Source organism: Rhizobium sp. NLR22b, assembly GCF_019685295.1.
Taxonomy (GTDB): domain Bacteria; phylum Pseudomonadota; class Alphaproteobacteria; order Rhizobiales; family Rhizobiaceae; genus Rhizobium.
This window is the reverse complement of the sequence record NZ_JABDWM010000007.1, coordinates 1-54,876: the sequence shown is the minus strand read 5'-3', so window position 1 is coordinate 54,876 and position 54,876 is coordinate 1. Positions and strand designations below refer to the sequence as shown.

Genomic DNA, 54,876 nt, shown 5'->3' with positions numbered 1-54,876 from the left:
CGATCTCCCCAATTTCACCCAAGCACGGTGGTAGCGGACTTGGATGAGCGGAATCTGGGATGTCGATCTTGCTAAGAAGTTTGTCGTTACTGGTTGGAATAACATTGGCGGTGCCAGCCTTTGGCGATTGCTTAACCGCCAGTGAGACCAAACAGGGCGTGCTGCTGACCAGAGAAGCGCCTTTCTATTCCGTATTCTACAAGCCCGACGGCCCGGGTCTCACCGAACAGCGGCTGATGGAGCGCGACGGCTCACTGCAGCCGGTGTCGGCCGTATATGTGCACCCCTTGCTCGTCGAAAAGAGAGTGAGTGCCAGCGGCACGCATGAGCTGAAATACGCGAACGCGATTGCGTTGGACGATCTACCACAGAAGAAGGCCTGGCAATCCGGCACCACGCTTTTCATCAATGGCAAAAAAACTGATTCGGGCACGACTTTTATACGGTTCGACGGCTTGGGAGAGGAAACAATTGCATCTTGTTCCTACAAAGTTTGGGCCATTAACAGCCGTCTGAAACTGACGGAATTGCCTCCGATCATTTTCGAACAATACTATTCCCCCGAGCTTCATCTCGTTCTTCGTTCGGTGAGGCTGAGCCCCTCCAACCAACCGTTGAGCGAGGTTCGATTTGATCGGTTCCAAATCGGCTGGGGCAACTAGAGATATCGTGTCCCCTCTATCTTCCCAGAAAGCCCGCTGGGCGCACTCTCCCTGCCTATCACTCCGTCGTCGCGAGTCGATGGCGACTGGCGGCTGTGCCCTTTCCCTATCCGGCAGTTTGGTCGAATTGTCCTCACTCCGAACATCTCGTCATCGACGGAGAGTTTCGATGCGGAGGCCCGGAGCCTCCTCCCACTCCATCACAAGTGGCGGCACTCAAGCGGCGTCCGGTCGTGGATCCCTGAACTCGTTCAGATCGGCGCGCCATCTCCCACGCCTCGTTGCAATTCGCGCTCACGCGACTACCTTTCGTGCGAGGCCACTTTCCCCAGTGGCAAAGAGAACATCACGCGAGCAAGCCATGTGCCGAAACATAAAACCACTGTTCAACTTCGATCCGCCTGCAACGGACGAAGAGATTCATGATGCCGCGCTCCAGTTCGTGCGCAAGCTCAGCGGAGCGACCAAGCCGTCGAAGCGCAATGAGGCCGCGTTCGAACGCGCGGTCAGTTCGATCGCAGCATGCGCCCGTGAATTGCTCGATTCGTTGGAGACGTCTCAGCCGCCTCGCGATCGCGAGGAAGTAGCGGCGAAGGCGCGTGCGAAATCCGCGATGCGGTTCGCGTAAAAAAGGGTCCCGTTCTTACGGGAAGCCTCAGCCGGGCTGCGGATACATTCGCTTACAAAAATGCCGGTTTCCCGACACATGCCCGGTTCAATCATCGACTGAAATGGCGATGCGGCCGATTCGCTGCAATGGTCAATTCAGGAAGGATGACACGATGAAAATGATCCAGGCGATACCGCTCGCCCTTCTCCTTGGCGGCGCGGCGATAGCGCATGCGGAACAGCCGCTGCAGCGCACCGACCTCGTCAGAAGCGATATCGATGTACCCGGCCACGAGGCCGTTCAGGTGCGCGTCGATTTCGCCCCCGGCGTTCTCGCGCCGAAGCATGCGCATCCGGGCGAAGAAATCGCCTTCGTTATCGAGGGCACGCTGGAATATCGGCTCGACGGGCAGGAGCCGGTAACGCTGAAGGCCGGCCAATCGCTGTTCATTCCCTCCGGCGTCGTGCATTCGGCCAGAAACGTCGGCAGCGGCAAGGCTTCGGAGCTGGCGACCTACATCGTCCGTAAGGGCGAAGCGCTGGTCGTGCCCGCCAACTGAGGCCGCGTCAGGATTGGGGCGGGCGCGGGAAGCACTCGCCGCGTGGACCCGCGCCTTGGCTCCAGTTTAAGCCTATTGCTGCGGCTGCGCCGGCGGCGGGGTGCCGATCTTGTCCAGAACCTTCTTAGCGAGCGCCGGGTCGCTCTGCGCTGCCGTCAGGATCGACGAATATTCCTCGACGGAGATGTCGTTGGAGGCCTGGACGGTGTCGACCATCTGCTTCTTGGCTTCTTCCTGCAGCTTTTGCTTCGCAGCTTGGTCCTTGGTCGCGTCGATCTTGGCCGAATATTCCTGCCTGACCTTGTCGACCTGCACGTAGGCAACGGCAAAGGCCTCGAGTTTCTGATCACTGACAGGGGCAGCCGCACCGGTACCACCCTGTCCTTGCATCGGCGCCTGCCCCTGTGCCGGCGGCTGCTGTTGCGCCTGGGCAAGCTCGGTCGCGGATGCCGGGCTGAGAGCAAGCAGACTGAACACCGCGGCTGTCATCGTTGCGAGGGATGTGTAACGAGTGATCATTTTCATTCCTTTTCCGGTGATTTGGACGGCAGCAAAGACCGCCTCGGTCGATCGCTCAGCCGCTGGAAAGGCTGGCGAGGTCACGACGATGAAGCCCGGAAAAGGGCTCGGTGCGGCGGTAAAGGGGCCATTTTCTGACGATTGAGCGGCAGCTTTGTGGCCCCAGCTCAACTATTACCGCGCGAACCTGCGCGCCCCCATTACGCAGAAAATGACAGCCACCGTCACCGCGAGCATCGCCCAGGTGACCGGTTCGTGCAGCAGCGTGGCGGCGAGCGCCAGGCCGAAGAAGGGCTGGAGCAGTTGCAGTTGGCCGACGGCGGCGATGCCGCCTTGCGAGAGGCCGCGATACCAGAAGATGAAACCGATCAGCATCGAGAACAGCGAGACATAGGCAAGGCCGATGAGCGCCGGCGTTCCAATGTCGGCGAAACTTTCCGGCCGGTAGACGAACGCGACTGCAATCATGATTGGCAGCGAAAGGACCAGCGCCCAGGAAATCACCTGCCAGCCGCCGAGCGTGCGCGACAGCCGGCCGCCCTCGGCATAACCGAGGCCGCAGGCGACGATTGCCGCGAGCATCAGCAGGTCGCCGACCGGCGAGGCCGTCAGACCTTGCGTCAGGGCAAAGCCCGCCACCAGCGCGCTGCCGAGGATGGAGAACAGCCAGAAGGCCGGCTTCGGCCGTTCGCCGCCGCGGATGACGCCGAAGGTCGCCGTTGCCAGCGGCAGCAGACCGACGAAGACGATCGAATGGGCTGACGTCACATGCTGCAGCGCCAGCGCCGTCAGCAGTGGAAAGCCCGCCACGACGCCAAGCGCGACCACGGCAAGCGAGATGATATCGCGCCCGGCCGGCCGCTTCTCACGAAAGACGATCAGCAGGCAGAGCGCCAGCACCCCGGCGATCGCCGCGCGCGCAACAGTCAGGAAGACCGGATCGAACTGCGCCACCGCCACGCGCGTCGCCGGCAGCGAGCCGCTGAAGATCACCACACCAATCAAACCATTGACCCATCCTGCCGTCATGCGCTCCATCATGCGTTCCCTTCCCAGATGCATGTCGTCGAAACCCTGCGGCCTTGAGAGAACGGCATGCATAAACAATAACCTGAGGCGCGTTAGCTGAATCGAATTCACAAGAACGGGCCGTCCAGCCTTATCCGCCAAAACCGATAGCCACGACAGTGACGGTCTGATACGGTTTCGCAAAACTGTTATGGTTCAAAAGGCAGTACGGATGAACGAAAAGATAGCGGGACGCACCCGCGTCGAGATGGTGATGGCGACGATCCGGCAGCGCATCGCCGGGCGCAGCCTGACGCCGGGGGCAAGGCTGCCTTCGGTGCGGAGCCTGGCGTCCAGCATGAAGCTCTCGACTTCGACCGTCGTCGACGCCTATGAGCGCCTGGCCGCCGAGGGCGCGATCATCTCACGGCCGGGTTCCGGCTTCTATGTCGCCAACCAGGCGGCCCCCTTCGCACTGGCCGAGGCCGGGCCGAAACTCGACCGCGCCGTCGATCCCTTGTGGATTTCGCGGCAATCGCTGGAGTCCGATGAAGCCGATCTCAAACCCGGCTGTGGCTGGCTGCCGTCCTCCTGGCTGCCTGGCGAGGGCATGCGCCGGGCGCTCCGAACGCTTGCGCGCGCCGAGGGACCGGCCCTTGCCGATTACGGCTCGCCGCTCGGCCTGCGGCCGCTGCGCCAGCTGATTTCGCGGCGCATGGGCGAGCGCGGCATCGAGGCTTCGCCGGCTCAGATCCTGCTCGCCGAGTCCAGCACGCAGGCGATCGACTTGCTCTGCCGTTTCCTGCTCGAACCCGGCGACACGGTGCTGGTCGACGATCCCTGCTACTTCAACTTCCACGCATTGCTGCGCGCCCACCGGGCGAAGATCGTCGGTGTGCCCTACACATCGTCAGGCCCCGATGTCGAACTCTTCGCGCAGACGCTCGCCGAACATCGGCCGCGGCTCTACATCACCAACTCGGCCATCCACAATCCGACCGGCGCGACACTCTCCCCCGTCACAGCCCACCGGGTCCTGAAACTCGCCGACCAGTTCGATCTCACCATCATCGAGGACGATATCTTCGCAGATTTCGAATATTCGGTCGCGCCTCGCCTCGCCGCCTTTGACGGGCTCGAGCGCGTCATCCATATCGGCAGCTTTTCGAAGACGCTTTCGGCCTCTGCCCGCTGCGGCTTCATCGTCGCCAGGCCCGAATGGATCGAGGGCCTCACCGACCTCAAGATCGCCACCTCCTTCGGCGGCGCCCGGATGACGGCCGAGCTGGTGCTCAAGGTCTTGAGCGACGGCGGTTACCGCAAACACATGGAAATGCTCAGGCAGCGGCTGGCGCGCGCCATGACCGAGGTCACCGCTCGTCTGAAGGGCTTCGGGATAAAACCCTGGCTGGAGCCCCAGGCCGGCATGTTCCTCTGGTGCCGCCTGCCCGATGACATCGACGCAGCTGATGTGGCGCGAGCGGCGTTGGAAAAGCGGATCGTGCTGGCGCCGGGCAATGCGTTCAGCCTGTCGCAATCGGCGACGAATTTCATGCGCTTCAATGTGTCGCAGACGCTGGATGAGAGAGTATTTGCGGTATTGGGGGATGTGTTGGGAAAGGCCGCGCGATAAAGCTACAGCACATCCCTCGGAAAAACCGCGAAGACATCAGAGCGACCGAAAGGTCATGCGTGAGACACCCCCTCTGGCCTGCCGGTAGAATCAGCCAACGATTTCGGACGCGCTGGTCTCACCCCACCCAATCAAAACGACCGATTGAGCGCCTTATCGTTCTCCAGCCGCGTCACGCAGCCCTCCAGCTTGGCGAGCAGCAGGTCGAAGTCGAGCGGCTTCGTCAGATAATCCGCAGCACCGGCCCGCAGGCCGGCGAGCGTGTTTTCCCGGTCTGTCAGCGCCGTCAGCATGATGAAGGGAATGTTGGAGAGCTCCGGGTGATTGATCTGGATTTCCGCCAGAAGCTGATGCCCATCCATAACAGGCATGGAAATGTCGCTGATGACGATATCAGGCCATTTCGACAGGATCATTTCCAGGCCCTCTGCGCCGTTCGAGGCCTGGAGCGTCCTGTAGCCGGCTTCGCTCAACTCTTCGACGAGGAGATTCCGGATCTCGACTTCGTCTTCTATGCACAGGACTGTAACCATAAGCTCTTCCTTAAGCTGCGACTTGTTGATCCGACAATAGAAACTCTATTGGCAGAGAGATGGTGAATGTTGTGCCTTTGCCAAGCTCACTCGTCACCTCGACGGTGCCGCCGTGCAGCTCGATGACCTGCTTGACGACGTTCAGGCCAATGCCGGTTCCGGCAATACCCGTCGCGCTGCGGGCGCGATAATAAGGTTGAAACAGTTTCGGCAGATCATCCGCATCCATGCCGATGCCGCTATCGGCAACGGCGATTTCCACCATTTTCTCTTCAACCCGAGCGTGAACATAAATGTCAGGCTGATCGGGCGAATATTTGACGGCGTTCGACATCAGATTGATGAAGACCTGTTCCATCGCGCTTCGATCGAAGGTCAATACGTCAGGTATGAGTTCGAGATCGAGATGGAAGACATGCGAAGGGCTGAGTTCGCGCTGCCGATCACAGCAGGCGACGAGCAAGGCTTTCAGATCACCTTCGCTCCTCTTCAGTATGATCTGTCCGGTTTCGAGCCGGCCGCTCGCAAGGATGCTCTCCATGAGATCGACCATGCGCACCACCGCGCTGCGGATCACTCCGGCTTTTTCGTGAACATACTCGCCGCTGACGTTGGTCGTCGAGCGGCAGAGCCGCTGGGCGGCCGCATCGATGATGGCAAGCGGCGTTCGAAATTCGTGCGAGGCCATAGCAACGAACTGGCGCTGCAGCGCATTCACCTGGCGTTCGTGCACCAGCAGGCGGTCCAGCTCCTGCCTTTGTCTTTCGATTTTGGCTGTTCGGTCCGCCACCATCTCTTCCAGATGGTGGCGGTGGTGGGTGAGTTCGGCCTGGCTGTCCAGCAGGGTCAGCGAGGTGCGACGCAGTCCTCGTCCGAGCCAGAACACCGCGGCGATCAACAGAGCCAGACAGCCGAGCCCTGCCGGCGCGATCTGCTGGAGCAGCATGAAGCCCGGGCGGATCGGCTGCCACACGAGATAGCCGATCACCCCGCCGTCATAGGACGAGACAGGCACTTGCGCCCGCTCGTCGTCTCCCTTCGAAAGGGAAAAATGCAATCCTTCGAGCCGCGCATAATGGGCAATGCTTTCAGCCGCTTTTCCGTCGATGAACTTGACCGAGACGGCGATGAACTCCTGACCCGCTTCGATCTGCATCCTTGTCGAACTCGGCATAACAGGGCGCGCGCTTGTTATCGCCGGTCTGTTGCCGATCATGATCGTGCGTACCCTGGCCAGCTGGCCAAGCGGTTCGCCACCGCTTCTTTTGCGCTCGACGAGAGCCGCCCGCGTCTCGCCGGCCAGCGCCGTCATTTCCTCGCTGTCGTCGCTGCCGAGGCGCGGCGGCATGGTGTCCGTTCCGTCGCGGAACGCAAACAGCAGGCGATTGGTATTGTCGAAGATGTAGGTTCTATCGTGTCCGAAATATTGGCTCGTCCAGCGGCCGACATTGTCAAGCAACCATTCATGGTTCCGCTGCTTGGAATAAAGAAAGGCGTCGTCCCATTTCGTGACGCTTTCCTGTTCCCGGGGAAGCGCCTTGAACTGCTCATCCAATCCTTGTCGCACAAAGTCGGCCTGGCGGCGCAAGTAGAGATCATCGACGTTCACGGCGGCAATCCATGCGAATCCGCACAGCAATACGGCCGCCGCACAGGTGAGCGCCACCAGGACGAGCGTGATGTGCGATGTGAGCCTGACCTTCAATACTTGCAACCTTTTGATGGCGCCCCTTCCCTCGAAATTGACACGCAAAAGTTGACGGACGGTGAATTGCTCCCCGCAGGTATTTGCGTGGCCGGAGCCGCCGGCACCCACGAGAGCCTAAGCCTGAGGTGCCCCGCAAGGGGCGCCGAAGGGCGAGGCGGGTGCGCTGACGCCGGCTTCTTGCAATGAGCAGCCCCACCCTGGCGGCGCAGCCCTCACGGCCGGCGCACAGCGCGGATCTTGCCGCTATTGCCTCCGCCACAGAAGAAGCAGCCGCCGCCGTCGGATTCGAGGCCGGAGACGCCAGTGCCTTCGGGCATGTCGAGCCGCTCCAGCACCTCGCCGGACTCGGGGTCGATGCGCCTGACATCGCTGTCGTCGCCCTCCCAGGTGCCGTGCCAGAGCTGGCCGTCGACCCAGGTGACGCCTGTCACGACGCGGTTGGATTCGATCGTGCGCAGGATCTTGCCGGTCTCAGGATCGATCTGATGGATCCTGCGGCCGCGATGCTGGCCGACCCAGAGCGTGCCCTCGGCCCAGGCAAGGCCGGAATCGCCGCCATTGCCGGGGGCCGGGATGGTGGAAAGAATCTGGCCGGTCTTCGGGTCGATCTTGTGAATGACGTCCTCGGCAATCTGATAGAGGAACTCGCCGTCGAAAGCCGTGCCGGCGTGAGAGGCGACTTCGATCGACCGCACCACTTCGCCGCTGTCGGGATCGAGTGCGTTCAGCCTGTCGCCCGAGGCGAACCAGACATGCCGGCCGTCGAAGGTGACGCCGTGAACGCGCTCCGCACCCGGAAAGGGTCCATATTCACGCAGAATGGTCGCAGCCGATGTCTTCATGTCTTCCTCCTTGTCGGTTGACCCATACTAGTCGCTCGGCAGCGGTCCCGGGAGTAACAAGATCGTCGGGAAAGAGGAGAGCGGCGGGCTCATCCAGCGGCGCGCCCGCCCGCGTCCGATCGCTTGCACCTTCTCCTCGCCGGCGAGCGCATCCAGCGCCCGCTGCACGGTGCGCGGACTGGTGCCGAGCGCGATTGCCAACGCCGAACTCGACCACGCTTCGCCATCGGCGAGCAAGGCGAGCACCGCCGCATGCGGCCCTTCGACGAGCGGGGCAAGCACTGCAACCTCAGCGGCGCCGGCAGGGGAAAGGGTAAAACCGCGCTCGGTAGCCGAGACTTCCGCCAGCCCGGCTAATTCCGTCCGCAGCCGGCCGATCTCGACGCGCAGCCGGGCGCGATGCGATTCATCGGCATGCTTGCCGCGGAAGGCGCGTGCGATCAGCGCCCCGCGCGACACATCCGCCGGCCAGGCTTCGGCAAGCGCACGAGCGAGGGCGAAAAGCACCGGCCGGCTCGCCAGCGGCACCACCGCACTGCCCGCGCGCACGACATGGCGGCAGGCATCGACGACGAGCGTGCCATTTGAAAAGAGCGCCTCCACCTCGGCAAGCAGCAGCGGCCGTTCATGCCCACGCGAAACCAGGCGCGCCGCCGGCAGATCGAGCACATGTCCAGCGGTCTCGACCTCCGCCGTGAGCACGGGCATGTCGGCCCGCCGCGCCGCAAGCCTTGCCCGTTCGAGCGCCGCGCGCGCCGGCTGCGTCCGCAAGCGCCGGACCGCGATCCCAGCCGCGACAAGCTCATGGGCGGCCAGCAAGGCCGGCGGCAGCGGCGTCGGGTCGAGCGCGGCCAGCGCCTGCTCGGCCTCGTCGAGCCGGCCGATCAGCACCATCAGGCGAATGGCGATATTGCCGGCATGGGCGGCGTTGACCCGGTCGCCATGCGCTTCCAGAACCTTGCGCGCCCCCTCCAGCACCTTCGGCGGCCAGGTGAGATCGCGCGATACGAGCGCGATCTCGGCCTCGGCGACGACACAGCGGGCGCGGGCCACCGCCTCCCGCGGTCCGAATGCGCGCGCAGCGCTCTTCAGCAGCGCCTTGGCGCGGATGAGGTCACCGAGCTGCGCCATGGCGATGCCGCGCAGCGCCAGCGCAGGCGCATCGTCGCGCAGCGCCACCCGTTTCAGCGCGCCAAGCGTATCGCCCGATGCCAGCGCCTGCGCCGCGGCCGTAATCAGCGAGTCCATTCAAATCCCGTCACACTTGTCACTCCCGGCATTTGTCCCTCCCGCCGTAATCTTCTTTCAACGGCAGGCAAGCGCGCCGGATGCTACGACGAGAGACAGGCAAAGGAGAAGACCCATGACGGCAATGCTGAACGCAACTCGCGAGCAATGGCTGGCGGCGAGACTTGATCTGCTCGAGGAGGAAAAGGAACTGACCCGGCGAAGCGATGCGCTGGCGGCCAAACGCCAGCAATTGCCCCGTGTGAGGATCGGCAAGGACTACCACTTCGACACCGAAGGCGGCGGTGCTTCGCTGAAGGATCTCTTCGGCGGGCGTTCGCAGCTCCTGATCTATCATTTCATGTTCGGGCCGGATTACAGCGCCGGATGCCCCTCCTGCTCCTCGATCGCCGACGGCTTCAACGGTTTCTTCGTCCACCTGGAAAATCACGACGTCGCCTTCTGGGCGGTCTCGCGCGCGCCGCTTGCAAAGCTTGAGGCCTTCAAGCGGCGCATGGACTGGAGCTTTCCCTGGGCCTCGTCAGCCGGCAGCGATTTCAACGCCGATTTCAGCGTCTGGTTCAGCCCGGAGCAGCAGCGTCTCGGCGAGATCGAATACAACTACCGTCGCGAACCGCCCGCCCCCGAACCGCCGGCGGGCAAGACCGTGCCGGACTGGCAGTCGCGCGGCAGCGACGAACCCATCGTCCAGATCGCGTCCATGACCGGCACCGACGTTCCCACCTACACCCGCGACCGCCCCGGCGTCAGCGCTTTCGAACTCATCGATGGCGGCGTCTACCACAGCTATTCCAGTTATGCGCGCGGACTCGACGGGCTCTGGGGCGTGTACCAATGGCTGGACCGCGCGCCGAAGGGCCGCAACGAAACCGGCATCTGGTGGCGCCACCACGACCGCTACGGCAAGGAGTGACAACAATGGCGCTCTTCTCTCACGCCTCAAAACGGGCTGACGACGTCAGCCCCTCCCTCGGCACCGCGAGTTGGCTGTCGATCGCCGCCGCTGACGGACCCGCCGACGAGCCGGTCAAGCCCGCTCTCGCCGCCGCCGATTTTCTGTCTCTCGCCGCCGCCCCAACATTTGCGATCATGGCGCTGCTGACGGCAGTAACCGGCAGCGCCGACACGATCTGCACGACTACATCGGATGCCTTCCCGATCGGCGGGATGGTGCCGATGTACCTGCTGATGAGCGCCTTTCACCTGGCTCCCTGGCTGGGGCTTGCCAGCAGGCTGGGGCTGGGGTGCAGATGACGGTTCGGCGCCTCTGACATTGCTTCGCGTCCCGCTTGAGCAAACGCCTCCGGGAAAGCGCGCCGTTCTCTCTGGTTGTGATTGTCTTACGCACCGAAACTATGCCATGACCGATCCACTATGACGCAACGGATAAAGGTGCGACATGAAGAAGATCGGTTTTCTCTCGTTCGGGCACTGGACGCCCTCGCTTCAATCGCAGACGCGCTCGGCGGGCGATGCGCTGCTGCAGTCGATCGACCTTGCCGTGGCGGCCGAGGAGCTCGGCGCCGATGGTGCCTATTTCCGCGTGCACCATTTCGCCAGGCAGCTCGCAGCGCCTTTTCCGCTGCTGGCGGCCGTCGGCGCCAGGACCAACCGGATCGAAATCGGCACGGCCGTGATCGACATGCGCTACGAGAACCCGCTCTATATGGCCGAGGATGCCGGTGCTGCCGATCTCATCGCCGGGGGGCGGCTGCAACTCGGCATCAGCCGGGGCTCGCCCGAACAGGTGATCGACGGCTGGCGCCATTTCGGCTATGCGCCGCCGGAAGGTCAGAGCGAGGCCGACATGGCCAGGCATCATGCCGAAGTCTTCCTTGAGGTGCTGCGCGGCGAAGGCTTCGCCAAACCGAACCCGCGGCCGATGTTTCCGAATCCACCCGGCCTCCTGCGTCTCGAGCCGCATTCGGAAGGCCTGCGCGAGCGTATCTGGTGGGGGGCGAGCTCCAACGCCACCGCCGTCTGGGCCGCCAAGCTCGGCATGAACCTGCAGAGCTCAACACTGAAGGACGACGAAACCGGCGAGCCGTTCCACGTCCAGCAGGCCGACCAGATCCGCGCCTATCGTGAAGCCTGGAAGGCGGCCGGCCATACACGCGAACCGCGCGTTTCGGTCAGCCGCAGCATCTTCGCGCTCGTCGACGAACGTGACCGCGCCTATTTCGGCTTTGGCGGCGACGAAGGCGACAAGATCGGCTTCATCGACGAGAAGACCCGGGCGATCTTCGGCCGCAGCTACGCCGCCGAACCTGACGTGCTCATCAAGCAGCTTGCGGAAGACGAGGCGATTGCCGAGGCCGACACGCTGCTGCTCACCGTGCCAAACCAGCTCGGCGTCGCCTACAACGCCCACGTCATCGAAGCGATCCTCACCCACGTCGCTCCGGCGCTCGGCTGGCGCTGACAGCGAGGCTTGCGCGAGCCTTCAATAGAAGCGGTGGTGATGAGAAACGGCAGCTGTCGTCGGCCGCCATCATTTCGATGCACCCGGGACCTAACTGGCGCGGTCGACGTTGATGATGCGAGCCTTGAATCTGTCACATCGCGACCGACTTAAGGCTGCAGTCAAATCGCTCGAGTTGCCTAATGCCGCGCACGAACCTGAACGATATCCTGATCTTCATGGCCGTCGTCGATGCCGGAAGCTTTATCGCCGGCGGCCAGGCCATGGGCCTCTCCCGTTCGGCAGCGGGAAAGGCCGTCACCCGCCTGGAAGAGCGGCTCGGGGCGCGCCTGCTCAACCGGACAACGAGAACACTGAGCCTGACCGACGAAGGACGACTGTTCTACGAGCACGGGCTGCAGATCCTGGCATCGGTCGACGAGGCGGAGGCGAGCATTGCGGGGCAAAGCGGCACGCCGCGAGGCGTTCTCAGGCTTGCCGTTCCCGGTCTCTTCGGACGGCTCGTCGTCCTTCCCTTACTCGAAAAATATCTTCGCACCTGGCCCGACATGCAGGTCGAAGTGAACTTCACCGATCGCCCGGCCGACAACGTCGAAGATGGCTTCGATCTGGCGATCGGGATTGGCGCGACGCCATCGGCGGCCGACAGCCGGTTGATCGCGCGCGTGATCTCCAGTGACAAGGCGCGGCTCTGTGCCTCGCCCTCCTACCTCTCCGAACGCGGCATGCCTCGCGATATAGGGGATCTGGCGGCCCATGACTGCCTGTTCTTCACCAGCCGCGGCCAAAGGCAGGGCTGGCGCTTTCGCAGTGGTGGCGGCTGGATCAAGGCGCAGGGGCGCAGCCGCCTGAGGCTCGACAGCGGAGAAGCCGTTCGTGACGCCTGCATGGCCGGCCTCGGAATCGCCCTTCTTCCGCACTTCGTTGTCGCCGCCGAGTTGACCGCCGGTCGTCTCCGGCAGGTCCTGTCTGACCTCGAAACCGACGACACGAAGATCGTGGCGCTCTATCCCGACAAAGGCATGCTGGAGCCGCGAGTGCGCTGCTTCATCGATCTGTTGTTCGAGGAAATCGGAGGGCAAGGCTAGGGCCTGCGCGGGGCTCATGCCACGGCCTTGTCAAAACCGCGAAAGCTCTTGAGCGCCAGCGGAAAGAGGGTCGCAGCGAGGTAAGCGAGGCCGCAAAGGAGCAACGCCGCGCCAAGCCCGATCGTGCTGATCAGCGCGCCACCGACGAGGCCGCCGAAGGGGATGAGGGCAAAGCAGAGAGCGGTATTCATCGCCGTGACGCGGCCGGTCAGCGGTTTGGGGATGCGCTCGAAGATCACCGCCGACAGGATAGGGTTGAGGAAACCGGAGGCAAAGCCTGCGATTGCGAGCGTCGCAAAGACGGAGCCGAGCGGCGCATCCACCGCGAGCACCAGAAAGCGTGGACATCCGGTCAGGAGGAAAGCCACGGTATAGACGATCAGACGCGGCATGCGCTCGCCAATAACAGCGGCAATCGCCGCCCCCGCGACGGAAGCGCCGCAGAAGGCGGCGAACATCGCTCCGAGCAGCTCCGGCCCATGACCGGCGTTCTTCGTCCAGACGGGCAGCAGCACGGCGTGATAGGCTTGATCGAGCAGATTGGTGATCGCCACCATGGTGACAATACTGACGAGCACGGCATCGCTGCGCAGAAAGCGCCAGCCTCCCCGGAGATCGTCGAGATAGGATGAAGCTGGCCGCGCGTCGGACGCGGCGAGGATCGCAGGAGTGCGGCGGATGCCCGGTATGCCAGTCGCAATGATTACGGTGGCCGCGGCAAAGGTGGCGGCGTTGACGATGAGCGCCTGCCCCGGGCCGATCAGCCCGATCAGCAAGCCGGCGCCGGCCGCGCCCATCGTCGAGGCCAGCCGCTCGATGGCGCTGGAGACGCCGGTCACCCGTTCGAGCGGCACATCGGCGAGAGCGGCGATATCGGGAACCATCGCCTGCTTGGCGGCGTCGGAGGGACCACGCAGCACACCCATGGCAAAGACAAGAGGCAGCAGCATCGGCACCGTCAACACGCCGAAGAGATCGAGAAGCGGAACGAGACCCACCACAGCCATGGAAGCGGCGTCGCAGATGATGGCGATGCGCTTGGCGCCGACCCGGTCGATCAGCGGCCCGCCGAGCGCTTTGGCGAGCACGTAAGGCAGCATCTCTATCATCGCCGTCAACCCGGTCAGCACCGGGCTGCCGGTGGCGCTCAGCACCAGCCAGGGAACGGCGACAGTCGAAAGCCGGGTGCCGGACAGCGATAGCGTCTCGGCGGCGGCGAGCGCGAGAAACGGCTTGCCCCTTCTCACGGCTCGTTATCCCGCTCGCGGTGCGGAACACGGCCTGGATAGGGGAAGGCGTGCAACATGACATAGAAGGGAACGATGTCAGGATTGCGAGACGCCGCCTCCCCCAACGGCGGGGCCTCCCGCATCGCTTCGAGAATGATATCGCTCAGCCGTTTCGTCAGGGCTTCGGCCTTTTCAGCGGTCATCGGGATGATGATGTCGTCGGCGGCCGTCGCCTTGCGCCATTTGGCCGGCAGCTCCGCATATTCCTCAAGCGCCTGCTGCATCTGGCCAACCTGCAGCGAGAGCGCCGCCTGATTGAAGGCGACATCGAGATCGAGCGCCTCCCCCTGCGTCTCGCTTGCGGGCACCGAGGTCAGCTCATGGCGCGCGCGCCACCAACGGTCGCGTCGTGAGCCATGCGGCGCCTCCTCGATGAAGCCATATTGGGCAAGCTGGCGCAGATGATAGCTGGTCGCGCCGCTGTTCAGGCCGAGCCGCGCGGCGAGCTGCGTCGCCGTGGCGGGGCCGTCGATCCTCAGCATGCCGAGCATGCGCAGGCGGACGGGGTGCGCCAGCGCCTTCAGTGCGGTGGGTTCGGGCACGACCCGGCTGACGGTCCGGGAGATGGCGGCATCTGGGGAGGGTCGGGGATTGTACTCATTCATGACCCAAGGATACAATCGCAAACATATCTTTGCAAATATTTCTTTGCAGACCTTTTCCGAAGGAGATTCGAAAACGATCTTCAGCGATGGCCAGGCTTGATCACACGCCTACGAGAATGATTCTTCTGCGCGGTTTGTGGGAAAACATGCCATGGCAGGTGAAGGCGGACAGCCCGATCTCAGGGTTCAAACCCCAGCCAAAGTGAAGATGGCGCAGGGCTCGGCGATGCCGCGCAGGGCATGCTCGCCGAGCGGCGTCAGCGCGGCCTCGGTATTCGCCGCCACGGCACCTGAGATCAGAACGCCGTGGCCGAGCGGCTTGCAGAGCCCTTCCAGCCGGCTGACCAGATTGACCGCCGGGCCGATGGCGGTGAAGTCAAGCCGGTCGGCGGCGCCGATATTGCCCCAGAGGATTTCGCCGAAATGCAGGGCGGCGCCGAAGGGCAGCGGCGCCAGCCCCTCAGCCTCGCGCATCCGATCGAGATGGATCATGCCGGCGCGGCTGGCGGCGACGGCCCGAAGCGCCGCCTCGCAGGCTTCTCGATCAGCCCGGGCCTCGTCACCGGAAGCGGCGGTGACGGGAAAGATCGCCAGCACGCCGTCGCCGATGAATTTCAGCACCTCGCCGCCGAAGGCGTGCACGGCGCCGGCGACGCGGTCGAAATAGGCGTCGAGCGCTGATATCATCGCCTGCGGCTCCGTCACCTGGGAAAGTGCGGTGAAATCCCGCAAATCGGCGCAGAGAAGAGCGGCGCGAATGGTTTCGCCGGTGCCGCGGGCAAGTGCACCGGACTGAACCCGAGCCGCACTGCGCCGGCCGAGATAGGCTTCAAGCAGTGCCGCCCGCGCCTCCCGCGCCGCAAGGGCCGTAAGCGGCGCGGCGGCAAAACGCGCGATCTCCTGCAGCCGCGCGGCTTCATCAGGAGAAAATTCGTCCGCCCCCGTCCTCCTGCCGACGCCCGCCCAGCCGAGCACAGCGCCGTCCCGCGAAGCTCCAATGCTCTCCTCCCAAACCGGCCCAAGCCCGGCCAGCCATTCGCGCCCGGCATCGCTTTGAGGTGCGGCGGCAAAACCCAACGCCTCGATGACGGCTCCGGTTTCGGCTCGCCACAGCCAGGTACGGCGCGCGATGATCGGATGCGGCACCGAAAGTGTCAGCGCGCCGCCGGAAAGCGCCAAGCCATCGGCCAGCAGCCGGCGCCCGAGCTCGGCCAGAAACCGTTCGGGACCGGGCGAAGCCGCAGCCTCGTCAATCAGCCAGGCAAGAGAGGAAGGCAGATCCATGGGTTAACATTGGCATTGCAACAGGACGTGGGCAACCCCGAGACATCAGCCCACGGACACTCCCGCGGCCTCTGAGGTGGTCTCCGGTATCCGCCTGTTGGCAACCAAAACCCCCGACGTCATCCTCGTCCTTGTGCCGAGGATCTGCGACGATCCAATTATGCATCTGAAAATAAACGGTTTTCGTTCAAACAACTGCCCTGGTCAGATACTCGGCACAAGGCCGGGCATGACGGAGGAGACTTTGTCGGCAACTGAGGACACCTCAGGTGTCCGGGGGATTTCCTTTCGGCACTTGCGCCAGCCGGGTCCCTCCGCACCCCTGTCAACCCCACCGTCCAACAACTCTGTGGAAAACCATTCACCACGGTGGAAAACAACCCAATAAACACTTTTAAATTGCGCGACATTGATTCGATTATGTGCCAGCCTGTCATTAGCGATTGAGGGGTTGCGATGGGCACGACATACTGGCCGAAAGACCCGCTTGACGGGAATGACATGACGCTGCTGACGTCGATCCTTCGACGCTGGTGCGAGCGCTATGGGATCGACTTTACAGCCGAGGAAAGCAAGCGGAAGGCGAAGGAACTCGTGGAATGGTTCGAGTTCGGCGTCAAGGATCCGGCCGAGCTTGAAGAGCTGATCGACGGAAAGCACTGGCTCGTCAGCCGCATTTGAGCGCATTCGTTATTTCAACGGATAAAGGCCGGGCGAAACATCGCACCGGCCCTCGTTTGTCTGCCTCTGTCAAAGGCTTTTTAGTAGTCATCCCGCCAGCGGCGTTCGCGGTCCCAGCGCCGCTCATAGCCCCAGCGCGGGCTATCCCAATCGCGATGACGCCGCTCCCAGCCCCAGCGGGGCGGACCGCCATAGAAAGCTACAGGCGGCGGGCGGTGCCAGTTGCGCCGGCATTCGCCCCAGCGGGTCAGGTGCCAACCGCGACCACAGGCGTAGTCGACCTTTGTGACAGTGCTCTCAACCTTGATTGCCCCGATCGGCATCGCCTGAGCCGTGCCGATCGAGAGGCTGCCAGCGAGCAAGGCAGCCGCGATAGAAAGTGCCTTCATCGAAAACTCCATTTCATCCAGCCGCAATCACCTTAGGACCGCCAAATTGAACTGGAGATGAACTGTACGTTCATGTTTGCGGACGAAAAAGCAGCACTTTTTTGACCGCGGCAAACCGTTCTTCCCGTAGCGTCAAGCGCTTGAGGGGCGTCCCGCCGCCTGCCGAAAACCGTTCATCTCCTGCCGTAAAATGGATCTGGACCGGGGTTGCGCCCGGCGGCGACCTCGGTGAGCCGTCCGAGGTAATGCGCCCAGCCTTCCTCGTGGCCAGCGCACTGCTCCGCACTCGGCAGGCCGCTATGGGTGAGCCGCAAAAGCGTCCCGCCTCCCTGTTCGATCAGGTCGATCTCGACCAGACTCGACCCGGGCGGCACCACCTCGCTGCCGTCCCAGCCGAAGCTGTAGGCAAGCCGATGCACCGGCACCACCTCGCGAAACGAGCCGCGCGCAAAACGGGCGCCGGTGACGTTGACGAGATAGAGCCCGCCGGGCTCCGGCTCGACCTCGGCCTCCGTCCCCATCCAGCGCAGGATCTTCTCCGGATCGGTCATCAGCGCAAACACCGCCGCCGGCGGCGCTGCAAGATGCGTCTCGCGGCGCACGACGAAAGATTCTGGCATCGCTCTCTCCCATGGTTGCTGCTCTACCCCTCAGTGAGGCGGAGCAGCATGCTTTTTCGACATGGATATTCCTCAGCAGAAGCATGTAGGCGGAAGGGCGTGCTCAACAAGGGTGGTGGAGCATGTGCCCTTCGCTGACGCTCAGCGCATTCGCTCCCATCGTCGCTCACCCCCTCATCTGCCCTGACGGGCTTCTTTTCCCCGCTGGGGCGAAGGGGAAGCAAGCCTCACGGTGACCATACCTACCGCAAACATCTCAAATGGAGCGAGGCGCCCGCCGCGATTCCCCTTCTCCCCAGCGGGGAAAAGAAGCCCGGCAGGCAGATGAGGGGCGGGGAGCGAAAGCGATGAACGCCTTGAGCTGCAGCGAAAGGCAAATGGCCATATTAGAGGACACACCAACGCACCCATCCGGAAACCATCTTACCCTATTGCCAGCCCGCCGCCTTGCCCCTATTGTCCGCGCCGTTCTCAGGGCGGGGTGAAAGTCCCTACCGGCGGTATGCAGTTTCGATTGCGAGCCCGCGAGCGCCTTCCTCGGAAGGGTCAGCAGATCAGGTGAGATGCCTGAGCCGACGGTCATAGTCCGGATGAAAGAGAACGTGCGCTGCTGCTGCCCTCCGGGCTGGCGGCGGATGCTCGTGATCGCCTTGGGTGATGTGTCTGTACGCCAAAGGAGATTACCATGACACCCACCCGTTATGCCTTCGTCAAAGCCGGCTGGCACGCCGATATCGTCGACCGTGCGCTTGAAGGCTTCCAACAGCTTGTTCCCGCCGAACAGATCGACATATTCGATGTCCCCGGCGCTTTCGAAATGCCGCTTTTGTCGCGCGATCTTGCCGCGACCGGACGTTACGCCGCCGTCATCGCCGCTGCCTTCGTCGTCGACGGCGGGATCTACCGCCACGAATTCGTCGCCCAGGCCGTCGTCGACGGCCTGATGCGTGCCGGCATGGATACGGGCGTGCCGGTGCTATCCGTTTCGCTGACACCGCACCAGTATCAGGAGACGGAACACCATACCCAGATCTATCGCGCGCACTTCGTCGAGAAAGGCCGCGAGGCGGCACGCGCCGCCCTGATGATCGGCAAAACGCGCGCCGCCCTTGCGGCATAGAAGCCCGCGCGACAGGCGCAGGATCGGTCCGCTATCCCCCAACTGACGAAGTCGGCCAACCGCTCTTTCGTCATGCTCGGGTTTGTCCCGAGCATCTACATCAGGTGCAGCAGATCATCGGCCAAGGCCGAGGACGACGCCAAATAGAGGACGGGCTTGTCGACAAACTGACGGCGGGAGAAGCCCGCCGTCTTCTCCAACAGCAGAATAATTGATTCGACGCCCACCCCACGCTGTGGTCCACTCGATCCCGACATGTATCGCCATTCTTAATGCGTCCAAACCTCAAGGGAGCTGAAGATGAGCAATGCAATGCGCAGTGAAACCCCCATCGAAATTCCAGAAACACGGCCGATCGACACCAAGCTCGAAGTGGTCGTCATCCCCGTTTCCGACGTCGACCGCGCCAAACGCTTTTATGAGAACCTGGGCTGGAGGCTCGACGCCGACTTTGCCAATGATGTCGATTTCCGGGTGATTCAGTTCACCCCGCCGGGCTCCGGCTGCGCCATCATCTTCGGCAGGAACGTCACGGCCGCCGCCCCCGGCTCAGCGCAAGGGCTCTACCTGATCGTCTCCGACATCGAGGCCGCGCGGCGCGATCTCATCGCCCGCGGCGTCGAGGTGAGCGAGGTCTTCCACGACGCATCGGGCGTCTATGCCGGCACGGACGAGCCCTATCTCTTCGGCCGCCTGCGCGTCGCCGGCCGCGACCCCGAGCACCGCAGCTACCGTTCCTTCGCCTCCTTCAAGGATCCGGATGGCAACGGCTGGTTGTTTCAGGAAGTCACCACCCGCCTGCCGGGACGCATCGACGCCGATGAGACGGCCTTCTCGACATCGAGCGACCTTGCGGCGGCACTCCGCCGCGCCGCCCAAGCCCACGGCGAACACGAGAAACGCAACGGCGGCAAGCATGACGAGAACTGGCCGGACTGGTACGCCGAATACATGGTCAGCGAGCAGGCCGGCAGGCAGCTGCCGTTGTAGGTTGCGGCGACAGACGCTGGGAGTACCCGCTTCGCCTTCGAGCCCCTCAGGGCGAGGCTTCTTTCCTTTCTAGGGGTGCCATGCGGCACCCCCGTCTCTGCTCGTCCCAAGTCGCGCGCCATAGCCCGCACCTCATCGATCAAATATATCCCGCCACTGCTTCTCGCCGATCAGACAATCCGTCGTCGGCGCGTCGGCGGCGATCCTCTCCACCCCAGGCGACGGGGAAATGCCGCTGATCTCGAGCACCAGCTTTCGGCGCACGGCGATGGCGAAATCCTCGATCTTGTTGACCGGCAGCACGAAGCTGCCGGGGCCGCCGATCACGCAATCGGCATAATATTTGTCGAGCCCGCCGGGTGCATCGGAAGGACGCAGCATGATGGTCAGCCCGTTGATGATCATGCCTGATGCCACCGCCTTGTCGCGGGCGGGTGTGACAGGATCGCCGGAATTGTTGGGGCCGTCGCCGGAAATGTCGATCACCTCGCGCCTGCCGCGAAAGGGACCGGTGATGATCATGCTGGCGCCCTGATCGATGGCGGTGGAGATCGAGGTGCGTCGTTGCGTGGCGATCGGCCGGGCATCGAGCTTGTCGGCGAAAGCGATCGCATCCGCTTCCGTCTCGATCACCTGCCAGTCGATCATCGAATCCTGGACGACATAGCCAGCCCATTCGAAATAGCTGATGGCAATGCGGCCGGTGAGACCGCCCTTGACCGCATCGATGAATTCCTTATGCTTCAGCGCCTCGACATAACCGTCGCGCTGAATGCCGATCTCCTCGAAATCCATGGACCGCGAGGTGTCGACGGCAAGCACAAGCGTCACGTCGACCTCGTTTCCGCCCGCCCCAGCTGCCGGCGCGACGCCGGTAATAGCCATGAGCACAGCAAGTGTCGTCAGCATCGGCAAATCCTCGTCAGGAAGCGAAGAAACTGTAACACAGCTTGCGGAGGTGCGGGTGCTCGGACGCGCCGGCGGTTTCAATTTTCAGTGATGACAAAGCGCCAGGCGCGCCAAATTGAGGGTGTCGAAATCGTGGCGCCTGTGAGTGCTCGTTTGGCGTATTCCCGGGCCTTATGTCAGGCCTGCTATGGGACATCTGTCCCTTATGCCATCCCGCATTCAGTGGAGCGGCAACCACAATGGGCTTTTCCATGTCTTCAGCGCTTCCAGAAAGACCTGAAGGCGCAAGGGCAGGAAGCGCCGGGTGGGGTATACGGCATGTACGAAGATTTCCTCCGACGACCAGTCGGGCAGCAGGCGGATGAGCTCACCTCTCCGGATTTCGTCGTCGCAATAGGTCGAGGGCAGCAGCCCGATTCCGTGGCCGCGATAGGTAAAGGCGCTGACTGCATCAAAATCCCGGCTGGAGACCGGCCCCTTAACACGGACGTCGATCGCTCGCCGACCGCTGACCAGATGCCACTCCCCTTCGCCGTTGCGGCCGTTCAGGAGCACGCAATCATGATCCCTAAGGTCCTCCGGCTTCGAAGGAAGCGCCCGGCCTTCGAAATAGCTGGGTGCGGCGACGAGATATCGGACGCTCTTGCCGAGCCGTTGCGCGACGATGGAGGAGTCCTTCAGCTCGCCGAAACGGATGGCGAGGTCGATATTTTCGGCGATCAGATCAAGAAACAGATTGGTGACGAAAAGATCGATTTGAATATCGGGATAGATCTTCAGAAAACAGGAGACGAATTCGTAGAAGGGTTCCTGCCCGAAGATCACCGGAACGGAGATCTTCAACAATCCCTCCGGCTTTCTTTGCGTTTTCGTAAGAGCCTGCTCGGCGTCCACGAGATGAGCGAGCGGCTCGCTGCACCTATTGTAATAGGCCTGCCCCTGCGCGGTAAGACTGAGCTTACGCGTCGTGCGCTGGATGAGCGTCACACCGAGCTGTTCTTCTAACGATGTCACCTTCCGACTGACAGTTGAAACGGGCATGCCGAGGGAATGGGCCGCACGGCTGAAACTCCCGTACTGCGCCACCTTTACGAAAACAGCGATGTCGTTGAGGTCCGCCATGCCTTCACTTTTGCATCATTGCAAAAGAGAATCCAGATATTTCCATCTAATCGAGCAATAGGGTTTTCGCCATATTCACCTTGCGAAAACACACCAACCGATGGCCGGCGCTAAGGCGCCGGCCCATCTCGAGCGACCCGCCCTCGCAAGGCTCGTGTTGCCCGAACCAGATTAATGGAGTTCAACATGACCAAGCAAAAGACAGTCATCATTACCGGGGCCTCCCAGGGTATCGGAGCAGGCCTCGTCAATGCCTTCGTCGAACGCGGCTACAACGTCGTCGCCACCTCCCGCCAGGTCAGCGCGTCGGATGCTCTCACGGCTTCCGACAGGCTGGCCCTCGTCGACGGCGACATCGGCGATCCCGAGACTGCGGCCCACGTGGCCAAAACCGCGATCGACCGTTTCGGCTCGATCGACGCGCTCGTCAACAATGCCGGCATCTTCTTGGCCAAGCCGTTTGTCGATTTCACGATGACGGATTTCAGGACGTTGTCTTCGACCAATCTCGAAGGTTTCATCCATCTGACCCAACTGGCCGTCAGACAGATGCGCGCACAGAAGTCAGGCGGCAGCGTCGTCAGCATCACGACGCCCTTGACCGATCATCCGATCGCCGGCTTCTCCGCTTCGGTGTCGATGATGACGAAAGGCGGCATCAACGCGATCTCCAAGAACTTGGCGATGGAATATGCGAACGAGAAAATTCGCTTCAATATCGTGGCTCCCGGTGTCGTGGACACGCCGCTGCACAAGGACAATCCGAAGGATTTCCTGAGCACGCTGTCGCCGATAGCTGGCATTTCAAATGTCGATGAGATCGTCGAAGCGGTCCTCTTCCTGACGGAAGCCCCGCGTATCACCGGGGAGGTGCTGCACGTCGACGGCGGAGCACATCTGGGCAAATGGTAAACCATCGAAAAGCGCAGGCAGCCAGCGCGGAACGGCGGCTGCAGGACCTCGGCATCACGCTTCCCCCGCCGCCGACGCCGTTCGGGGCCTATGTCGAGGCGATCCGGACAGGCAAGCTGGTCTTCTTCAGCGGCATGCTGCCGGTCATCGACCGCAAACCGCGCTATATCGGCCGCGTCGGCGGTACGCTGACGGCCGAAGACGGCAGGAAGGCAGCCGAAACGGCGACGCTCAGCGCCCTCGCCGCCGCCAGAGAGTACCTCGGCTCGCTGGACAGGGTCGTCAGGGTCGTCAAGCTCGGCGTCTATATCGCCACCGAAGGCGATTTCCGCGACCACCCGAAGGTCGCTGATGGAGCATCCGAAATGCTGCTCCAGGTCTTCGGCGAGGAAAGACTCTCCGGCCGCGTCGTCCTCGGCGTCGCCAGCCTGCCCTTAGGTGTGCCGATCGAGATCGAGTTCGTCCTCGAAGTCGAAGATTGAATGATCAGGGCGCGCCTCGGCGCGCCCCGCATCCCTGGCATCGCCGCCTCACCCTCACCCGGCAATCAAAAGCAAGACATAGGCGATCACGCTCACCATCAAGCCACGAAAGGCGAAGGTGACGCAGCGATATTTGTTGCAGGCGATGGCAGAGAGGATGTTGGCGTTTTCAAAATACTGGTCGAAGAGGTAGCGCTCGTCACGGCGAACAGCGGCCTCGAAGAACATGTCGCGATGCTTGGGCCAAGAGCCCCAGAACAGCGAGGTGGAGGCGCCGAGACGCCGCGGCAGCACGACAAGAATCGCCGACAGGATGGAGAAGACCGAGGCTGCGGCAAGCAGGCCGGAAAACAGTATGCTGCCCGGCGTGCCGCCTGTGTAGCGCCCCAGGCTGAAGACGGCCCGCACCTCGCTGGAACTCACCAGAAAGGCAAGCATGAAAGTAAAGATATAGGCGGCCTTCTGATCGGATATCTTGATCTGATCATAAAATATGTCGTTGATTTTCTTGATATGATCGAAATACTCGGTGCTGACGTCCCCGCTTGAGGGATTGCTCAGCATTACCTCAGTGGCATTTTCAAACTCGCTCACCTGAATACTCCGTACCCCAAAGTGTTTCCCTGATATTACACTCCTCGGCGAAAGCAAGAACACGTGTGCAACATGCTTGACTTTTCCACTCTACGCGGACAAAGGGGAAGCGGGGTATGGGGTCGAGGACATGCGGGGTTATTCCAGTAACATCTGTCGCATCGGGATGGCGCTTGCGTTTGCCGTGCCCGGTTTCGGGCTGCCGGCGATGGCTGATCCCGTGCCGCGCGCCACGCCGGTCGCCGGCTCGGTGATCGCCCGAAAGACCGGCGAGGAAGTGCGATTCATCGACGTGTCGGACTGGCGCGTCGTTGACATCAACCAGGATCTGTTGACTGGCGACGTGCTGCGCACCAATGCCAATGGCCAGCTCGCCATCGTCTTTTCCGATCATACGCAGGTGCGACTCGGCCGCAATTCCTCCCTGCAAGTCAAGAAGATGGCCGCAAGCGGCGATACGGTGCTCAATCTCCAATCCGGCACCATCTGGGCACGCGCAGAGCGCGGCGGCCAGGGCCTGACCGTGGAAACACCGGCCGCCGCCGCCGCGATCCGCGGCACCGACTGGACGATGACTGTCGAGGGCGCCAAGACCTCGATGATCGTGCTCGAAGGCCGCGTGGCGCTCTCCAACCCGCAGGGCAGCGTCGAGGTCAGCGAGGGTGAAGGGGCAGTCGCCACCATCGGCCAGGCGCCGCACAAGATCATCAGCGTCAATCCCGACGACCGCGAGCAAATGCTCTTCTATCTGGACCTGCGCGACGGCTTCGACCTGATGCCGACCTCGCCATTGCGGGCCGACCGCATGGCGACGGAGCGCCGCCGCCTGCTGGCGCTGCCGCCGGAGCGCCGCACCACCGAAGACTGGCTGGAACTCGCCGAAGTGCAGAGCGCCTTCGACGGACGCCAGGCCGCAGCCGCAACACTAGAGAATATCCGCGGCCGCAAGCTGACGGCAGCCCAGCAGGCACGCATCGACCTGATCGACGCCACCGTCGCCGGCTCTGAAAAGCGCTATGGCGATGCCGCCAAGCTCTTCCAGAAGGCCCTGCCGCATCTCGATCCGACACGCCGCAACATGGCGCAATATGGCGCCTATTTCGCCCGCTCGCTTGCCGATCCGAAGCATGCCGAACCGCCGCCGGCCAATACCACCGGCCCCTACGGCGCCATCATGCAGGCCTATACGGCCGGCTTCCTGCAAAACCCGCGCGCAGCTCTCGAGATCATCAAGAAAGCCGAACAGCGCTATCCCGACGATCCGACCCTGCCGGCGGTCCGCGCCCAGCTGGCGCAGCTCACCGACGACCGCGAACAGATGAAGGAGGCGATCGAACGCTCGCTGGCGCTCGACCCCGACCATCCGATGGCGCTCTCCGCTCGCGCGAGCTACAAGGCGGTTTATCAGAGCGACATCAACGGCGCGCTTGCCGATCTGAACCGCGCCATAGCACTTGCCCCCGGCGCATCAGGCACGCTGAATTCGCTCGGCCTGCTGGAGAGTTCGCGCGACGCCAATGGCGAAGCGGAAAAGGCCTTCAAGAAGGCGATCGAGCTCGATCCGCAGGACCCGCTGCTGCACGCGAACTTGGCAATCCTCTATCTCGACCAGGGGCGGATGAAGGAGGCCAAGCGCGAGATCGATACGGCAATCGCCCTCGATCCATCCTTCGATCTCGTCCTGCTCGCCCGCGGCCGCTATTACCTGCAGACCGGCGAGCGCGACAAAGCATTGCAAGATCTGCTTGCCGCCAGCACGGCCAATCCGGCGCATTCGCAGTCGCAGTTGATGCTCGCTGCCGCCCATTACGAAAAGGGCGACCGCATTCCATCCCAGCAGGCACTCGACAATGCCGACCGCCTCGACAAGAACGATCCGGCTATCTCGGCATTCCGCACTGCCGTCGATATCGACGATTACGACGCCGACGGCGCGATCCGCAACGCGCAGGAGTTCCTGCGCCGCTCGCGCGCCCGCGGCGGCGATTACAGCGGCCTCGGCGCCAATGCGAGCGCCGGCTCGACGCTGAACGACGCCTTCCGGCTCCAGGGGCTGGATGCCTGGGGCCGCTATTACGGCGATGCGGTTTTCGATCCCTTCCAAGGCAGCGGCTATATCGATCAGTCGATCAAGGGCAGCATCTTTCCTTTCGTCAACGCGACGAACTTCAGCGACGACAATATCATCCAGAACCGCGGCAACGCGTCGAGCTACTCATCCTTCATCCAGGGCCTGCTGATCTCTCCGCACATGCTCTCCGGCCGCTCGCGCTCGGCAACCCTATTCGACGTGCCCTTCATCGAAGGCTCGCTCGGCGGCGGCATCAACAGTGTCGACGGCCATACAAGGCGCATCGGCGAAGCCGATATCCAAGGCTATTCAAACGCGACGATCCCGATCAGCTTCTACGGCAATCTGACCTGGGAAGAACTGGCGCTCGACCGCGACTACCGGGATTTCGGCGGTGTCCAGACGGATAACAAGCTGCTGGGCGCCAACGGTTATCTGACGGCAACAGTCACGCCTGACGATCGCGTAGTAGCCTTCGTCAACCATGGCAAGAACGATGGAACCCTGAATGCGTTGTCCTCAAACACCGGGTTCATGGAACTCCTGTTCCGTGTCCCTATCGCGCTGCCTCTCTACACAACAGAGCAGACCGCACGAGAAACCACATATGCCGGCATCGGCTGGAGCCATACGTTTGCCTATGAAAACGTGTTGAATGGAGCGTTGCTTTATTCAAGAAGCAAATCGACCACGAACAGCGCGCTTGATGTCGACGTGGACCCGGTGTTTATCGGCGCAGGGGTTCCCTTCGTCATTCCCTTTACCAACGTCACTCAGGAGATCGAATCTCATACCTATATCGGCGCTTTGAGCCATTCCATAGGTGCCGGACCTTTGACATTTCGCTACGGCATCGAAGGCGGCTGGATGGATGCCAGCAGCAGCGTCGATACGACGCTCCTGGGCTTGACAGCTCCTCCCGATCGTACCGAGAATACCATCGATATCGGCCGCGCCTATGTCGATGTGCTGCATGAGATCACGCCCGATCTCAAGGGCGAATACGCCTTGTTCGCCACGCGCATGGAGGGGGACGGCATTGATATCAGCCGGCTGGAGCCGCGCTTCGGTCTTGCCTGGGCGCCGGTTGAAAACCATTGGCTGCGTGCTGCCTTCATGCGTCAGAGCTTTGATACCACCGTGCCGACTCTTTCCCCGATCGGCGTACTTGGGCTGCAGGCGAACCAGTTTTCGAACAATCTGCAAGGCTATACGGATACGGTCGCCCTCCAGTGGGATGCCGAATGGACCGACCGTTTCTTCACGTCAGTGGAGTACCAGCATCAGGAACTGCATGATTTCTCGATCGATTTTCCGCTCATCTCGCTGCCCTCGGATACGAGTCTGCCGATCTCGCGCGGCCGCATCGATCGCGCTGCCGTCACCGCCAACGTCGTGCTCGGCCATGGTTTCGGCCTTTCCGCCACCTACGCCTACATGGATTCGGAAAACAGGGATCCGCTCGAACCGATCTACGGCGGCCCCCTTCCCTTCATACCGCAGAATTCAGGACAGATTGCGCTGACCTGGGTCAACGAAGCCAAGGTCAAGGCGACGGTTGCCGCCAACTATATCGGCGAGCGCGACGGCGATCGGTTCGGCACCAAACTCGACGATTATTGGAGCCTCGACGCCCACTTGGTCTGGGAGCCCTTCGACAAGCGCATGGAGCTGGAAGCGGCCGCCTATAATCTGCTCGACGAGGACTTCGAGATCACGCCCGGCGTGCCCGGCTGGGGCCGCGCCTTCAAGGGCACCCTCAAAGTCCGCTTCTGATGCGGGTGCGGGACAAGCCCCTGCAGGCCAGGCAGACCAGGAGCCGCCATCTCAGGCTGCTGGTGCTATCGCTGACCACGCTGATCGCCATCTTGCTCCTGTCGCGCCTGCCCGCCTGGTCGCTGCTGGAGCTCAGAAGCTTCGACTATCTCTCGACCGTCGACGACCCCCGTCCGCCACCCGGCGGACCCGTCATAGTGGCGATCGACGAACCCTCGCTTGCCGATATCAATGCGCAGTGGCCCTGGCCGCGCAGCCTGCATGCCGAGCTCATCAGCCAACTGCGCGCCGCCGGCGCCCGCGTGATCGGCCTCGATATCATCATGGCCGAACCCTCTACATCTGATAATGACGCGGCGATCACCAGGGCGGTCGGCCCCGATGTGGTGCTGGCCGGCGACGAGACACTGATCGAGACGCCGCAGGCCTCGCAACTGATCCGCGCGACACCCCTGCCGCAAATGATCGAAGCGGGCGCCGTCACCGGCATCGCCTCGATCGATCTGAGCGGCGACGGCATCTTCCGGCGCATCCCGGGCTATGAGGATGGCTTCGCGGCGATGCTAGCAAAGGTCTCGGGCGTGGCGCCCGAAGCGCTGCCGGCTGGCCGGCTTATCCAATCCTTCGGCCCGGCCCGCAGCTATCCCACAGTCTCCTATTACCAGGCGCTTGACCCGAAGAACCTGTTGCCGCCGGGCTACTTCAAGGACCGCGTCGTGCTCGTCGGCTTAAGCCTGCAGAACGCACCTGCCATCGACAAGGGCGGTGTCGATGCCTTCGCCACACCCTATACAGTTCACACCGGCAAGCTGGTCTCCGGCGTCGAAATCCAGGCGACGATCTACGACAATATCCGCGGCGGCCTATCGATCGCCGAGGGCCGGCTGCCGACGGTTGCCGCCTGCATCCTGGTATCGGTGCTGCTTGCCGCCGCCACCGTCTGGCGCTCAACGGGCTGGCTGACGGTGGTGAACAGTGCGGCGGCGCTCCTCGCCTTCGCGGCCGTCAGTGCCGCCGGCATCCGACTTACCCATGTCTTCGTTTCACCGCTCGGCCCGACCGTCGCCTATATCTCCGTCGTCTTCGCCCAGGCCGCCTTCGATTTCGCCGAGGAGCGCCGCAACAAGCGTCAGATCACCCGCGCCTTCGCCCAATACATCTCGCCTGATCTTGTCAAGCGCCTGTCGAGTGACCCGTCGCAGCTGAGGCTCGGCGGCGAGCGGCGCACGCTTTCGGTGCTGTTCTCGGACGTACGCGGCTTCACCACGATCGCCGAGACGCTGAAGGACGATCCGGAGCAGCTGACCGGCCTGATCAACCGTCTGCTGACGCCGCTTTCAGACGTGGTGATGGATCACGGCGGCACGATCGACAAATATATGGGCGACTGCATCATGGCCTTCTGGAATGCGCCGCTCGACGACCCCGACCATGCGCTTCACGCCGTGCGCGCCTCGCTCGCCATGCAGTCGGCGATTTCCCGGCTGAACGGGCAGCTGGAGCGGGAGGCGGCTGCACTCGGCCGCAAGCCGCATGTTTTGAAGATGGGCGTCGGCATCAACACCGGCGAATGCATCGTCGGCAACATGGGCTCGACCCGCCGCTTCGACTATTCCTGCCTCGGCGACAGCGTCAACCTCGCCTCCCGCCTTGAAGGCGCATCGAAGAATTACGGCGTGGCGCTGCTGCTCGGAGAAGAAACCGCCAGGCTGGTCGCTGACACCTATATCGTCGTCGAACTCGACCGCATCATCGTCAAGGGCCGCACCGCCCCCTCACCCGTCTTCACCGTCGTTCACAAAGCCGACGCCAAAGCGCTGGCCGCCCACCAGGCCTTCATCGACGCCAAATATTCCGCCACGCTCGCCCCGTCGGACCCGGTCTTCGACAAGCTGTCTGCCGATATTCCCGAGCTTGCCGGTTATTATGCGATCGTCAGGGATGCGCTGACGGAAGGCGGGGAGTAATCGCGCAGCGACAGTTGTGCACAGATGCTCCTCCAGGAACCGCTCGTTTTCCCCAACGCTGTTCCTTTGCATCCATCCAGCCTTGGCGCACCCGCCTCGCCCTTCGAGGCCCCTGCGGGGACCTCAGGATGAGGCTCTCTTGAGCTTCGGCGCGGCATCCTCCAACGCGCTCCTCATCCTTGTACGTTGCCGTTGCTGTATAGTGGCGTTGTGCGACTGGGATGCCTATTTCAGGTGGGAGTGGATGGGCGTGCCGCGTGGCACCCCCTCTGTCCTGCCGGACATCTCCCCCACAAGGAGGGGAGATCGGCTGGGCGTAACGGCTTCCCCAAACAACTAAAGCACCATGATTGTCGCTGCCGGCTGGGAAGGAGCGACGGTCAGGCCACTTGCCAATCTCCACCCTAGTCGGGGAGATAACGCCTCCCTTCTGGTAGATAGATTGTCAAGTCTTTCGGTGCATCGCGGCATCACAAGAAGGTGTGCGGCCGAGACGTTGACTCTCGTTTTTATTTACCTACTAGTAGGATGGCAATTAGAAAGGAATCTGCCGATGCAAACTCAATCTTCCCCCCAGTCCGACTGGCTGAGATCCTATTATTTCATCCGTGCCGCCTTCTCCGTGATCTGGATTGCCGCCGCCATTCTCCTTGCCCGGCAGCCAAGCGCCGTGGCCTTTCTGCTGGTGATCTATCCCCTGTGGGATGCGCTGGCCAATCTGGTCGACACCAGGGTCAATGGCGGCCTGCAGGCCAACCCGTCTCAGACGTTGAATGTCGCCGTCAGCACCGTCACGGCCCTCGCCGTCGTCATCGCGCTCGGCCACAGCACCTACGCGGTCCTGACCGTGTTCGGGGCCTGGGCGATCCTTTCCGGCCTGTTGCAGCTCTATACCGGCGTCAGGCGCTGGCGCATCTACGGCGCCCAATGGGTCATGATCATGAGCGGCGCGCAATCGGCCCTTGCCGGCGGCTTCATGATCAGCCAGTCCTTTGCCGCCGCCGCGCCGAATATCCTCGATATCGTGCCCTATGCCGGGTTCGGCGCCTTCTACTTCCTGCTGTCCTCGGTCTGGCTCGTCGTCGCAGTCCGTCGCAAGGCACGTGCATAAACGGCCCCGGCCACACGGCGGCAATCTCGGGGCATCCATCGCCACCGGCGGGGGTCGGGCACCAGCCACTCCCATGCTCTCGGCAGCACACGAGATTGGGGGAGACGCCCCCCTTCTTTCCGGCTATTAAGAGTGACCGCATATCCCGCCCACAGGCCCTGAGGTCACTCCATGGCTTTGAAAGTCCTCTTCATTGGCGGCACCGGCCAGATCTCCCATCCATGCGTCGAACGCGCCGTTGCCGAGGGCCATCATGTCAGCGTCTTCAATCGCGGCCTGAGAAGCACAGCCTTGCCTGACGGGGTAACCCCGATCGTCGGGGAACTCGGATCGAGCGCCTATGCCAATCTCGCTAAAGCGAACTATGATGTCGTCTGCCAGTTCATCGCCTTCACGCCAGATCAGGTGGCACGTGACATCGAGGTCTTCGCCGGAAATTGCCGCCAATATATCTTCATCTCATCGGCCTCGGTCTACGAAAAACCGCCGCGTCATTACGTGATCACCGAGAAGACCCCGGCGATCAATCCTTACTGGCCGTACAGCCAGGCCAAGATCGCCTGCGAGGAACTGCTCAGGAAATCCGGTGATCTTGCATGGACGATCGTCCGCCCCAGCCACACCGTCCGCACCGGCCTGCCGATCATGATGGGCGACAGCGACATCATGGCGAGGCGCATGCTGGACGGCGACCCCATCATCGTGGCCGGCGACGGCCACACTCCATGGACACTCACCCGCTCAGTCGATTTCGCGGTGCCTTTCATCGGCCTTTTCGGCAATCGCGCGGCGCTCCGTGAAATCTTCCACATCACCTCGGACCGCGCCCACATCTGGAACGATATCCAGAAGACCATCGCAAGATTGCTCGGCGTGGAGGCCAAGATCGTCCACGTGCCGACGGACACGCTGATCAAGTACAATCCGGATTGGATCGGCCCCCTCCTCGGCGACAAGGCTTGGACTGCGATCTTCGACAATTCGAAGGTCAAGCGCGTGGCTGGCGACTTTACCTGCGCCGAGAGCCTGGACGAAATCCTGGCCGACTCTATCATGCACCTCAAGCAGCGCCTGGCGAAGAGCCGCCCGCCGAAGGGGGAGCTGGATGCGTTGATTGATAGGATTTGCGCAGAGCAGAGTGCTCTTGGTTAGGTCTGCTCTTTAGGGCTGAGGCTCAAGGTCAGATAGAATTTAAGTCAGCATCTCCAAAAGGGCCGAGGGCGAACGGAGGAGGCCTCCCACCACGACCCCTACAAGACCAAGTGCCAACGCTCCCACAAGCCCGTGACTTTGCCAGCCGAAATAGGCACCTGCTGCGGTAGCTGTAACAGTGACCGAAATGTTCCACACGATCGCCACCAGTGACATCAACCGGCCCACAGCTCATTGCTTCTTTTTCGTCACGGTAGAAATCATCCTCCAAGCCCTTGATGGGTCTGATATAATAATCAACCTTCCTTCCCACCAGATAGGCCCCCGCGCTAATTCAGGACATACGCTCAAGAAAGCTATCCCTGTTTTCAAGGCATCGGCTTCCAAGGCTGTCACGCGATAGCCCAACGTCTGTTTTAACGCGCGGCATTCTCCAGCGCTTTTTATCAGGCGCGGCATCCTCCAACATCCCTCATCCTGAAGGCGCGCAGGCCAAAGGCCGGAGCCCGAAGACAGGGCGCAACCCTGCTTCTTGCCTACATCCGACACCGGCGCACCGCTCGCGCCTATTCTCGCCGCCGCGCCTCCACAGGAGCCTCCTGCCTGAAGCAGTCGAAAAAGCGCCCGCCATGCAGGGCAATTTCCCGATCGGCGAGAGCCAGGAACCGGGCGCCGTCACCCTGCACCGCCAGTCTGAACGCGGCATCGAAGTCTGCTGCCAGTTCCACATCGAGCTCCCGCAGGAGCCGCGGCGCCCACTTGCCGCGACCAGCCCATGCGCCGCGCCCGCGCAGCATCAAATCGGCGAGCTTCTGATAGAGAAGCGCGGCGATGGCGGCAATCTCTTCAGGCGGGCGGTGGCCGCGCAGGTCATCGGCGAGATCGGTGACCTGATAGCGCAGCATATCGTAGCTCGGGCCATCGAGAGGCTTCGGCCCTGCGGCAAGAACGCTCGCCGCCTTCGCCTGGATGAACCGCGCACGCTCGATGTCAGGCCCGACGATGCTGCCCGTCGCAACCATATGGACCATGATGGGACAGCCGCCCTCCGCATGCTGATGGAGATAAAACGCCAGCGTCTGCGGATCATGGACGAAGGCTTCGACCGGAAAACGGTCTTCGGTGAAGGATTCCCGCCAGGCCCGCTCGAGCGACGGAAATACAACGACGAGATCGATGTCCGAAAACTCGGTCCCCTCACCGCGCATGATGGAACCGGAAACATAGGCGAAGGCGGCCCCGGCATAACGGCTGGCCAGAGAGCGGCAGGCGGTGGCAAGCGTCCGCTCGGCAACAATTTGTTTCCCGATATCGTCCATGTTCTCGTCCTCGAATGCGGGAGACGAGCGGCAACAAAAAACCCGCTCGTTTCCGGCGGGTTGGTGTCTTCTGCGATGAACGGAATTCAGTTCACGCGTCTGCCACCCGCCGCCAAGCGGTGGTCGTAGACGTCGTGGAGACTGCGAAAATCCTGCTCATGGACGTAAGTTATCGCCCGCCGGCAACAGCGTCAATCCGCCAAGCACGCTTCCCCGCGACACTGTTTTCCGTCTAAGATGAGCCTAAGACTCGTTGAACAGGAAGCCCCGCCATGCCCCATCCCGCCACCGTCATTCCGCGTCCCGCACCGGTTTTGCTGCCGGTTGATGGCAGCGACGAGCGTTTTCCGGTGCGCCGCGTCTATTGCGTCGGGCGTAATTATGCCGACCATGCGATCGAGATGGGTCATGATCCGAGCCGCGAGCCGCCCTTCTTCTTCCAGAAGAACGCCGATAATCTGCTGCCGCCTGGCAATGCCTTCCCCTACCCGCCGCTGTCGAACGACGTGCATTACGAGGTGGAATGCGTGCTGGCGCTGAAATCGGGCGGTGCGAACATCCAGGCCGCGAATGCACTTGACTGCATCTACGGCTATGCCGTCGGCATCGATTTCACCCGCCGCGACCTGCAGGGCGAGGCCAAGAAGCTCGGCCGTCCCTGGGAACTCGCCAAGGCCTTCGAACATTCCGCCCCCCTCTCGGCGATCGTGCCGGCGAGCCGCCTCGGCCATCCCGCCGACGGCCGGATCTGGCTGGAGCAGAACGGCAGGCGCGCCCAGGACGGCGACCTCAACCAGATGATCTGGAAGGTGCCGGAGATCATCGCCGAACTGTCGAAGCTCTTCGTACTGGCGCCCGGAGACGTGATCATGACCGGCACGCCGGCCGGTGTCGGCGCGGTTGCCAGGGGCGACCGCATCACCTGCGGCATCGAGGGCGTCGCGATGCTCTCCGTCGACATTGTCTGAGGAGAGACCCATGCCCGTCTACGCCCTCGGCGGCCTGACGCCGAAACTGCCGCCCGCCGGCCTCCACTGGATCGCGCCGGATGCGCATGTGATCGGCGATATCGAACTCGGCGAGAATGTCGGCATCTGGTTCGGATCGGTGCTGCGCGGCGATAATGAGAAAATCACCATCGGCGCCGGCACCAATATCCAGGAAGGGGTGATGGCCCATACCGACATGGGCTTTCCGCTGACGACAGGCAAGGGCTGCACCATCGGCCACCACGCCATCCTCCACGGCTGCACGCTCGGCGACAACGTGCTGATCGGCATGGGTGCGACCATTCTCAACGGCGCCAAGATCGGCAACAACTGCCTCGTCGGTGCCAATGCGCTGGTGACGGAGGGCAAGGAATTCCCTGACAACTCGTTAATCGTCGGCGCACCCGCCCGTGTGGTGCGGGTGCTTGACGAGGCGGCTGTCGAGGGTATTCGCCGCTCGGCGGAAAATTATGTGGCGAATTGGCAGCGGTTCGGGCGGGATCTCAGGTAGATTGCGTGATTGCCGGTGGCAGCCCTCGCGGCCCTCATCGGAAAGCAAGCCTAGCGGCTGGCTGGCAACCTCGGACTTCGCGCAGGCCCGGCCACACGGCATACTGATCAACCCTCATCCTCGGATGCGCAGGCGAAAGGGCCGGAGCCTCGAAGGACGAGGACCGGTCACAGGCGCTTGAAACCGCTCACCAAACACCGGGAATCCACCGCCAGCGCACCCGTTCCATATACTCCGCATATCCTTCAAGCCCCTTGCGGGGATCAACGCATAGATCGACGCGAGTGACAGCGCTGTCCCGGCGGCGAGCAAAATGGCGGTTGCATAGCCGGGGTGGCGGATGACGGCGTAGGGGCCGCTGTCGATCACCTTGTGGTCGCGGTCGGTCTGGATGCGCACCGTCGGCTCGAAATGCCGGTTGACCGATTGTGCCCAGGTGAGGCCGAGATAGCCCGCGCTCATCACGAGATAGCCGAGGACAACGACCCACCAGGGTTGCGGCGCCCAGTGGAAACGGCCGTCATCGAACGCGCCGACCGGAAGAATGGCGGCAAAGAGAATGATCGTCAGCGTCGCGACCACGGCGTCCCAGCGCTTGGTTCCCTTCTGATATCGGCTACGCGCCGCAAACAACTCCGGATTCGTCCGCCAGATCCAGACGAGCGCGATTGCTGTCAGCGCCACGAAGAGGCCGAGAAAGATCCAGCCGCGCGGCCAGGCGAACGTGCCGGCGGGCCAGAACAGTGCGACAATCATCACTGCAACGGTTATCGCGAGCGATCCGAGCGACGGCGCCGCCGCAAACGAGCGACGCGGCCGGCTGTGTTCCTGCGTCATGACCGTTTTTCCGTTCCACCGGGCAAGCGCCTTCTGCTGTCGGCAGCGGCCGCAAAAGTCTGACTGTCCTACGCCTGATTTAGGAAGTGAAACGCGCGCAACAACCCGTGGCGAGACGGCAAATGAAACCGCCCCGATAACAGGCGTAATTGTTTCCGCAGTTGCGTGGCCGGAGACTGCCGTTGCGGCAGGATTGGATATTGCTGAAAAACGCCTATTCGGCCGCTTCCAAGAACTGGTTCTCGCCCGACGAAGCGGCAAGCGCCCGAACCTTGGCTTCCGTCTTGGCGATCAGCTGATAGAATTCGTCCTGTGCTTCCACATCCAGCTGAATGACGGCATTGACGTCATCAGGGGTATCGCAAACACAGGCAACCGCCGAAATTGGACAGATGCCGCCGGGATAACGCTTACCGGTCCCCGTGTAGGCACGACGGCCCCAGCGCTCGGAATACACCGTTTCCTCCCGATCGAGATGGAGGATCGTGCCTTTACAGGCGGTCACGATGGCCGCCTTGCCGTAGGCGAACCAATGATAATTCAGCTTCCGGAGAATATATTTGCCAGTGATGTCTTCGCCAGCCAGTTCGGCAGGGTCTTCTATCATTCGGATCATGAGAGCGTCCTCAACATGAGAGCAATATCCGTCATCTCTACTTGCCTCGCAAGTCGAAAAGTGCAGCTTTTGTAGTAGCTTAGTCACAAAGTGTTTCTGATTCTTACATCTTGCACGCGCCAGGCAGCTTGCTGGCCATGCAATCCATCGTCGAATTTCCTGCCTTTGCACCCGATTCCGCCTTTTCCAGCGGGCAGCCAAGCCGCCTTGCGTTTTCCCGTTGAGGCCCAATATATCAAACCTGGATCGGCCAATCAGCCGTCGGATGGCGGCTCAACTGGTCCGCCGGTTCACACCAGCAGGAGTGCCCCATGGTCGAAGCCGTCAACCGCATCTCCTCCACGGCCGCGTCCGAGCCCACCAAGGTCGGCATCAGCACCTCGATCGGCTCGGAACCCGACAATGCCTGGGTTGCCGCCCGCCAGTCGCAGATCACGGCCGATCAGCACGCATCCAAGGGAGCCGCGGAGACGAATGGTGCGGGCACTCTTGTTCCGCATGCGGATCTGCTTGTCGACCACGAGGAGCATCCACGAAAGCAGCATGGGCATGCGCGATCGGGCGAAGGGGAAGAGGCCGGCGAAGACGCGGAACAGCCGCTCCTGTCTGGTGAAAGCGAGCGGATCGGCACCCGCAATTTCGACGACGATACGCCTTTCGGCGAGCGCGTCGCCATCCTCTGACGAAGTCCCGCTCCGCCGTGTCACAGCCCGTCCACAAGCTGAGCTTCGATCGCCGCCTTGTCGATGACCGACCAGACTTCGATGATTTTTCCGCCGCGAAATTCGTAGATCACGTTTTCGGTAAAGGAAAGGTGCCTGCCGTTCACATCCAGCCCGAGAAATTTTCCTTTCGGCGAACAGTCGAAGCCCAGACGGCAGGCAACGTAAGGCGGATCTATAAGAAGCATTCGCACATTGAAAGAAAGATCGGGAATCAGATCGAAATCCCGCACCAGCATGGCGACATAGCCCGCAAGTCCAAGCCGCCGGCCATTACGGACCGCATCCTCGTCGACGAACTGGCCGAGATCGGGCCAGTCCTGCCGGTTCAGGCAGGCGATGTAGCCTCGGTAAAGATCGGCAAGTTCGGCTTTGGTCACGAACGAATTCCTTGCTCGGCTGAAGCATTCGGCAGCGGCGGCGAACGCGCCGACTCGCGGCTTTCAGCTCAGGAGAACTCGCCGGCGCGGGGACCGGCAAGCGTCACGCGCCAGCCTGTGCGCGACTGGAAATCCTGGGTGGCCAAAAACGTGTAACCCGTCGTGCGCCAGGGCTTCACGGTGCTGGTCAGATTGTCGAGCACATAATCGCCGCCGGCCGTGCGGGCAATCAGAACGACGTGGTTCTGATCATGCGGTCCGATCACGACGGAAAGCGCCAGCCTGTTCGATGGAAAACCCGCCTCGATCAAGTCCTTCATCTTCTGCAGCGCATAGTCCTCGCAGTCGCCACGGCCGGCAGCTGGCAGTGACCAGACATCCCCATTTCCGGATGACGAGCGATCTTCCGCCGAAACGATACGTCCGTTTACGGCACGATTGACCTTTTGAAGAAGCGCTATTCCCGCCTGCTCGTCCAACTGTTGCGCCACCGTCCTGCCGCACAGCCACTTGTACTTGGCGCAGGCCGCAGCGAATCCCACCGGTGCGCCGATGCTTCGCGTCACGGGCAGCGATGATCCCGCAACTGCCTGAAAATGCGGAACAATTACCAAAAATATCGCAAGAGAAAGGAGACGCTTCATGGCCGATTCCTTCTGTTCGTAACGGGAGAATATCACGACCAGTATAAAAATTTATTAAAATTTTATACTTGCGAATTTAACTCTATTTGGCGATAGAAACAGATTAACCATTGTTTATTCTTCATGTTAATCCCTTGTTAGTATAAGTCTTCTCCCCATTAGCGGTTAATTAACCTTGGGAGACGAGTGAAATGATCAGCAGAGCAGCAAAATTCAGCCTCGCTGTGGCGTCCCTTCTGGCAAGCAGCAGCTTGGCGACGGCAGCCCCCACAGTCGTTAACTGCAAGGCCGCAGTCCGCGGCACCCTCGAATACAGGCTGTGCATGCCCACGCGGACAGTACAGACCGACAGCAAATTCGGTCCGAACGATAAGGATCGCAGCAGCCATGACGCCGGTGGCAAGAAGACTTCCAGCACCAGCTCGCACGCCATCAATGGCAACGGTGGCAATGGCGGGGACAGCGAAGACGTCGGCCAGAATGGCGGCAGCGGCGATCAAAGCGGCAGCGGCGACCAAGGCGGCAGCGGCGATCAGGGCGGCAGCGGCGACCAGGGCGGTAGCGGAGATCAGGGCGGTACCGGCGATCAGGGCGGTAGCGGTGATCAGGGCGGTACCGGTGATCAGGGCGGCAGCGGCGACCAGGGCGGCAGTGGCGACCAGGGCGGCAGCGGCGATCAGGGCGGCAGCGGCGATCAGGGCGGTGGCGGCGATCAGGGCGGCAGCGGCGATCAGGGCGGTGGCGGCGATCAGGGCGGTAGCGGTGATCAGGGCGGTAGCGGTGATCAGGGCGGCAGCGGTGACCAGGGCGGCAGCGGCGACCAGGGCGACAAGGGCGATAAGGGCGACAAGGGCGGCAAAGGCGACAAGGGCGACAAGGGCGGCAAGGGCGACAAAGGCGACAAGGGCGGCAAAGGCGACAAGGGCGGCAAGGGCGACAAGGGCGACAAAGGCGACAAGGGCGGCAAGGACCACGATGATCACGGCCGCGGCAAAGGCGGGAAGGATCACGACCACGCCAAGGACGAACCCGGTAAGGGTGGAAAAGACCATCACGGCGGCAGCAAGGACGGGGAAGATCACGGCCCCGGCAAGGGCGGCAACGACGACACGGGCAGCAGCGGCAATGGAGGTGCCGGCAAGGGCGGCAACGACGGCGCGGGCAGCAGCGGCAATGACGGTGCCGGCAAGGGCGGCAACGACGGCGCGGGCAGCAGCGGCAATGATGGCGCCGGCAAGGGCGGCAACGACGGCGCGGGCAGCAGCGGCAATGACGGTGCCGGCAAGGGCGGCAACGACGGCGCGGGCAGCAGCGGCAATGACGGCGCCGGCAAGGGCGGCAACGACGGCGCGGGCAGCAGCGGCAATGATGGTGCCGGCAAGGGCGGCAACGACGGCGCGGGCAGCAGCGGCAATGACGGCGCCGGCAAGGGCGGTTCCGGCAAAAACTGATCGGAACGATTGAGGCGGTCTGCCCGCGCCAGTCCGCTGGCCGGCAGAGCGGGCCAACCCCTCTTTCCTGATGCTCGCGCTTGTCGCGAGCATCTCCCTGCGGTCGCACCAAGCAGATCCTCGAAGCCAGCGCGAGGCTGACTCGGACGAAAAAAGGTTGTCAGCACGTGGAGGGCCGGTTTGCCGGCCTTATCCTTTTGAGCGCCCTGTTGTTTGCAACGGGACGGCTCCCCGTCTTACGCCCCGCAGGCCTCGCACAATCCGCGAATCTCGATCGTGGTCTTCTCGGGCTTGAACTTCTGCCCGCGCACCCAGCTCATCAGCCGGTGGTCGACCTCGTGATCGTGGAATTCCATCACCTGGCCACAGCTTTCGCAGATGGCAAAGGCGACGATGCCGTGGCTGTGGCAATTGTCGCCCGGATGGGCGCAGGCGACGAAGGAATTGATGCTTTCGAGCCGATGCACGACACCATATTCGAGCAGCTTCTCCAGCGCCCGGTAGACCTGCAGCGGCGCGCGAAAACCATGGTCGCGCAGCTTGTCGAGGATGGTATAGGCGCTGAGCGGCCCCTCGGCCTTCTCAAGCACCTCGAAGACCAGCGACTGGTTCTTGGTGAGTTGCGGTGTTGTCATGAGCCTTGTCCTTGCGCGAGCGCGCGGCGCCTGACGGGAAGCAGGCTGAGAATGAAGAGGATCAGCGCCGCGACCACGATCGAAGGACCGGACGGCGTGTCGTAGGTCAGCGAGCCGAACAGCCCGCCAACGACGGCGGCCGCTCCGATCAGCGAGGCCAGCACAGCCATGATCTCCGGCGTGACCGAGAAGCGCCGCGCCGCCGCCGCCGGAATGATCAGCAGCGAGGTGATCAGCATGATGCCGACGATCTTCATGGCAATCGCGATGACGACGGCCATCAACAGCATGAAGAACAGCCGCGCCCGCTCGGGTCTCAGCCCCTCGGCCTCGGCAAGCTCGGCATTGACGGTGGCCGCGAGCAGCGGCCGCCAGAGCCAGGCGATCGCCGCCAGCACGAACAGCCCGCCGCCCCAGATCAGCGCAATATCGGTGGTGGACACGGCGAGGATATCGCCGAACAGGAAGGCGATGAGATCGATCCTGACCCAGCTCATGAAGGCGACCATGACGAGGCCGATCGCCAGCGTCGCATGCGAGAGGATGCCGAGCAGCGCATCGGCCGACAGCGCCTGGCGCTTCTGCAGGAAGAGCAGCAGCACCGAGACGAGCGCGGCGACAGCGAAGACGGCTAGCGTCAGGTTGAATTCGAAGAGCAGCGAAAGCGCGACGCCGAGCAGCGCCGAATGGGCGATCGTATCGCCGAAATAGGCCATGCGCCGCCAGATGATGAAGCAGCCGAGCGGCCCGGTCGTCAGCGCCAGCCCGACGCCGGCAAGGATGGCGCGCACGAAGAAATCGTCAAGCATGGCGGCCCTCCCCGCTGCGGGAATGGGCATGTTCATGAGCATGATCGTGCCCATGATGATCGCCATGAGCGTGGGCATGCGCATGCCCATGATCTTGGCCATGTGCATGCTCACGGGAATCGTGAGCGTGCTCATGCGCGTGATGTCCATCTTCGGGATGGCAATGGTCGGTCACTGAACCGTCCGCATGCAGCACGCGACCATCCGGCAGGTGTGTGTGGTCGTGATGATGGCTGTAGACGGCGAGCGTCTGAGCCGCCCGGCTGCCGAACAGGCGCACATATTCCGGGCTGCGGCTGACGGCCTCGGGCGTGCCGCGGCAGCAGACATGGCCGTTGAGGCAGATCACCGTATCGGTCTCGGCCATGACGACATGGAGATCGTGCGAGATCAGCAGGACGCCGCAGCCGCTGGCGTTGCGGATCGATTTGATGAGGTCGTAGAGCGCGATCTCGCCGGAGAAATCCACCCCCTGCACCGGCTCGTCGAGCACCAGCAGGTCAGGCTTGCGGGCAATCGCCCGGGCCATCAGCGCCCGCTGGAACTCACCGCCGGAAAGGTGCTGCACCTCGGCGCCAATCATGTGGGCAATGCCGGCGGCTTCGAGTGCGGCCTGTATGTCGCGCTCTGGCAGCGGCCCGGTCAGCGTCATCAGTCGGCGCACCGTCAGCGGCAGCGTCCAGTCGATCGAAAGCTTCTGCGGGACATAGCCTACCTTGAGGCCGGAGAGGCGCTCCACCCTGCCCTCGTCCGGCTTCAGCACACCGATTGCCGCCTTGGCGCTCGTCGATTTGCCCGAGCCGTTCGGCCCGATCAGCGTGACGATTTCGCCGCGCGAAACGGAAAATTCCACGCCGCGCACCAGCCAGCGGCCGCCGCGCAACACGCCGACATTTTCGAGCGAAACCAGCCGTTCGCCCTTGGTATTTGCGGGAGAGAGCATCAAATTTTCCGAAAGCGCTGTTGCATCCTGCTATTGCACACGTTATAGCATAACGCAATTGATGTAATAACATAACATTTGTAATTCAAGCGGAGCATATGATGAAACGCGCCTTGGGGCCTGCCCTGAAAACCCTGGCCCTCAGAATTTCGGCTGCCCTCGCCATCCCGGTCCTTGCGATCCCCGCCCTGCTCTTTGCCGGGACGATGCGGGCTGCCGATGCGCCCGTCGTCGTCACCTCGATCAAGCCGATCCACTCACTGGTTGCGGCGATCATGCAGGGCGTGCGCGAGCCGGAATTGATCGTCGATGGCGCCGCCTCCCCGCACACCTACAGCATGAAGCCCTCGAACGCGCGGACCTTGCAGGAGGCGAAGGTCGTCTTCTGGGTCGGCCCGAACCTGGAGGCTTTCCTGGAAAAGCCGCTCGAGACGCTGGGCTCGAACGCCAGTGTCGTCGAACTCGACAACGCTCCAGGACTGGCCAAGCTGCCCTTCCGCGAAGGCGGCGCCTTCGAGCCGCATGACGACGGGGACCATGAAAGCGCCCCCGAGCATGCGGATGCCGCCGAAGATGACCATAGCCACGATCATGCGGCTGAGCCCGGACATGACAGTGGCCACGCGCATCACGATGATCATGAAGAGCATGAGCACGGCCACGGCGCCTTCGACACGCATCTCTGGCTCGACCCGATGAATGCCAAGGCGATGGCGACTGTCATCACCACGACACTGGTCGCCGCCGACCCCGCCAATGCACTGACCTATCAGGCCAATGCCAAGGCGCTTGACGATAAGCTGACGGCGCTGGACAAGGAGATCGCCACCACCGTCGCCCCCGTCAAGGACAAGCCTTTCGTCGTCTTCCACGACGCCTACCAATATTTCGAGAACCGTTACGGCATCCGCGTCGCCGGCTCGATCACCGTCAGCCCGGAAACCATTCCCGGCGCCGAGCGCGTGTCGGAAATCCACCGCAAGGTCGGCGAACTCGGCGCAACCTGCGTCTTTGCCGAACCGCAATTCGAGCCGCGCCTCGTCAAGGTCGTTATCGAAGGCACGAGCGCCAAATCAGGTGTGCTCGATCCGGAAGCAGCGACCCTCAAGGCCGGCCCCGATCTCTACTTTACCCTCATGCGCGGCATTGCCGACAGCATGAAGGCCTGCCTCTCCAGCGCATGACATTCATGCGACGCGCGGGAGCACCTTGATAAAAGGCCTCCCGGGGAGAGGTGAGGCGGAAAGAGGCGGACGACCCCGTTCCGCCTTTTTTCGTCGCCACAGATGTAATGATATAACATCAAATATCGATCCGATGAGGTTCCCATGGACAACAGACTTCCGGTCACGGTGCTCTCCGGCTTTCTCGGCGCCGGCAAGACGACCCTGCTCAACCATGTGCTCGCCAATCGCGAGGGCCTGCGCGTCGCCGTGATCGTCAACGACATGAGCGAGGTGAACATCGACGCCGCACTGGTGCGCGATGGCGGCGCCAATCTCTCTCGCACGGAGGAACAGCTGGTCGAGATGACCAACGGCTGCATCTGCTGCACTCTGCGCGACGACCTGCTGAAGGAGGTGCGCCAGCTCGCAGATCAGGGCCGCTTTGATTACCTGCTGATCGAATCCACAGGCATCGCCGAACCCCTGCCCGTCGCCACCACCTTCGAATTCAGCGACGAGAACGGTGAAAGCCTGTCCGATGTCGCAAGGCTTGATACGATGGTGACCGTCGTCGATGCCGCCAATCTGCTGGCCGACTATGCCTCGGCCGATCTCCTCGCCGACCGCGGCGAAACCGCAGGCGACGGCGACAACAGGATGATCGTCGACCTGCTGGTCGAGCAGATCGAATTCGCCGATGTCGTGGTGCTGAACAAGATCGGCACGGCAAGCGACGAGCAGCGCGACGCCGCACGCAAGATCATCATCGGCCTCAATCCGGATGCGAAGCTGATCGAGGCGGATTTCGGCAAGGTGCCGCTCGCGGAGGTGCTTGGCACCGGCCGTTTCGACATCGAGAGGGCCGAGACCCATCCGCTCTGGTACAAGGAACTGCACGGCTTCAGGGATCACGTGCCGGAGACCGAGGAATACGGCATTCGCTCCTTCGTATATCGCGAGAAGCGGCCCTTCCATCCGGCAAGATTGCAGGCTTTTTTCGATCGGACATGGCCGGGCGTGGTGCGCGCCAAGGGCTTCTTCTGGCTGGCGACCCGACCGCACCATGTCGGCGAGATCAGTCAGGCCGGCGCGATCGTGCGCACCGGCAAGATGGGCCTGTGGTGGGCTTCCGTGCCGCGCGAACAATGGCCCGACGCGCCCGGTTTCCTCAGCGCCATCGGCCCCTATCTCGACCCCGTATGGGGCGACCGTCGCCAGGAAATCGTCTTCATCGGCGCCGACCCGATGGACGACGCGTGGATCAGCAGCGAACTCGACGCCTGTCTGGTGGAAAGTGATGCCTTCACACCTGAACGCTGGCGCAACCTGCCCGACCCCTTCGCCAGCTGGAGCCGGCAGGCGGCATGAAGGCGACAGCGATCAAACGATATCGCTGCGTCTGCGAGGAATGCGATCCGTTGCCGCCGGTCGAGGGGCTGCATCCGTCGACGCATGAGGGCGATGTGAAGGTTGATGCCGAAGAGACTGCTTGGCATCATCGCCGCTGTGCGCCGGAAGGTTTAGGGCAGGCGTCACCTCACCCACCCTCATCCCTGTGACGAGCACAGGAATGAGGAAGGTGGGGAGAGCGACTGTGCTTATCCCTTCACCGCCCTCATCCATTCCCAATCGGCGTTTTAGTTTAATTTTACACACTCCAGTGAACTGCCGTTCTTCCCGACACGACGCGATCGACGCATAGTCCCGAAGATCGGATTCGATTTTGTGCGGAATTGGGCGCAGATTCAAATAACGGAGCGCTGCTCCGCACCTTCGATCGAGCGCCTGGGGCCATTGGATCCGTCGTCCGGGATCGCTCGCCTTAAAGATGATGGAGGAAATCATGCCCGGCATCAGCATGCGTTATATCGTTGACGACGTCGACGCCGCGATGGAATTCTACACGCGGCATCTCGGCTTTTCGGTCGCGCTTCACCCGGCCCCGAGCTTCGCCATTCTGACGAGGGACGGTTTTCGTCTGCTCGTCAGCGGCACAACCGGACCGGGCGGAGCCTCCCAGGCGATGCCGGACGGACGATGGCCGGAGCCCGGTGGATGGAACCGCATCCAGATCGAAGTCGCCGACCTCGAAGCCGAAGTCACTAAGCTGCGCCAGGCGGGCGCGCATTTTCGCAACGACATAGTCCAGGGCATCGGCGGCAAGCAGATCCTGCTGGAAGACCCGGCCGGAAACCCTGTCGAGCTCTTCGAAGCGCCGAAGCGATAAGCGCCGCGGCATCGCAAGAATGGCGGCCGCGCCTTGCCAGCTCTGTGCGAGCGTGTAGTTTCGGACTCGCATCAATTCAGGGGTAAGCAAAATATGTCCGAATCCGCGGGCGGGCTCTTCGACTTTGTCGGGATACTAGCCGTGTTCTTTCTCGTCGCTGCCAATGGCTTCTTCGTCGCCGCAGAATTCGCACTGGTTTCGATGAGGCGCAGCCGTGTTACCGAGCTTGTCTCGGCCGGTCGCATGAACGCCTCCGCTCTCCAGCGCGCCATCGACAATCTCGATGCTAATCTCGCCGCAACCCAGCTCGGCATCACCATCTCGTCGCTGGCTCTGGGCTGGGTAGGCGAGCCGGCGCTCGCCCATCTGATCGAACCGCTGCTCTCCTGGCTGCCTGAACCGTGGGCGACAACCGGCGCCCATACCGTCTCCATCGTCATCGCTTTCGTCATCATCACGGCGCTGCACATCGTGCTCGGCGAACTTGCGCCGAAAAGCCTGGCGCTGCAGCGCAGCGAGGCGACCTCGCTTGCCGTCGTGCGTCCCCTCGGCCTCTTCCTGCTATTGTTCAAGCCGGCGATCTTCACCTTGAACGGTATGGGCAACCTTGTGCTGCGGGCGGTCGGCCTTCGCGCCGGAACCGGAGAATCCTCGTTCCACTCCCCGCAGGAGTTAAAGTTGCTGGTCGCCGAGAGCCAGGAGGCCGGTCTTCTGAACCAGGTGCAGCAGCAACTCGTCGAGCGGGTATTCAACATCGGCGACCGGCCGATCTCCGACATCATGACCCCGCGTCTCGACATCGAATGGTTTGATGCCGACGACAGCGAGGCGGAGATTCTGAAGACGATCCGAGAGTGCAGCCATGAGCAGTTGCTGGTCGCCCGCGGCTCGATCGACGAACCGATCGGCATGGTGTTGAAGAAGGATCTTCTCGATCAGGTCCTCGACGGCGGCAAGGTCAGGCCGCTGGAGGTGATCAAGCAGCCCCTGGTGCTGCACGAGGGTAGCAAGGTCGTGCGCGTCATCGACAGCTTCAAGGCGTCGCCCGTTCGCCTCGCCATCGTCGTCGACGAATATGGCAGTCTCGAAGGCATCGTCACCCAGACCGACCTGCTCGAAGCCATCGCCGGCGATCTGCCGGGCGCCGACGAGGAGCCCGACATTGTCGTGCGGGAAGACGGTTCGCTGCTGATTGACGCGATGATGCCGGCCTTCGACGCCTTCGAACGGCTGGGCCTCAAGGATCGCCCCGACGCCGATTTTCATACGCTGGCGGGCTTCGCGCTGCATCAGCTCCAGCATATCCCGGAAGCCGGCGAAACCTTCCTCTTCGAAGACTGGCGCTTTGAGGTGCTCGACATGGACGGCATGCGCATCGACAAGATGCTCGCAACCCGCGTTCCCGCCGAGGGAACAGAGGCCTGATCAGTTTATCGCCAGCGTCCAGAGCATGCCAGCGATCGCACAGCCGAAGAGCGTCGTGATAACCGAGGTCTTGAAGCGGAAAAGTGCGATGGCGGCGGCGACAGAGAGCGCGATCGCCGCCGGTACGGCAGATTGCAGCTGTGGAATATCGAGCCGCAGGTTTCCGAAACTGACCTGCGCGACTTCGGCAAACAGCGTATGCAGGCCGAACCAGATGGCGAGGTTGAGAATGACGCCGACCACCGCCGCCGTGATCGCCGACATTGCCCCGGCAAGCGCGACATTGCCGCGCAACTTTTCGATAAAGGGCGCACCAAGGAAGATCCAGAGGAAACAGGGCACGAAGGTTACCCATGTCGTCAGGATCGCAGCAAGGGTGGCGGCAAGCATCGGATCGAGCGAGCCGGGATTGCGAAAGGCGGCCATGAAGCCGACGAACTGGAGCACCATGATCAGCGGCCCCGGCGTCGTCTCGGCCATGCCGAGACCGTCCAGCATCTCGCCCGGCTTCAGCCAGCCGAAATGCTGCACGGCCTCCTGCGCGACATAGCCGAGCGCGGCATAGGCGCCGCCGAAGGTGACGACCGCCATCTTGCTGAAGAACAGGCCGATCTGGCTGAAGACGTCACCTGGGCCGAAGAACGCGTAAAGGGTGGCGACCGGCACCAGCCAGAGGGCGAGCAGTATAGCTGATATGCGCATCGACCAGGCGAGGTTGGCGCGCGCATGCGCCGGAATACCCTCGCCTAGCGCCGATTCCGCATCCGACAGCATCGCGCCGCTTGCGGCCTTATGGCCGCCGCCCGCCTTGAAGGCGTCGAGACCGAGCCTGCCGCCGAAGAAACCGATGATTCCGGCGGCCAACACAATCAGCGGGAACGGCACGTGGAGGAAGAAGATGGCGACGAAGGCCGCGGCCGCCACGGCAAGCATGACGCGGTTCCTCAGCGCCCGGCTGCCGATGCGGATGACGGCCTGCACGACGACGGCAAGGACGGCCGCTTTCAGGCCGAAGAACAGGCCGGCGACGATGCCGACGCTGCCATAGGCCGCGTAGATGTAGCTGAGGCCGAGGATCGACAGGAAGCCCGGCAGCACGAAGAGCACGCCGGCAACGAGACCGCCCAATGTGCGGTGCATCAGCCAGCCGATATAGACAGCGAGCTGCTGCGCCTCGGGGCCAGGAAGCAGCATGCAATAATTCAGCGCATGCAGAAAGCGGTGCTCGCCGATCCATCGCTTCTCGTCGACGATAATGCGGTGCATGACGGCGATCTGGCCGGCCGGGCCGCCGAAGCTCAAGGCGGCGACGCGCAGCCACACCCGGAACGCCTCCCCAAACGAAACGCCGTGGTGATGCCCCTCGCCCGCGTCCTTCTTGCCCGCCTGTCCGGCGGGCGCATTCTCCGTCATGTCGACCATCTCATACTCTCTTTTTCGGCGCGGGCCAGTTGTGGGTCTCTTCGGTCGCATCGCGGCACCAGCGGAAGAAGGCATCGTAGAGAAGCATTCCGGCCTCGAGCTGCTCCAGATCGTCGGAATACATTCTCGAGAGGCCGAGCGAGGCGGCAAGCAGACCGGATGCCTCGGGCGCGAGATCGAGCCTGGCCGTATCCGCCGCCCTGACGATCCGCGCCAGGCGCAAGAGCGGTTCGGAGGCCAGGCCGAACTCCTCGACCATCACGTCGAAGGTGCAGAGCTCGCCACGATGGCTCCAGAACACGTCCTCGATATCGAAGGGCGCAGCCCCGAAGCGCTCGCCGACGGCGACAACTTCAGGCGCCGGCACGAACAGGAAGACGGCATTCGGATCGACGAAACGCCGAATCAGCCAGGGACAGGCAATGCGGTCGATTTTTGGCCGCGCCCGTGTCACCCAGACGGTGCGTCCCTGCCCGTCGCGACGCGGCAGCTTCGCCTCGGGCACGACGGGTCCCGCCGCGACCCAGGCTTCGAAGCCGCCTTCGAGGCTTTCCGCCTCGATCCCGGCATGCCTGAGATAGGCGGCGACACCATGGCTGAGTTTGGCGCCCCTGTGGCAGACCACGACGACGGCATCGGCATTGATGCTATCAGCCCAGGACGCAACCTCGGCGTGGTCGCGCCGGATCGAGCCCGGCACCAGGCGCGGATCGAGCCCGAAATCCTCGTCCGTGCGGACGTCGATGATGCAGGGCGCCCCAGGAGTACCAATGAGGCGGCTGAGCTTGTCGGGAGAAATTTCGAGAAATGACGGCATGACGCGTCCTCCGTTGATCGGGTTTACCGGACGCGATTCTTCAGCATGACGCCTCGTGGGGTGATCGCGACCCCAGATCCAAAGCATTGGCAAAGACACCCCGTCCTGTCAAGAACGACGCTTCCGCTGCGGTTATGCCCGTCTATACGGCGGCTGTGCTGTGCGTATGACAGCACGATCTCCTCAGGCGTCATCCCCGCAATTGCCTTTTGCTTTCCGCTCAAGAAGCCGCTCCAGGCTCAAAAATCCCGCCAACACAGGCACTTCGGCCCCAGAATGGAACAAAAGTCCCACTGATCCATTACTTCATCACCGAAAGAGGAGAAAGTACCATGACGTACGACCCCAATAATGCCAACGATCCGAACCGCCCGCTGAACCCGAACCTGGATCTGCGCACGACGCCGACGACGCGCAGCAGCAATACGTGGGTTGTTTGGGTTGCTGCATTGGCCGTGATCGCTGTTGCTGCATTCGCCTATTCGCAGTGGAGCAGCACACCTCCCGGCACTTCGCCGGATACGACAGCCTCCACGACCCAGTCCGAGCCGGCCCCGGCTAAGCCGATCGCTCCGACCGATAACAGCGCAACGCCTGCTCCGGCACCCGCACCGGCTACCCCGCCGGCCGCTCCTGCTCAGCAGTAACCGCTGCCGGTCGAAAGGAGCCGCGCTAGATACCTCCTTGGCGCGTCCGGCCAGGACACGCCAAGGAGGATCTATGCATCGAAGATGCGTATGATCCTAAGGTGACCGCAATCTCAGAGTGACGCGCGGGCACGAGCTTCTTTTGTGCGGCCGCCCCTTGAATAACCGCAATCGGCACTTATTTAGAGATTATTAAATTTGTCTCTGACGGCTGACCACGGATGTACTGGCAGCCGTCATTGAGACAGATCGAGGAAGGTCGGTGCGAGTTTCGCCCGGCCTTTTTTCTTGTTCTCGTCACCAACTCCGAACCAGTCCGGCTACCTGCCTTTATTGATTTCTTGCCGTCGGACCCTTAAGGCTCTGCCGGTCTGGAAAAGCGGTCTCGGCTACCGGAGGTCTTGTAACTGCCGCCGGAATGGCTCTCCATCGTGTCGACATCGCCGCCATCGGTCCGGACCGGGCCGGCGCTTTCGCAGGCTCGATTGGTCGAGCGACGCTGGGATTCAAAGGCTAGTTGGGGATTCTGTTATAGAAAGACTGAGGATCGTAGACGCACTCATGGTCGAGGAGGCAGATCTTGCCGTCTGCGTCTCTCACTCGCGCAGTGTCGTATTTGTCCCCCAGATTGCACCTCGCCGGCGGATAACGAAAGCTGCGGCCGCCGAATCCCATGCGCACGAAGACCCGCTTTTCCTGCTGAATGACGCGTCGGAGTTCCGCGCAGCTGTGGTCCCTGGCATTGACTTCCACCGTCTCGGCGGCAAAGGCTGCCGACGACAGCGATAACGCGACGGCCACGACGACACTTTTCATGGGTAACTCCTGAATGGGAGGGCTGAAGTAGGGCGCTCGGCCCAGAGGGCCAGTAGGGAATTCGCCTGCACCGCGTCGGAGCAGGAATTCCCGCCCGCTCTCATTCAAAGCGACCATCGCCTGACGTGTGGTGCCTGGTGATGCGATGCCCCTCCATCCGCAATCCATCTGTTGTTACCCTTATTGCCGCACGATCCGCACCGCAGCCTTGGCGTCGGCATGCCGATCATCGTACTGGCGCCGAACCGTCGCGCGAGCTCCGAATGGTCGATCCGGGCTTCGTGACAGCATGCCACGCACCTCGCGCTGAGGCTCTCCCCTTTCTTGACCTCGGCCAATGTCAGCTGATCCCCGCCATGGGCCGTGGCCCTTCTCGCAGGTTTGGTCGAGCCCAGTCCTGAAGCCCCTCGTCGGCTGCCTTCGTTGACTGAGTAGCCGGCGTCGGCGCCAGACCTGACAAGGTCGATGCCCTTCTGCTGCTTCATGGTACAAGACGCTCTTTCTGAGCCTTCAAGCGGCGTACGATATTTTTCGACATCAGACTGCTGGCGATAAGGAGCTGATCTCTCAAGAAGTTGGCGTCGGCCAGCAGGTTGCGATAGTAGCGAGCGCATAGCTTTTATGTGCTCGCAAAATAGAGGCAGCCAGATCCACTTCTGAAGGTGGCCAACCGGTTACGGCGGCCCCGATGCTAAAGCCAGGCTGCTCTGACATGACATTTCCTTGGCATTGAGGCTCCGGGTTCAAGGAGTTTCGCTCCCATTTGTCAATGGTTCTCAAAGAGTTAAGACAGTTGCCGCATTGTCAGGGGAAATTGTAAAGCGAGGCGGGATCATAGACGCAGGCATAATCAAGGACGCACTGCCGCCCTTCAGCATCGCGGAAACTCGCCGTGCTGCGCTTGTCGCCCAGGCTGCATTGCGCCGGCGGATACCGAAAACTGCGCCCGCCAAAACCGACTCGAACGAAGACCTTCTTATTCTGACGGATGATCTGCGCAATCTCGCCGCAGCTATGTGCGCTCGCTTTGACTTCCATCACGCCGCCAGCAAGAGCCGGCGACGACAGCGACAAGGCAACGGCAAAGACGACGCTTTTCATGAAACCCTCCAGCTTCGGAGAAGAACATAGGGCAAGCGTGTCGGTGCAGCCAGTATCAACCAGATCTTCCGTTTCTGGAACGATTTCCATCAAACCGGAAGCCCGGTCCGAATTTAAAAATCTCGATCTTTTCAAGAAGATTGGTGGGTGATGTAGGGCTCGAACCTACGACCCGCTGATTAAGAGTAATCAATGGATCCCTGCATCGCCTGAGAAACAAGGAAAGTCGTTTCCAATAGCAGCTTGCTCTCACCCGTAAAAACACGGGAACATATGGTGAATTGTGAACCGCCCTTGGGGATTAGTCCACATAGACCACCTCCGTTTCCACCTCTTACCGGAGGTTCGCGTCACCTGGGCTTAGGGACACTTTTTAAACTGATCATCATAACGTCGCGCTCCGCCTCTTCGACTCGTTCCCTGGCAGCCTTTTTATGAGTCTCTGAAGCCCTGCCGTCTCCCTCAATTTCCTCCAGATGCTTTCTTGCATTCCCAAGAGCCCGCCGAGCTAAATTATATTCAAGGCTATTAAGGGCAAACGATACAACAGCCGAATACGCTCCAGTTATCAAAATGGAGATTGCGGGAACAAGATAAAGCAGCAGGCTCTTTAAATTTGGATCACCTACCCAGCCGTTGATTAAATATACAAGTATGCCGCCGCTACCGCCGCCCGCGGCTATATCACTAGCTGATAGCCTTGAGCTATGCACTCCAGCTTGTAGCCGCCTAGGCGCCATTGGCACCCCCAGCAAGCTTGCGATTCTCGCTCCTTAGCCGCTCTACCTCAGCACGCAGCAGTTTGATCTCAGCTTCTTTGGCGCCTACCTCGTCAGCCAGATCTTTGACGTAGCTGTCGAGGGACTTCTTGATGTCAAGGAGTTCGTCGCGGCTGGAATCAATTTCACGCTGGGCTTCTCGATGCCGCGCGATTGAATCACTCCGCAAAGCCTCCAGCTTCGCATCGATGATTATAGATTGAGATGCGGCCTCACGATACTGTCTAACAGCGCTGACGATAGAGTATACAACTGCGACAAGAGATGCCGCCAGAAGCACGCCGTTTGGCAGAAATGATGAAATATCCGAAAGACTCAAAATAGCTGTCCGTACTCGCCTCCATTCTTGTATATCAGAAGTAGCGGCTTTCACTACTGAAATAACAGAAGAGCCCTCCTGCCCGACGGTTCACACATTACGGCATCAGCTTTCCGTCATGCTTATGGCTCGATATTCGGTTTTAGAAATAAGTTTCGGCCTCGGACAAATAACAAATCTAAAAGATCAGAGTAGACAGGCGGTATCATATGACATTTGCGTTAATATATGGGGGAAAATTCGGTTCATATCTGGTCGCAGATACCCTCGGCACCAAAAGAGTTGCACCAAGGAAAATCGTAAGAGGCCAGCCTGATGCATTGACTACAGGAATGGCATTAGGATCAGAATCAACCCGAGTTCAATATACCGAAGATGTACTTAAAATGTGCAATTTCGGCACCATGGCTTTCGCCTTTGCCGGAGACGGCGCTGCGGCAGAGGATGTAATAGGGGTACTCGGGAAGCATCTGGGTGGCCGTGATGCCAAGGATTTCACCGACGCCGCATTAATGAAGGTCCAAGAGGATGCTTACACCGCGGCAAGGTCGAGGTACGTTAGCAGCCTTGGACTCGTGGCCAACGGACGCGGGTATGATCGCTGGAATTGGAAGGTCCACCAAGGTCCACCGATTATTACCTCCGACAATGATGATCTTGCCATTGGGAGCGGGGCCCAGAGCGCTTTAGCCATGTTAGAGTATGCTCGGAAGGTTACACCGCAAAACTCGGAACAAATATCAGAGTGCGCTTTCTTTTGTGATCGCTTCTTGGCCTCGCAGATTGCCGGCGAACGTCACAACACGTGGGATGTGGGAATAGGGGGCGTCGCCACTGCCATCCATGCAACTGATTCTGGTCTCTACTGGGCACCTGATCGGACGACCTACGTTTTCGCCACGAACGAAGACTATTCTGAACCTCTTCGACCACTTTTGATATACAAAACGGCCTATATCAACGGCGCGGTTGTTTCGTTGTCGTTGACTGTTGAAACAGACGATATGGCATTGATTGTGCGCACAAACTCTGCCTCCATGTTCGATTCCGACAGGGATATCCCTAGCCTTTCGCTGAACTCCCCCGTTGTCAGCGTTTGCATCTTACGTGGATCGAAAGTTTCGTCAGCGCGAATATGGCAGAAGACGTATCGGCAGCCGGGCCCTCTTTGGGACGACGATATTCGGATCGAACGCTTCAGTAACAAGAGAGATTTCCAAGTGTATATGTCTTACGTTACGCGCCCTGACTTCAACGAAAAAATGGAGCATTTGATAAATCATGAGAATGTTTTGGCATACTAAGAAGCGGCAGGGCCTGAGCGAGCTCGGCTTCAGGCACCTTGAAGCTGCGCGCGAGGTTTAATTATTTTGGATCTTGCCGTCTGTCGCACAAGGTCAATCTTTCCAGGTCATCTATGCACGACACCGCCACCCTCCTCGAAGACGCCGCCGACCGGATCGCAGATATCTCGCGAGCTGATCTGCAGATCATGCTCCGCCGAGCCGCGCTCTTATTGCGCAACGCCGGACCGATCGCCTTCGACGACGACATTGAAGAAGCCCTTCGAGATCTGTCCGGCGAATTCGGCAAGACGCGCAACGACACCATCAGGTTCATCGTCCGGGAGTGGATGGAGAAGAACACCTATCTGCCGGTGCACGAGCTCGACGAAGATGGTGACGTGGATGGGAGCGCCTGAGTAGGCTTGCACTGGATCAGAGTAAACGGAAGTCCCACGCGTGTTCTGCCCAGCCCTCCAAGATATGGTTACCGTGGACCGTCTTTCTCTTCCCCGCTCGTACCGACGGTCGCAACCGACGCGCACCGCTACAGCCAGTCCCCTTTCGGACGCTGCAGCCATTATTTTAACGATGGCTCAGTATTGGCGCGACGTCGGCCCGGCCGGGTATTGTATATCTGCGCATGACGCGCAAGAATATGATCAAGGCTGCAACGAAGCCAGCCGAAATCGAAGAGGCTGTCGACGTCGACTGCACTTTCGTAGCTCTCTAGTAGCAAGTTGAGCCGTTTGGAGAACCGATCCGTAAGGCGCTGCTACTGCAATGCGTAACTCACCCGCTCCCCCAGGGCGCGCCCTATGTGGCCGCCCGCAGTGCAGCCGAAGCTTGCGCCCGCAAAACCACCCAAGCCGCCGCCAAATGCGGCGCCAAAAGCTCCCCCTATAGCCGCCCCGACGCTGCAGCCGATCGCCGCTCCTTCGTTACTGTACGTTCCTGTCTCTTTGCCTTCTATGTGCGCATCAGTGTAAGCGCGATTTTCAATGCGCATTGACGGCAGTTGACGGACACTTGCGCTTAGCTGGGTAGCAGTACCCAGCTTTATCAGGCCGCAGTGGTCTTGGAGTAATTGAAGGGCAGCAGGTCGCCGATGT

The 54,876-nt window shown here is 61.9% G+C and carries 57 protein-coding genes, 2 pseudogenes and 1 riboswitch (1 of these 60 only partly in view); of the genes and pseudogenes, 28 read left to right on the top strand and 31 right to left on the bottom strand.

The window, feature by feature from the left end:
* Positions 1–10, bottom strand: a pseudogene (locus tag HJC00_RS32495) (dihydrofolate reductase) (its annotated part extends 101 nt beyond the left edge of the window); the annotation flags it as partial.
* 49 nt (positions 11–59) lie between these two features.
* On the opposite strand from HJC00_RS32495, the gene HJC00_RS13065 reads away from it, so the two are divergent.
* From HJC00_RS13065 to HJC00_RS13055, 3 genes are all read left to right on the top strand, one after another.
* Complete coding sequence (locus HJC00_RS13065) at positions 60–662, top strand: hypothetical protein (protein ID WP_210630847.1); 603 nt, start codon at positions 60–62, stop codon at positions 660–662.
* Positions 663–1,023: 361 nt separating this feature from the next.
* Positions 1,024–1,290 carry a DUF2277 domain-containing protein gene (locus HJC00_RS13060; RefSeq protein ID WP_210631600.1) on the top strand — a complete coding sequence of 89 codons (267 nt, stop codon included), beginning with the start codon at positions 1,024–1,026 and terminating at the stop codon, positions 1,288–1,290.
* Positions 1,291–1,444: 154 nt separating this feature from the next.
* Complete coding sequence (locus tag HJC00_RS13055; RefSeq protein ID WP_210630846.1) at positions 1,445–1,831, top strand: cupin domain-containing protein; 387 nt, start codon at positions 1,445–1,447, stop codon at positions 1,829–1,831.
* Between the two features lie 72 nt (positions 1,832–1,903).
* Here HJC00_RS13055 and HJC00_RS13050 read toward each other — a convergent pair whose 3' ends face one another.
* On the bottom strand, positions 1,904–2,350 hold the full coding sequence (locus HJC00_RS13050) for a DUF4168 domain-containing protein (RefSeq protein ID WP_210631599.1): 447 nt from the start codon (positions 2,348–2,350) through the stop codon (positions 1,904–1,906).
* Here HJC00_RS13050 and HJC00_RS13045 point away from each other — a divergent pair.
* Complete coding sequence (locus HJC00_RS13045; RefSeq protein WP_221102478.1) at positions 2,343–2,495, top strand: hypothetical protein; 153 nt, start codon at positions 2,343–2,345, stop codon at positions 2,493–2,495. The two genes, HJC00_RS13050 and HJC00_RS13045, sit on opposite strands and share 8 nt — an antisense overlap.
* 29 nt (positions 2,496–2,524) lie before the next feature.
* On the opposite strand, the gene HJC00_RS13040 is transcribed toward HJC00_RS13045, so the two are convergent.
* Entirely contained in the window at positions 2,525–3,388 is an 864-nt protein-coding gene (locus tag HJC00_RS13040; RefSeq protein ID WP_221153556.1) for a DMT family transporter, read from the bottom strand.
* Between the two features lie 181 nt (positions 3,389–3,569).
* On the opposite strand from HJC00_RS13040, the gene HJC00_RS13035 reads away from it, so the two are divergent.
* Positions 3,570–4,991 (top strand): PLP-dependent aminotransferase family protein, encoded by a 1,422-nt coding sequence (locus tag HJC00_RS13035; RefSeq protein ID WP_210630845.1) that lies wholly within the window; start codon positions 3,570–3,572, stop codon positions 4,989–4,991.
* Positions 4,992–5,122: 131 nt separating this feature from the next.
* Here the strand turns inward: HJC00_RS13035 and HJC00_RS13030 are convergent, their stop codons facing one another.
* From HJC00_RS13030 to HJC00_RS13015, 4 genes are all read right to left on the bottom strand, one after another.
* Positions 5,123–5,524, bottom strand: coding sequence for a PleD family two-component system response regulator (locus HJC00_RS13030; RefSeq protein ID WP_210630844.1), 402 nt, complete (start codon positions 5,522–5,524; stop codon positions 5,123–5,125).
* Between the two features lie 10 nt (positions 5,525–5,534).
* A complete protein-coding gene (locus HJC00_RS13025) occupies positions 5,535–7,277 on the bottom strand; it encodes an ATP-binding protein (protein ID WP_221164233.1) in 1,743 nt (580 codons plus the stop codon).
* 167 nt (positions 7,278–7,444) lie between these two features.
* Positions 7,445–8,074, bottom strand: a complete 630-nt coding sequence (locus tag HJC00_RS13020) for a PQQ-binding-like beta-propeller repeat protein (protein ID WP_210630843.1) — start codon at positions 8,072–8,074, stop codon at positions 7,445–7,447.
* A gap of 27 nt (positions 8,075–8,101) precedes the next feature.
* Entirely contained in the window at positions 8,102–9,322 is a 1,221-nt protein-coding gene (locus HJC00_RS13015; RefSeq protein ID WP_221145413.1) for a helix-turn-helix domain-containing protein, read from the bottom strand.
* A gap of 115 nt (positions 9,323–9,437) precedes the next feature.
* Between HJC00_RS13015 and HJC00_RS13010 the strand changes: the two genes are divergently transcribed.
* The 4 genes from HJC00_RS13010 to HJC00_RS12995 all read left to right on the top strand — a co-directional run bounded on the left by HJC00_RS13010 (position 9,438) and on the right by HJC00_RS12995 (position 12,832).
* The gene (locus tag HJC00_RS13010; RefSeq protein ID WP_210630841.1) at positions 9,438–10,235 is read left to right on the top strand and encodes a DUF899 family protein; all 798 of its coding nucleotides are present in this window, start codon (positions 9,438–9,440) and stop codon (positions 10,233–10,235) included.
* A 5-nt stretch (positions 10,236–10,240) separates the two neighbouring features.
* Complete coding sequence (locus HJC00_RS13005; protein WP_221164146.1) at positions 10,241–10,576, top strand: hypothetical protein; 336 nt, start codon at positions 10,241–10,243, stop codon at positions 10,574–10,576.
* Between the two features lie 145 nt (positions 10,577–10,721).
* Positions 10,722–11,744, top strand: coding sequence for an LLM class flavin-dependent oxidoreductase (locus HJC00_RS13000; RefSeq protein ID WP_210630839.1), 1,023 nt, complete (start codon positions 10,722–10,724; stop codon positions 11,742–11,744).
* A 182-nt stretch (positions 11,745–11,926) separates the two neighbouring features.
* Positions 11,927–12,832: a LysR family transcriptional regulator gene (locus tag HJC00_RS12995; RefSeq protein WP_221164145.1), complete on the top strand. Its 906-nt coding sequence runs from the start codon at positions 11,927–11,929 to the stop codon at positions 12,830–12,832.
* A 14-nt stretch (positions 12,833–12,846) separates the two neighbouring features.
* Here the strand turns inward: HJC00_RS12995 and HJC00_RS12990 are convergent, their stop codons facing one another.
* The 3 genes from HJC00_RS12990 to HJC00_RS12980 form a co-directional block, all read right to left on the bottom strand.
* Positions 12,847–14,079: an MFS transporter gene (locus HJC00_RS12990; RefSeq protein WP_221164144.1), complete on the bottom strand. Its 1,233-nt coding sequence runs from the start codon at positions 14,077–14,079 to the stop codon at positions 12,847–12,849.
* Positions 14,076–14,726, bottom strand: coding sequence for a helix-turn-helix transcriptional regulator (locus HJC00_RS12985; protein WP_210630836.1), 651 nt, complete (start codon positions 14,724–14,726; stop codon positions 14,076–14,078). Before HJC00_RS12985 ends, HJC00_RS12990 begins: the two co-directional genes overlap by 4 nt.
* 186 nt (positions 14,727–14,912) lie before the next feature.
* Positions 14,913–16,010, bottom strand: a complete 1,098-nt coding sequence (locus HJC00_RS12980; protein WP_221164143.1) for an adenylate/guanylate cyclase domain-containing protein — start codon at positions 16,008–16,010, stop codon at positions 14,913–14,915.
* Positions 16,011–16,466: 456 nt separating this feature from the next.
* Here HJC00_RS12980 and HJC00_RS12975 point away from each other — a divergent pair, with 456 nt between their 5' ends.
* A complete protein-coding gene (locus HJC00_RS12975; RefSeq protein ID WP_210630834.1) occupies positions 16,467–16,691 on the top strand; it encodes a hypothetical protein in 225 nt (74 codons plus the stop codon).
* 80 nt (positions 16,692–16,771) lie between these two features.
* Here HJC00_RS12975 and HJC00_RS12970 read toward each other — a convergent pair whose 3' ends face one another.
* Both HJC00_RS12970 and HJC00_RS12965 read right to left on the bottom strand, forming a co-directional pair.
* A complete protein-coding gene (locus HJC00_RS12970; protein WP_221145421.1) occupies positions 16,772–17,080 on the bottom strand; it encodes a GCG_CRPN prefix-to-repeats domain-containing protein in 309 nt (102 codons plus the stop codon).
* 173 nt (positions 17,081–17,253) lie between these two features.
* Positions 17,254–17,700, bottom strand: coding sequence for an SRPBCC domain-containing protein (locus tag HJC00_RS12965; protein ID WP_210630832.1), 447 nt, complete (start codon positions 17,698–17,700; stop codon positions 17,254–17,256).
* A gap of 463 nt (positions 17,701–18,163) precedes the next feature.
* Positions 18,164–18,306: riboswitch (FMN riboswitch) on the top strand.
* 79 nt (positions 18,307–18,385) lie between these two features.
* On the opposite strand from HJC00_RS12965, the gene HJC00_RS12960 reads away from it, so the two are divergent.
* Positions 18,386–18,820, top strand: coding sequence for a 6,7-dimethyl-8-ribityllumazine synthase (locus tag HJC00_RS12960; protein WP_210630831.1), 435 nt, complete (start codon positions 18,386–18,388; stop codon positions 18,818–18,820).
* Positions 18,821–19,120: 300 nt separating this feature from the next.
* Positions 19,121–19,810, top strand: coding sequence for a VOC family protein (locus tag HJC00_RS12955; protein ID WP_210630830.1), 690 nt, complete (start codon positions 19,121–19,123; stop codon positions 19,808–19,810).
* Between the two features lie 132 nt (positions 19,811–19,942).
* Here the strand turns inward: HJC00_RS12955 and HJC00_RS12950 are convergent, their stop codons facing one another.
* Entirely contained in the window at positions 19,943–20,719 is a 777-nt protein-coding gene (locus HJC00_RS12950; RefSeq protein ID WP_221164142.1) for a DUF1194 domain-containing protein, read from the bottom strand.
* A 219-nt stretch (positions 20,720–20,938) separates the two neighbouring features.
* On the bottom strand, positions 20,939–21,841 hold the full coding sequence (locus HJC00_RS12945; protein ID WP_210630828.1) for a LysR family transcriptional regulator: 903 nt from the start codon (positions 21,839–21,841) through the stop codon (positions 20,939–20,941).
* Between the two features lie 186 nt (positions 21,842–22,027).
* Between HJC00_RS12945 and HJC00_RS12940 the strand changes: the two genes are divergently transcribed.
* Positions 22,028–22,753: an SDR family NAD(P)-dependent oxidoreductase gene (locus HJC00_RS12940; protein WP_221164141.1), complete on the top strand. Its 726-nt coding sequence runs from the start codon at positions 22,028–22,030 to the stop codon at positions 22,751–22,753.
* Positions 22,747–23,235 (top strand): RidA family protein, encoded by a 489-nt coding sequence (locus HJC00_RS12935; protein WP_221145424.1) that lies wholly within the window; start codon positions 22,747–22,749, stop codon positions 23,233–23,235. The genes HJC00_RS12940 and HJC00_RS12935 overlap by 7 nt, the downstream gene beginning before the upstream one ends.
* A gap of 54 nt (positions 23,236–23,289) precedes the next feature.
* Here the strand turns inward: HJC00_RS12935 and HJC00_RS12930 are convergent, their stop codons facing one another.
* A complete protein-coding gene (locus HJC00_RS12930; protein ID WP_210631596.1) occupies positions 23,290–23,829 on the bottom strand; it encodes a Pycsar system effector family protein in 540 nt (179 codons plus the stop codon).
* 130 nt (positions 23,830–23,959) lie between these two features.
* Here HJC00_RS12930 and HJC00_RS12925 point away from each other — a divergent pair, with 130 nt between their 5' ends.
* The 4 genes from HJC00_RS12925 to HJC00_RS12910 all read left to right on the top strand — a co-directional run bounded on the left by HJC00_RS12925 (position 23,960) and on the right by HJC00_RS12910 (position 31,906).
* Complete coding sequence (locus HJC00_RS12925) at positions 23,960–27,676, top strand: FecR domain-containing protein (RefSeq protein ID WP_311044176.1); 3,717 nt, start codon at positions 23,960–23,962, stop codon at positions 27,674–27,676.
* Positions 27,676–29,643, top strand: a complete 1,968-nt coding sequence (locus HJC00_RS12920; RefSeq protein ID WP_221145425.1) for an adenylate/guanylate cyclase domain-containing protein — start codon at positions 27,676–27,678, stop codon at positions 29,641–29,643. The genes HJC00_RS12925 and HJC00_RS12920 overlap by 1 nt, the downstream gene beginning before the upstream one ends.
* A gap of 553 nt (positions 29,644–30,196) precedes the next feature.
* Complete coding sequence (locus tag HJC00_RS12915) at positions 30,197–30,754, top strand: DUF308 domain-containing protein (protein WP_210630823.1); 558 nt, start codon at positions 30,197–30,199, stop codon at positions 30,752–30,754.
* A gap of 171 nt (positions 30,755–30,925) precedes the next feature.
* Positions 30,926–31,906 carry an SDR family oxidoreductase gene (locus tag HJC00_RS12910; protein WP_210630822.1) on the top strand — a complete coding sequence of 327 codons (981 nt, stop codon included), beginning with the start codon at positions 30,926–30,928 and terminating at the stop codon, positions 31,904–31,906.
* Positions 31,907–32,472: 566 nt separating this feature from the next.
* Here HJC00_RS12910 and HJC00_RS12905 read toward each other — a convergent pair.
* On the bottom strand, positions 32,473–33,225 hold the full coding sequence (locus HJC00_RS12905) for a nucleotidyltransferase domain-containing protein (RefSeq protein ID WP_221164140.1): 753 nt from the start codon (positions 33,223–33,225) through the stop codon (positions 32,473–32,475).
* A gap of 272 nt (positions 33,226–33,497) precedes the next feature.
* On the opposite strand from HJC00_RS12905, the gene HJC00_RS12900 reads away from it, so the two are divergent.
* Together HJC00_RS12900 and HJC00_RS12895 are read left to right on the top strand one after the other, a co-directional pair.
* Positions 33,498–34,193 (top strand): fumarylacetoacetate hydrolase family protein, encoded by a 696-nt coding sequence (locus tag HJC00_RS12900; protein WP_210630820.1) that lies wholly within the window; start codon positions 33,498–33,500, stop codon positions 34,191–34,193.
* A 10-nt stretch (positions 34,194–34,203) separates the two neighbouring features.
* Positions 34,204–34,725 carry a gamma carbonic anhydrase family protein gene (locus HJC00_RS12895; RefSeq protein ID WP_221164139.1) on the top strand — a complete coding sequence of 174 codons (522 nt, stop codon included), beginning with the start codon at positions 34,204–34,206 and terminating at the stop codon, positions 34,723–34,725.
* Between the two features lie 187 nt (positions 34,726–34,912).
* On the opposite strand, the pseudogene HJC00_RS12890 reads toward HJC00_RS12895, so the two are convergent.
* Both HJC00_RS12890 and HJC00_RS12885 read right to left on the bottom strand, forming a co-directional pair.
* A pseudogene (locus tag HJC00_RS12890) lies at positions 34,913–35,562 on the bottom strand (isoprenylcysteine carboxylmethyltransferase family protein).
* Positions 35,563–35,776: 214 nt separating this feature from the next.
* Positions 35,777–36,178 carry a hypothetical protein gene (locus HJC00_RS12885; RefSeq protein ID WP_210630817.1) on the bottom strand — a complete coding sequence of 134 codons (402 nt, stop codon included), beginning with the start codon at positions 36,176–36,178 and terminating at the stop codon, positions 35,777–35,779.
* Positions 36,179–36,489: 311 nt separating this feature from the next.
* On the opposite strand from HJC00_RS12885, the gene HJC00_RS12880 reads away from it, so the two are divergent.
* Entirely contained in the window at positions 36,490–36,861 is a 372-nt protein-coding gene (locus tag HJC00_RS12880) for a hypothetical protein (RefSeq protein ID WP_210630816.1), read from the top strand.
* Between the two features lie 20 nt (positions 36,862–36,881).
* On the opposite strand, the gene HJC00_RS12875 is transcribed toward HJC00_RS12880, so the two are convergent.
* From HJC00_RS12875 to HJC00_RS12850, 6 genes are all read right to left on the bottom strand, one after another.
* Positions 36,882–37,280 carry an ester cyclase gene (locus tag HJC00_RS12875; protein ID WP_221164138.1) on the bottom strand — a complete coding sequence of 133 codons (399 nt, stop codon included), beginning with the start codon at positions 37,278–37,280 and terminating at the stop codon, positions 36,882–36,884.
* Between the two features lie 68 nt (positions 37,281–37,348).
* The gene (locus tag HJC00_RS12870; RefSeq protein WP_210630814.1) at positions 37,349–37,924 is read right to left on the bottom strand and encodes a transglutaminase-like cysteine peptidase; all 576 of its coding nucleotides are present in this window, start codon (positions 37,922–37,924) and stop codon (positions 37,349–37,351) included.
* 158 nt (positions 37,925–38,082) lie between these two features.
* The gene (locus HJC00_RS33010; protein ID WP_221164137.1) at positions 38,083–39,432 is read right to left on the bottom strand and encodes a hypothetical protein; all 1,350 of its coding nucleotides are present in this window, start codon (positions 39,430–39,432) and stop codon (positions 38,083–38,085) included.
* Between the two features lie 179 nt (positions 39,433–39,611).
* Positions 39,612–40,010 (bottom strand): Fur family transcriptional regulator, encoded by a 399-nt coding sequence (locus tag HJC00_RS12860; protein ID WP_210630812.1) that lies wholly within the window; start codon positions 40,008–40,010, stop codon positions 39,612–39,614.
* Positions 40,007–40,819 carry an iron chelate uptake ABC transporter family permease subunit gene (locus tag HJC00_RS12855; RefSeq protein ID WP_210630811.1) on the bottom strand — a complete coding sequence of 271 codons (813 nt, stop codon included), beginning with the start codon at positions 40,817–40,819 and terminating at the stop codon, positions 40,007–40,009. The genes HJC00_RS12860 and HJC00_RS12855 overlap by 4 nt, the downstream gene beginning before the upstream one ends.
* Positions 40,812–41,762 carry a metal ABC transporter ATP-binding protein gene (locus HJC00_RS12850; protein WP_210630810.1) on the bottom strand — a complete coding sequence of 317 codons (951 nt, stop codon included), beginning with the start codon at positions 41,760–41,762 and terminating at the stop codon, positions 40,812–40,814. Before HJC00_RS12850 ends, HJC00_RS12855 begins: the two co-directional genes overlap by 8 nt.
* A gap of 101 nt (positions 41,763–41,863) precedes the next feature.
* Here HJC00_RS12850 and znuA point away from each other — a divergent pair, with 101 nt between their 5' ends.
* The 4 genes from znuA to HJC00_RS12830 all read left to right on the top strand — a co-directional run bounded on the left by znuA (position 41,864) and on the right by HJC00_RS12830 (position 46,580).
* Positions 41,864–42,946 carry a zinc ABC transporter substrate-binding protein ZnuA gene (gene znuA / locus HJC00_RS12845; RefSeq protein WP_221164136.1) on the top strand — a complete coding sequence of 361 codons (1,083 nt, stop codon included), beginning with the start codon at positions 41,864–41,866 and terminating at the stop codon, positions 42,944–42,946.
* A 144-nt stretch (positions 42,947–43,090) separates the two neighbouring features.
* Complete coding sequence (zigA, locus tag HJC00_RS12840) at positions 43,091–44,296, top strand: zinc metallochaperone GTPase ZigA (RefSeq protein ID WP_210630791.1); 1,206 nt, start codon at positions 43,091–43,093, stop codon at positions 44,294–44,296.
* 475 nt (positions 44,297–44,771) lie between these two features.
* Positions 44,772–45,155 (top strand): VOC family protein, encoded by a 384-nt coding sequence (locus HJC00_RS12835; protein WP_221164135.1) that lies wholly within the window; start codon positions 44,772–44,774, stop codon positions 45,153–45,155.
* A 93-nt stretch (positions 45,156–45,248) separates the two neighbouring features.
* Positions 45,249–46,580: a hemolysin family protein gene (locus HJC00_RS12830; protein WP_221164134.1), complete on the top strand. Its 1,332-nt coding sequence runs from the start codon at positions 45,249–45,251 to the stop codon at positions 46,578–46,580.
* Here the strand turns inward: HJC00_RS12830 and chrA are convergent, their stop codons facing one another.
* Both chrA and HJC00_RS12820 read right to left on the bottom strand, forming a co-directional pair.
* Entirely contained in the window at positions 46,581–48,002 is a 1,422-nt protein-coding gene (chrA, locus tag HJC00_RS12825) for a chromate efflux transporter (RefSeq protein WP_210630786.1), read from the bottom strand.
* A 1-nt stretch (position 48,003) separates the two neighbouring features.
* Positions 48,004–48,819 (bottom strand): sulfurtransferase/chromate resistance protein, encoded by an 816-nt coding sequence (locus tag HJC00_RS12820; RefSeq protein WP_210630785.1) that lies wholly within the window; start codon positions 48,817–48,819, stop codon positions 48,004–48,006.
* 332 nt (positions 48,820–49,151) lie between these two features.
* Between HJC00_RS12820 and HJC00_RS12815 the strand changes: the two genes are divergently transcribed.
* Positions 49,152–49,466, top strand: a complete 315-nt coding sequence (locus HJC00_RS12815; RefSeq protein ID WP_221145435.1) for a hypothetical protein — start codon at positions 49,152–49,154, stop codon at positions 49,464–49,466.
* Between the two features lie 513 nt (positions 49,467–49,979).
* Here the strand turns inward: HJC00_RS12815 and HJC00_RS12810 are convergent.
* From HJC00_RS12810 to HJC00_RS12795, 4 genes are all read right to left on the bottom strand, one after another.
* Positions 49,980–50,282 carry an acid shock protein gene (locus HJC00_RS12810; protein WP_210630781.1) on the bottom strand — a complete coding sequence of 101 codons (303 nt, stop codon included), beginning with the start codon at positions 50,280–50,282 and terminating at the stop codon, positions 49,980–49,982.
* 804 nt (positions 50,283–51,086) lie between these two features.
* Positions 51,087–51,383: a hypothetical protein gene (locus tag HJC00_RS12805; protein ID WP_210631595.1), complete on the bottom strand. Its 297-nt coding sequence runs from the start codon at positions 51,381–51,383 to the stop codon at positions 51,087–51,089.
* A gap of 350 nt (positions 51,384–51,733) precedes the next feature.
* The gene (locus HJC00_RS12800; protein ID WP_221164133.1) at positions 51,734–52,123 is read right to left on the bottom strand and encodes a hypothetical protein; all 390 of its coding nucleotides are present in this window, start codon (positions 52,121–52,123) and stop codon (positions 51,734–51,736) included.
* On the bottom strand, positions 52,113–52,481 hold the full coding sequence (locus HJC00_RS12795) for a hypothetical protein (RefSeq protein ID WP_221164132.1): 369 nt from the start codon (positions 52,479–52,481) through the stop codon (positions 52,113–52,115). Before HJC00_RS12795 ends, HJC00_RS12800 begins: the two co-directional genes overlap by 11 nt.
* Before the next feature lie 209 nt (positions 52,482–52,690).
* On the opposite strand from HJC00_RS12795, the gene HJC00_RS12790 reads away from it, so the two are divergent.
* Both HJC00_RS12790 and HJC00_RS12785 read left to right on the top strand, forming a co-directional pair.
* On the top strand, positions 52,691–53,785 hold the full coding sequence (locus HJC00_RS12790) for a hypothetical protein (RefSeq protein ID WP_221164131.1): 1,095 nt from the start codon (positions 52,691–52,693) through the stop codon (positions 53,783–53,785).
* 113 nt (positions 53,786–53,898) lie between these two features.
* A complete protein-coding gene (locus HJC00_RS12785) occupies positions 53,899–54,183 on the top strand; it encodes a CopG family transcriptional regulator (RefSeq protein ID WP_221164130.1) in 285 nt (94 codons plus the stop codon).
* Positions 54,184–54,539: 356 nt separating this feature from the next.
* On the opposite strand, the gene HJC00_RS12780 is transcribed toward HJC00_RS12785, so the two are convergent.
* A partial coding sequence (locus HJC00_RS12780) for a hypothetical protein (RefSeq protein WP_405048787.1) occupies positions 54,540–54,876 on the bottom strand: 337 nt, incomplete at its 5' end.

What these genes read in the sequence shown, in the direction of transcription:
- HJC00_RS12835 (WP_221164135.1), top strand. Translation starts at nt 44,772, where the DNA reads ATGCCCGGCATCAGCATGCGTTATATCGTTGACGACGTCGACGCCGCG.
- znuA (WP_221164136.1), top strand. Translation starts at nt 41,864, where the DNA reads ATGAAACGCGCCTTGGGGCCTGCCCTGAAAACCCTGGCCCTCAGAATT.
- HJC00_RS12830 (WP_221164134.1), top strand. Translation starts at nt 45,249, where the DNA reads ATGTCCGAATCCGCGGGCGGGCTCTTCGACTTTGTCGGGATACTAGCC.
- HJC00_RS12815 (WP_221145435.1), top strand. Translation starts at nt 49,152, where the DNA reads ATGACGTACGACCCCAATAATGCCAACGATCCGAACCGCCCGCTGAAC.
- HJC00_RS12790 (WP_221164131.1), top strand. Translation starts at nt 52,691, where the DNA reads ATGACATTTGCGTTAATATATGGGGGAAAATTCGGTTCATATCTGGTC.
- HJC00_RS12810 (WP_210630781.1), bottom strand. Translation starts at nt 50,282, where the DNA reads ATGAAAAGTGTCGTCGTGGCCGTCGCGTTATCGCTGTCGTCGGCAGCC.
- HJC00_RS12960 (WP_210630831.1), top strand. Translation starts at nt 18,386, where the DNA reads ATGACACCCACCCGTTATGCCTTCGTCAAAGCCGGCTGGCACGCCGAT.
- HJC00_RS13010 (WP_210630841.1), top strand. Translation starts at nt 9,438, where the DNA reads ATGACGGCAATGCTGAACGCAACTCGCGAGCAATGGCTGGCGGCGAGA.
- HJC00_RS12995 (WP_221164145.1), top strand. Translation starts at nt 11,927, where the DNA reads ATGCCGCGCACGAACCTGAACGATATCCTGATCTTCATGGCCGTCGTC.
- HJC00_RS12980 (WP_221164143.1), bottom strand. Translation starts at nt 16,010, where the DNA reads ATGGATCTGCCTTCCTCTCTTGCCTGGCTGATTGACGAGGCTGCGGCT.
- HJC00_RS12895 (WP_221164139.1), top strand. Translation starts at nt 34,204, where the DNA reads ATGCCCGTCTACGCCCTCGGCGGCCTGACGCCGAAACTGCCGCCCGCC.
- HJC00_RS13005 (WP_221164146.1), top strand. Translation starts at nt 10,241, where the DNA reads ATGGCGCTCTTCTCTCACGCCTCAAAACGGGCTGACGACGTCAGCCCC.
- HJC00_RS12820 (WP_210630785.1), bottom strand. Translation starts at nt 48,819, where the DNA reads ATGCCGTCATTTCTCGAAATTTCTCCCGACAAGCTCAGCCGCCTCATT.
- HJC00_RS12850 (WP_210630810.1), bottom strand. Translation starts at nt 41,762, where the DNA reads ATGCTCTCTCCCGCAAATACCAAGGGCGAACGGCTGGTTTCGCTCGAA.
- HJC00_RS12805 (WP_210631595.1), bottom strand. Translation starts at nt 51,383, where the DNA reads ATGAAAAGCGTCGTCTTTGCCGTTGCCTTGTCGCTGTCGTCGCCGGCT.
- HJC00_RS13015 (WP_221145413.1), bottom strand. Translation starts at nt 9,322, where the DNA reads ATGGACTCGCTGATTACGGCCGCGGCGCAGGCGCTGGCATCGGGCGAT.
- HJC00_RS13030 (WP_210630844.1), bottom strand. Translation starts at nt 5,524, where the DNA reads ATGGTTACAGTCCTGTGCATAGAAGACGAAGTCGAGATCCGGAATCTC.
- HJC00_RS12975 (WP_210630834.1), top strand. Translation starts at nt 16,467, where the DNA reads ATGGGCACGACATACTGGCCGAAAGACCCGCTTGACGGGAATGACATG.
- HJC00_RS12920 (WP_221145425.1), top strand. Translation starts at nt 27,676, where the DNA reads ATGCGGGTGCGGGACAAGCCCCTGCAGGCCAGGCAGACCAGGAGCCGC.
- HJC00_RS13040 (WP_221153556.1), bottom strand. Translation starts at nt 3,388, where the DNA reads ATGGAGCGCATGACGGCAGGATGGGTCAATGGTTTGATTGGTGTGGTG.
- HJC00_RS12940 (WP_221164141.1), top strand. Translation starts at nt 22,028, where the DNA reads ATGACCAAGCAAAAGACAGTCATCATTACCGGGGCCTCCCAGGGTATC.
- HJC00_RS12965 (WP_210630832.1), bottom strand. Translation starts at nt 17,700, where the DNA reads ATGCCAGAATCTTTCGTCGTGCGCCGCGAGACGCATCTTGCAGCGCCG.
- HJC00_RS13065 (WP_210630847.1), top strand. Translation starts at nt 60, where the DNA reads ATGTCGATCTTGCTAAGAAGTTTGTCGTTACTGGTTGGAATAACATTG.
- HJC00_RS12800 (WP_221164133.1), bottom strand. Translation starts at nt 52,123, where the DNA reads ATGGCGCCTAGGCGGCTACAAGCTGGAGTGCATAGCTCAAGGCTATCA.
- HJC00_RS12970 (WP_221145421.1), bottom strand. Translation starts at nt 17,080, where the DNA reads ATGAAGGCACTTTCTATCGCGGCTGCCTTGCTCGCTGGCAGCCTCTCG.
- HJC00_RS12870 (WP_210630814.1), bottom strand. Translation starts at nt 37,924, where the DNA reads ATGAAGCGTCTCCTTTCTCTTGCGATATTTTTGGTAATTGTTCCGCAT.
- HJC00_RS12925 (WP_311044176.1), top strand. Translation starts at nt 23,960, where the DNA reads ATGCGGGGTTATTCCAGTAACATCTGTCGCATCGGGATGGCGCTTGCG.
- HJC00_RS13060 (WP_210631600.1), top strand. Translation starts at nt 1,024, where the DNA reads ATGTGCCGAAACATAAAACCACTGTTCAACTTCGATCCGCCTGCAACG.
- HJC00_RS13000 (WP_210630839.1), top strand. Translation starts at nt 10,722, where the DNA reads ATGAAGAAGATCGGTTTTCTCTCGTTCGGGCACTGGACGCCCTCGCTT.
- zigA (WP_210630791.1), top strand. Translation starts at nt 43,091, where the DNA reads ATGGACAACAGACTTCCGGTCACGGTGCTCTCCGGCTTTCTCGGCGCC.
- HJC00_RS12945 (WP_210630828.1), bottom strand. Translation starts at nt 21,841, where the DNA reads ATGGCGGACCTCAACGACATCGCTGTTTTCGTAAAGGTGGCGCAGTAC.
- chrA (WP_210630786.1), bottom strand. Translation starts at nt 48,002, where the DNA reads ATGGTCGACATGACGGAGAATGCGCCCGCCGGACAGGCGGGCAAGAAG.
- HJC00_RS12855 (WP_210630811.1), bottom strand. Translation starts at nt 40,819, where the DNA reads ATGCTTGACGATTTCTTCGTGCGCGCCATCCTTGCCGGCGTCGGGCTG.
- HJC00_RS12905 (WP_221164140.1), bottom strand. Translation starts at nt 33,225, where the DNA reads ATGGACGATATCGGGAAACAAATTGTTGCCGAGCGGACGCTTGCCACC.
- HJC00_RS12935 (WP_221145424.1), top strand. Translation starts at nt 22,747, where the DNA reads ATGGTAAACCATCGAAAAGCGCAGGCAGCCAGCGCGGAACGGCGGCTG.
- HJC00_RS12860 (WP_210630812.1), bottom strand. Translation starts at nt 40,010, where the DNA reads ATGACAACACCGCAACTCACCAAGAACCAGTCGCTGGTCTTCGAGGTG.
- HJC00_RS13055 (WP_210630846.1), top strand. Translation starts at nt 1,445, where the DNA reads ATGAAAATGATCCAGGCGATACCGCTCGCCCTTCTCCTTGGCGGCGCG.
- HJC00_RS12985 (WP_210630836.1), bottom strand. Translation starts at nt 14,726, where the DNA reads ATGAATGAGTACAATCCCCGACCCTCCCCAGATGCCGCCATCTCCCGG.
- HJC00_RS12910 (WP_210630822.1), top strand. Translation starts at nt 30,926, where the DNA reads ATGGCTTTGAAAGTCCTCTTCATTGGCGGCACCGGCCAGATCTCCCAT.
- HJC00_RS12915 (WP_210630823.1), top strand. Translation starts at nt 30,197, where the DNA reads ATGCAAACTCAATCTTCCCCCCAGTCCGACTGGCTGAGATCCTATTAT.
- HJC00_RS13020 (WP_210630843.1), bottom strand. Translation starts at nt 8,074, where the DNA reads ATGAAGACATCGGCTGCGACCATTCTGCGTGAATATGGACCCTTTCCG.
- HJC00_RS12950 (WP_221164142.1), bottom strand. Translation starts at nt 20,719, where the DNA reads ATGCTGACGACACTTGCTGTGCTCATGGCTATTACCGGCGTCGCGCCG.
- HJC00_RS13050 (WP_210631599.1), bottom strand. Translation starts at nt 2,350, where the DNA reads ATGATCACTCGTTACACATCCCTCGCAACGATGACAGCCGCGGTGTTC.
- HJC00_RS12900 (WP_210630820.1), top strand. Translation starts at nt 33,498, where the DNA reads ATGCCCCATCCCGCCACCGTCATTCCGCGTCCCGCACCGGTTTTGCTG.
- HJC00_RS12785 (WP_221164130.1), top strand. Translation starts at nt 53,899, where the DNA reads ATGCACGACACCGCCACCCTCCTCGAAGACGCCGCCGACCGGATCGCA.
- HJC00_RS12880 (WP_210630816.1), top strand. Translation starts at nt 36,490, where the DNA reads ATGGTCGAAGCCGTCAACCGCATCTCCTCCACGGCCGCGTCCGAGCCC.
- HJC00_RS12885 (WP_210630817.1), bottom strand. Translation starts at nt 36,178, where the DNA reads ATGATCCGAATGATAGAAGACCCTGCCGAACTGGCTGGCGAAGACATC.
- HJC00_RS13035 (WP_210630845.1), top strand. Translation starts at nt 3,570, where the DNA reads ATGGTTCAAAAGGCAGTACGGATGAACGAAAAGATAGCGGGACGCACC.
- HJC00_RS12955 (WP_210630830.1), top strand. Translation starts at nt 19,121, where the DNA reads ATGAGCAATGCAATGCGCAGTGAAACCCCCATCGAAATTCCAGAAACA.